51 protein-coding genes (1 of these 51 cut by a window edge) are annotated in these 57,671 nt (G+C 70.7%); 37 read left to right on the top strand and 14 right to left on the bottom strand.

Going from position 1 to position 57,671, the window contains the following annotated elements:
• Both ACWD11_RS13400 and ACWD11_RS13395 read right to left on the bottom strand, forming a co-directional pair.
• Nucleotides 1-586, bottom strand: partial view of a helix-hairpin-helix domain-containing protein gene (locus ACWD11_RS13400; protein WP_451282974.1) — the 5' end (the start) only. 1,541 nt of this gene lie to the left of the window's left edge; the window shows 586 of its 2,127 coding nt (coding positions 1-586); the start codon lies at nt 584-586; its stop codon lies off the left edge, out of view.
• Entirely contained in the window at nt 583-1,566 is a 984-nt protein-coding gene (locus ACWD11_RS13395) for an aldo/keto reductase (protein ID WP_389419391.1), read from the bottom strand. The genes ACWD11_RS13400 and ACWD11_RS13395 overlap by 4 nt, the downstream gene beginning before the upstream one ends.
• 170 nt (nt 1,567-1,736) lie before the next feature.
• Between ACWD11_RS13395 and ACWD11_RS13390 the strand changes: the two genes are divergently transcribed.
• Entirely contained in the window at nt 1,737-2,792 is a 1,056-nt protein-coding gene (locus tag ACWD11_RS13390) for an LLM class F420-dependent oxidoreductase (RefSeq protein WP_451282972.1), read from the top strand.
• A 226-nt stretch (nt 2,793-3,018) separates the two neighbouring features.
• Nucleotides 3,019-3,807, top strand: coding sequence for a ferritin-like domain-containing protein (locus ACWD11_RS13385; protein WP_389419389.1), 789 nt, complete (start codon nt 3,019-3,021; stop codon nt 3,805-3,807).
• Nucleotides 3,808-3,813: 6 nt separating this feature from the next.
• Here the strand turns inward: ACWD11_RS13385 and corA are convergent, their stop codons facing one another.
• Nucleotides 3,814-4,812, bottom strand: coding sequence for a magnesium/cobalt transporter CorA (corA, locus tag ACWD11_RS13380; protein ID WP_389419388.1), 999 nt, complete (start codon nt 4,810-4,812; stop codon nt 3,814-3,816).
• A 62-nt stretch (nt 4,813-4,874) separates the two neighbouring features.
• Here corA and ACWD11_RS13375 point away from each other — a divergent pair, with 62 nt between their 5' ends.
• From ACWD11_RS13375 to ACWD11_RS13355, 5 genes are all read left to right on the top strand, one after another.
• The gene (locus tag ACWD11_RS13375) at nt 4,875-5,561 is read left to right on the top strand and encodes a histidine phosphatase family protein (RefSeq protein ID WP_389419387.1); all 687 of its coding nucleotides are present in this window, start codon (nt 4,875-4,877) and stop codon (nt 5,559-5,561) included.
• Nucleotides 5,562-5,640: 79 nt separating this feature from the next.
• Nucleotides 5,641-6,231 carry a DUF3090 domain-containing protein gene (locus ACWD11_RS13370; protein WP_389419386.1) on the top strand — a complete coding sequence of 197 codons (591 nt, stop codon included), beginning with the start codon at nt 5,641-5,643 and terminating at the stop codon, nt 6,229-6,231.
• Complete coding sequence (locus tag ACWD11_RS13365) at nt 6,195-7,013, top strand: SCO1664 family protein (protein WP_451282970.1); 819 nt, start codon at nt 6,195-6,197, stop codon at nt 7,011-7,013. Before ACWD11_RS13370 ends, ACWD11_RS13365 begins: the two co-directional genes overlap by 37 nt.
• A 99-nt stretch (nt 7,014-7,112) precedes the next feature.
• On the top strand, nt 7,113-8,342 hold the full coding sequence (gene mshC, locus ACWD11_RS13360; RefSeq protein WP_389419384.1) for a cysteine--1-D-myo-inosityl 2-amino-2-deoxy-alpha-D-glucopyranoside ligase: 1,230 nt from the start codon (nt 7,113-7,115) through the stop codon (nt 8,340-8,342).
• A gap of 191 nt (nt 8,343-8,533) precedes the next feature.
• The gene (locus ACWD11_RS13355) at nt 8,534-9,493 is read left to right on the top strand and encodes an SMP-30/gluconolactonase/LRE family protein (RefSeq protein ID WP_389419383.1); all 960 of its coding nucleotides are present in this window, start codon (nt 8,534-8,536) and stop codon (nt 9,491-9,493) included.
• 55 nt (nt 9,494-9,548) lie between these two features.
• On the opposite strand, the gene ACWD11_RS13350 is transcribed toward ACWD11_RS13355, so the two are convergent.
• The 6 genes from ACWD11_RS13350 to ACWD11_RS13325 form a co-directional block, all read right to left on the bottom strand.
• Entirely contained in the window at nt 9,549-10,520 is a 972-nt protein-coding gene (locus ACWD11_RS13350; RefSeq protein ID WP_389419382.1) for a PAC2 family protein, read from the bottom strand.
• Between the two features lie 143 nt (nt 10,521-10,663).
• Nucleotides 10,664-11,335 (bottom strand): FadR/GntR family transcriptional regulator, encoded by a 672-nt coding sequence (locus tag ACWD11_RS13345; RefSeq protein ID WP_389419381.1) that lies wholly within the window; start codon nt 11,333-11,335, stop codon nt 10,664-10,666.
• A gap of 74 nt (nt 11,336-11,409) precedes the next feature.
• A complete protein-coding gene (locus tag ACWD11_RS13340; protein ID WP_389419380.1) occupies nt 11,410-13,026 on the bottom strand; it encodes a glycerol-3-phosphate dehydrogenase/oxidase in 1,617 nt (538 codons plus the stop codon).
• 77 nt (nt 13,027-13,103) lie between these two features.
• Complete coding sequence (glpK, locus tag ACWD11_RS13335; RefSeq protein WP_451282967.1) at nt 13,104-14,645, bottom strand: glycerol kinase GlpK; 1,542 nt, start codon at nt 14,643-14,645, stop codon at nt 13,104-13,106.
• 70 nt (nt 14,646-14,715) lie between these two features.
• The gene (locus ACWD11_RS13330) at nt 14,716-15,516 is read right to left on the bottom strand and encodes an MIP/aquaporin family protein (RefSeq protein ID WP_389419378.1); all 801 of its coding nucleotides are present in this window, start codon (nt 15,514-15,516) and stop codon (nt 14,716-14,718) included.
• Nucleotides 15,517-15,850: 334 nt separating this feature from the next.
• Nucleotides 15,851-16,615, bottom strand: coding sequence for an IclR family transcriptional regulator (locus tag ACWD11_RS13325; protein ID WP_389419377.1), 765 nt, complete (start codon nt 16,613-16,615; stop codon nt 15,851-15,853).
• 277 nt (nt 16,616-16,892) lie between these two features.
• Between ACWD11_RS13325 and metH the strand changes: the two genes are divergently transcribed.
• The 4 genes from metH (at nt 16,893) to ACWD11_RS13305 (ending at nt 24,986) form a co-directional block, all read left to right on the top strand.
• Nucleotides 16,893-20,408 carry a methionine synthase gene (gene metH, locus ACWD11_RS13320; RefSeq protein ID WP_389419376.1) on the top strand — a complete coding sequence of 1,172 codons (3,516 nt, stop codon included), beginning with the start codon at nt 16,893-16,895 and terminating at the stop codon, nt 20,406-20,408.
• A gap of 173 nt (nt 20,409-20,581) precedes the next feature.
• Entirely contained in the window at nt 20,582-21,283 is a 702-nt protein-coding gene (locus tag ACWD11_RS13315; RefSeq protein ID WP_389419375.1) for an HAD family hydrolase, read from the top strand.
• Nucleotides 21,284-21,727: 444 nt separating this feature from the next.
• Entirely contained in the window at nt 21,728-23,332 is a 1,605-nt protein-coding gene (locus ACWD11_RS13310; RefSeq protein ID WP_389419374.1) for an ABC transporter substrate-binding protein, read from the top strand.
• Between the two features lie 67 nt (nt 23,333-23,399).
• Nucleotides 23,400-24,986: an ABC transporter substrate-binding protein gene (locus ACWD11_RS13305; RefSeq protein ID WP_389419373.1), complete on the top strand. Its 1,587-nt coding sequence runs from the start codon at nt 23,400-23,402 to the stop codon at nt 24,984-24,986.
• A 62-nt stretch (nt 24,987-25,048) separates the two neighbouring features.
• Here the strand turns inward: ACWD11_RS13305 and ACWD11_RS13300 are convergent, their stop codons facing one another.
• Nucleotides 25,049-25,720, bottom strand: coding sequence for a response regulator (locus ACWD11_RS13300; RefSeq protein ID WP_389419372.1), 672 nt, complete (start codon nt 25,718-25,720; stop codon nt 25,049-25,051).
• Nucleotides 25,721-25,977: 257 nt separating this feature from the next.
• Nucleotides 25,978-26,961 carry a RecB family exonuclease gene (locus tag ACWD11_RS13295; protein WP_451282963.1) on the bottom strand — a complete coding sequence of 328 codons (984 nt, stop codon included), beginning with the start codon at nt 26,959-26,961 and terminating at the stop codon, nt 25,978-25,980.
• A 157-nt stretch (nt 26,962-27,118) separates the two neighbouring features.
• Between ACWD11_RS13295 and ACWD11_RS13290 the strand changes: the two genes are divergently transcribed.
• The 3 genes from ACWD11_RS13290 (at nt 27,119) to ACWD11_RS13280 (ending at nt 30,275) form a co-directional block, all read left to right on the top strand.
• Nucleotides 27,119-28,537: a site-2 protease family protein gene (locus tag ACWD11_RS13290; protein WP_451282961.1), complete on the top strand. Its 1,419-nt coding sequence runs from the start codon at nt 27,119-27,121 to the stop codon at nt 28,535-28,537.
• Between the two features lie 38 nt (nt 28,538-28,575).
• A complete protein-coding gene (locus ACWD11_RS13285) occupies nt 28,576-29,478 on the top strand; it encodes a tRNA (adenine-N1)-methyltransferase (RefSeq protein ID WP_389419369.1) in 903 nt (300 codons plus the stop codon).
• Between the two features lie 218 nt (nt 29,479-29,696).
• Nucleotides 29,697-30,275, top strand: a complete 579-nt coding sequence (locus ACWD11_RS13280) for a hypothetical protein (protein WP_389419368.1) — start codon at nt 29,697-29,699, stop codon at nt 30,273-30,275.
• Nucleotides 30,276-30,296: 21 nt separating this feature from the next.
• Here ACWD11_RS13280 and ACWD11_RS13275 read toward each other — a convergent pair whose 3' ends face one another.
• Nucleotides 30,297-30,599, bottom strand: a complete 303-nt coding sequence (locus tag ACWD11_RS13275; RefSeq protein WP_389419367.1) for a ferredoxin — start codon at nt 30,597-30,599, stop codon at nt 30,297-30,299.
• 446 nt (nt 30,600-31,045) lie between these two features.
• On the opposite strand from ACWD11_RS13275, the gene arc reads away from it, so the two are divergent.
• From arc to prcA, 6 genes are all read left to right on the top strand, one after another.
• Nucleotides 31,046-32,812 (top strand): proteasome ATPase, encoded by a 1,767-nt coding sequence (gene arc, locus ACWD11_RS13270; RefSeq protein WP_389419366.1) that lies wholly within the window; start codon nt 31,046-31,048, stop codon nt 32,810-32,812.
• A gap of 232 nt (nt 32,813-33,044) precedes the next feature.
• The gene (dop, locus tag ACWD11_RS13265) at nt 33,045-34,556 is read left to right on the top strand and encodes a depupylase/deamidase Dop (RefSeq protein WP_389419365.1); all 1,512 of its coding nucleotides are present in this window, start codon (nt 33,045-33,047) and stop codon (nt 34,554-34,556) included.
• Between the two features lie 189 nt (nt 34,557-34,745).
• On the top strand, nt 34,746-34,964 hold the full coding sequence (locus ACWD11_RS13260; protein ID WP_030244016.1) for a ubiquitin-like protein Pup: 219 nt from the start codon (nt 34,746-34,748) through the stop codon (nt 34,962-34,964).
• Between the two features lie 18 nt (nt 34,965-34,982).
• Nucleotides 34,983-35,588, top strand: coding sequence for an endonuclease VII domain-containing protein (locus tag ACWD11_RS13255; RefSeq protein ID WP_389419364.1), 606 nt, complete (start codon nt 34,983-34,985; stop codon nt 35,586-35,588).
• The gene (gene prcB, locus ACWD11_RS13250) at nt 35,540-36,385 is read left to right on the top strand and encodes a proteasome subunit beta (protein ID WP_389419363.1); all 846 of its coding nucleotides are present in this window, start codon (nt 35,540-35,542) and stop codon (nt 36,383-36,385) included. Before ACWD11_RS13255 ends, prcB begins: the two co-directional genes overlap by 49 nt.
• A gap of 60 nt (nt 36,386-36,445) precedes the next feature.
• Nucleotides 36,446-37,201 carry a proteasome subunit alpha gene (gene prcA / locus ACWD11_RS13245; protein ID WP_389419362.1) on the top strand — a complete coding sequence of 252 codons (756 nt, stop codon included), beginning with the start codon at nt 36,446-36,448 and terminating at the stop codon, nt 37,199-37,201.
• A 76-nt stretch (nt 37,202-37,277) separates the two neighbouring features.
• Here prcA and ACWD11_RS13240 read toward each other — a convergent pair whose 3' ends face one another.
• The gene (locus ACWD11_RS13240) at nt 37,278-38,294 is read right to left on the bottom strand and encodes a LacI family DNA-binding transcriptional regulator (protein ID WP_451282958.1); all 1,017 of its coding nucleotides are present in this window, start codon (nt 38,292-38,294) and stop codon (nt 37,278-37,280) included.
• Nucleotides 38,295-38,399: 105 nt separating this feature from the next.
• On the opposite strand from ACWD11_RS13240, the gene ACWD11_RS13235 reads away from it, so the two are divergent.
• From ACWD11_RS13235 to ACWD11_RS13155, 17 genes are all read left to right on the top strand, one after another.
• Nucleotides 38,400-39,659, top strand: coding sequence for an MFS transporter (locus ACWD11_RS13235; protein WP_451282956.1), 1,260 nt, complete (start codon nt 38,400-38,402; stop codon nt 39,657-39,659).
• Between the two features lie 9 nt (nt 39,660-39,668).
• A complete protein-coding gene (gene pafA, locus ACWD11_RS13230) occupies nt 39,669-41,030 on the top strand; it encodes a Pup--protein ligase (RefSeq protein ID WP_389419359.1) in 1,362 nt (453 codons plus the stop codon).
• Nucleotides 41,031-41,158: 128 nt separating this feature from the next.
• Nucleotides 41,159-42,160, top strand: a complete 1,002-nt coding sequence (locus ACWD11_RS13225) for an FKBP-type peptidyl-prolyl cis-trans isomerase (RefSeq protein WP_389419358.1) — start codon at nt 41,159-41,161, stop codon at nt 42,158-42,160.
• Nucleotides 42,161-42,221: 61 nt separating this feature from the next.
• On the top strand, nt 42,222-42,593 hold the full coding sequence (locus tag ACWD11_RS13220; RefSeq protein ID WP_451282954.1) for an FKBP-type peptidyl-prolyl cis-trans isomerase: 372 nt from the start codon (nt 42,222-42,224) through the stop codon (nt 42,591-42,593).
• A gap of 160 nt (nt 42,594-42,753) precedes the next feature.
• Nucleotides 42,754-43,707: a helix-turn-helix transcriptional regulator gene (locus ACWD11_RS13215; protein WP_389419357.1), complete on the top strand. Its 954-nt coding sequence runs from the start codon at nt 42,754-42,756 to the stop codon at nt 43,705-43,707.
• A 19-nt stretch (nt 43,708-43,726) separates the two neighbouring features.
• The gene (locus tag ACWD11_RS13210; RefSeq protein ID WP_389419356.1) at nt 43,727-44,734 is read left to right on the top strand and encodes a helix-turn-helix transcriptional regulator; all 1,008 of its coding nucleotides are present in this window, start codon (nt 43,727-43,729) and stop codon (nt 44,732-44,734) included.
• A 73-nt stretch (nt 44,735-44,807) separates the two neighbouring features.
• Nucleotides 44,808-45,092: a hypothetical protein gene (locus tag ACWD11_RS13205; protein ID WP_389419355.1), complete on the top strand. Its 285-nt coding sequence runs from the start codon at nt 44,808-44,810 to the stop codon at nt 45,090-45,092.
• 10 nt (nt 45,093-45,102) lie between these two features.
• Nucleotides 45,103-45,297, top strand: a complete 195-nt coding sequence (locus tag ACWD11_RS13200; protein ID WP_389419354.1) for a hypothetical protein — start codon at nt 45,103-45,105, stop codon at nt 45,295-45,297.
• 262 nt (nt 45,298-45,559) lie between these two features.
• Entirely contained in the window at nt 45,560-45,844 is a 285-nt protein-coding gene (gene tatA / locus ACWD11_RS13195) for a Sec-independent protein translocase subunit TatA (protein WP_250077621.1), read from the top strand.
• A gap of 47 nt (nt 45,845-45,891) precedes the next feature.
• Nucleotides 45,892-46,839, top strand: coding sequence for a twin-arginine translocase subunit TatC (gene tatC / locus ACWD11_RS13190; protein ID WP_389419353.1), 948 nt, complete (start codon nt 45,892-45,894; stop codon nt 46,837-46,839).
• A gap of 31 nt (nt 46,840-46,870) precedes the next feature.
• The gene (locus ACWD11_RS13185) at nt 46,871-47,761 is read left to right on the top strand and encodes a diacylglycerol kinase (RefSeq protein WP_451282951.1); all 891 of its coding nucleotides are present in this window, start codon (nt 46,871-46,873) and stop codon (nt 47,759-47,761) included.
• 40 nt (nt 47,762-47,801) lie between these two features.
• On the top strand, nt 47,802-50,654 hold the full coding sequence (locus tag ACWD11_RS13180; protein ID WP_389419351.1) for a DEAD/DEAH box helicase: 2,853 nt from the start codon (nt 47,802-47,804) through the stop codon (nt 50,652-50,654).
• A gap of 381 nt (nt 50,655-51,035) precedes the next feature.
• Nucleotides 51,036-52,652: a sensor histidine kinase gene (locus tag ACWD11_RS13175; RefSeq protein WP_451282949.1), complete on the top strand. Its 1,617-nt coding sequence runs from the start codon at nt 51,036-51,038 to the stop codon at nt 52,650-52,652.
• Nucleotides 52,649-53,056 (top strand): roadblock/LC7 domain-containing protein, encoded by a 408-nt coding sequence (locus ACWD11_RS13170; RefSeq protein ID WP_186283327.1) that lies wholly within the window; start codon nt 52,649-52,651, stop codon nt 53,054-53,056. Before ACWD11_RS13175 ends, ACWD11_RS13170 begins: the two co-directional genes overlap by 4 nt.
• Nucleotides 53,053-53,448: a DUF742 domain-containing protein gene (locus tag ACWD11_RS13165; RefSeq protein ID WP_389419349.1), complete on the top strand. Its 396-nt coding sequence runs from the start codon at nt 53,053-53,055 to the stop codon at nt 53,446-53,448. The genes ACWD11_RS13170 and ACWD11_RS13165 overlap by 4 nt, the downstream gene beginning before the upstream one ends.
• Nucleotides 53,429-54,049 carry a GTP-binding protein gene (locus ACWD11_RS13160; RefSeq protein ID WP_389419348.1) on the top strand — a complete coding sequence of 207 codons (621 nt, stop codon included), beginning with the start codon at nt 53,429-53,431 and terminating at the stop codon, nt 54,047-54,049. Before ACWD11_RS13165 ends, ACWD11_RS13160 begins: the two co-directional genes overlap by 20 nt.
• 50 nt (nt 54,050-54,099) lie before the next feature.
• Nucleotides 54,100-55,629, top strand: a complete 1,530-nt coding sequence (locus ACWD11_RS13155) for a cytochrome P450 (protein WP_389419347.1) — start codon at nt 54,100-54,102, stop codon at nt 55,627-55,629.
• On the opposite strand, the gene ACWD11_RS13150 is transcribed toward ACWD11_RS13155, so the two are convergent.
• Entirely contained in the window at nt 55,623-56,570 is a 948-nt protein-coding gene (locus ACWD11_RS13150; protein ID WP_451283133.1) for an RluA family pseudouridine synthase, read from the bottom strand. The genes ACWD11_RS13155 and ACWD11_RS13150 overlap by 7 nt on opposite strands.
• Nucleotides 56,571-57,671 lie beyond the last annotated feature (1,101 nt).

Genomic DNA, 57,671 nt, shown 5'->3' with positions numbered 1-57,671 from the left:
GCAGCGCCCGCGCGAACCCGTCGGCCTGCTCGGGCCGCACCCCGGCGACCCGCAGCAACTGCCAGGGATCGGCCCGCAACCGGTCGGGCGCGCCCTCACCGAGGACGGCGGCGACCGGTGCCGCGAGCGCGGCCGGGGCGCCGCCCTCGGCCAGCACCAGCCGCACGCCCTCCACGGCCTCGGGCAGCGCCACCACGGGTGCCTCGGCGGGCACGGGCTGTGTCCGCCGCACCGGCTCCGGGGCGCGCCGCCGCGGCGGCTCGGGCTCGGCGAACACGGTCGCCGCGGGCTTGGCCCCGCTCTCCACGGCCCGTACGGCGGCCAGCAGATCCGCGGCCGTCCCGCTGAGCTTGGCCCCGGCCTCGATGGGCGCCGCCTTCTCGGCCTTGCGCCGCGCGATCCGCTCCCGCTCCAGCCGCTGCGCGGCCAACTCGGCCTCGGCCGCCGACAACTGAGCCGCGCCCTCGGCGCCGTCGCCGCCCTCGGCGGCCGGGGCGGCGTCGCCGGCGGCGGCCTCCTCCGGCGCGGGCTGCTCGGCCGGCGTCCCCGGTTCGGCGTCCCCCGTGGTCTCGGGCTCCGTGCTCACAGCGTGCTCCAGTCGTGATCGGGATAGCGGTGCACGGGCGCCGACACATCGTCGAGCGCCCGGCAGATCTCGTCAGGAAGACTAAGGGCCTCCACTGACAATGCCGCCGTGAGCTGCTGCGCGTTGCGCGCGCCGACGATGGGCGCGGCGACCCCCGGCCGGTCCCGCACCCAGGCGAGGGCGACCTGCAGCGGGGTCACCGCGAGCCCGTCCGCCGCCGTCCGCACGGCGTCCACGATCCGGCTCGCCGTGTCGTCGAGGTACGGCGCGACGAACGGCGCCAAGTGCTCCGAGGCGCCCCGGGAGTCGGGCGGCGTGGCGTCCCGGTACTTGCCGGTGAGCACCCCGCGGCCGAGCGGGGAGGAGGGCAGCATCCCGATGCCGAGGTCGAGCGCCGCGGGCAGCACCTCGCGCTCCACGCCCCGCTGGAGCAGCGAGTACTCCAGCTGCGTACTGGCCAGCCGGGTCCGGATGCCCGGCGCGGCCAGCTGCCACGTCGCGGCCTTGGCGAGCTGCCAGCCGCAGAAGTTGGAGACGCCGGCGTACCGGGCACGGCCGCTGCTGACCGCGATGTCGAGGGCCTGGAGGGTCTCCTCCAACGGGGTGCCCGGGTCGTAGGCGTGGACGTGCCACAGGTCGACGTAGTCCGTGCCGAGCCGGGCGAGCGAGGCGTCCAGGGCGGAGAGCAGATGCCCCCGGGAGCCGTCGAACCGGCGGTCCGGGTCGGGCACGCTGCCCGCCTTGGTCGAGATCACCAGGTCCCGGCGCGGCACGAGCCCTTCTATGAGCTGTCCGAGCAGATACTCGGCCTCTCCGTCGCCGTACACGTCCGCCGTGTCGACGAGGGTGCCGCCGGCTTCCCAGAACGTCTTCAAGAGGTCCGCGGCGTCATGGTCGTCGGTGTCCCTGCCCCAGGTGAGGGTGCCGAGTCCGATACGGGACACACGAAGGCCGGTGCGGCCGAGATGCCTCTGCTCCATGGACGCCGAGATTACTGGCCAGAACCTGCCCCGTGGGTGCCTGTGGATAACCAGTTCCCCCGTCCACGACGTGGGGGTCCGCGGTGCGCCCCGCGCCCTCCCCGCCATGCCCTCCACCGCGCTAAGGTCTCGGCAACAAGGACGTTACTGATCAGTAAGGGGAATCGGCCATGCAGCTCGGGATCAACCTCGGCTACTGGGGTGCCGGAATGGACGGGGACAACCTCGCCGTCGCCCAGGAGGCCGACCGACTCGGCTACGCCGTCTGCTGGGCCGCCGAGGCCTACGGCTCCGACGCGGCCACCGTGCTCAGCTGGGTCGCCGCCAAGACCGAGCGCATCGACGTCGGTTCGGCCATCTTCCAGATCCCGGCCCGCCAGCCGGCGATGACCGCCATGACCGCCGCCACCCTCGACTCCCTGTCCGGCGGCCGCTTCCGCCTCGGCCTCGGCGTCTCCGGACCGCAGGTCTCCGAGGGCTGGTACGGCGTCAAGTTCGACAAGCCGCTCTCCCGCACCCGTGAGTACGTCGAGATCGTCCGCAAGGCGATGAGCCGCGAACGCCTCAGCCACGAGGGCGAGCACTGGACGCTGCCGCTGCCCGGCGGCCCCGGCAAGCCCATCAAGCTCACCGTGCACCCCACCCGCGAGCACATCCCGCTGTACATCGCCGCCATCGGCCCGAAGAACCTTGAGCAGACCGGCGAGATCGCCGACGGCGCGCTGCTGATCTTCCCCTCCGCCGAGCACCTGGAGGACACCGCGATGCGGCACCTGCGCGCGGGCCGCGAGAAGGCCGGCCTGACGCTCGACGGGTTCGACGTCTGCCCGACCCTGCCGCTCGCCGTGGGCGACGACAAGGACGTCACGGCCCTCGCCGACACCTTCCGCCCCTACACCGCCTTGTACGTCGGCGGCATGGGCAGCTTCAAGCAGAACTTCTACAACCAGCTCGCCCAGCGCATGGGTTACGAGAAGGAAGCCGCCGAGATCCAGGACAAGTACCTGTCCGGCGACAAGCAGGGCGCCGCGGCCGCCGTACCGCACGACCTCATCGACAAGACGACCCTGCTGGGCTCGGTCGACCGGATCGCGGACCGGATGACGGCCTACGCGGCGGCCGGTGTCACCACCCTCACGCTCGCCCCCGCCGGCTTCACCCTGGACGAGCGTCTCGCCTCGCTGCGGGCCGGCACCGAGGCCCTGGAGCGCGCCGGCCTCGCGTGAGGCGGCCGGGGAAGTTCTGCGGCCGTGGTGGGGGCTCGGGGGTCTTCCCCGCCACGGCCGTCACGCAGAACAACGCGCCCGGGGCCGTGCGGTTACGCCTCCGTCGTACCCCGGGCCTCCTCCTTTTGGAGGAGTTGTCCGACACAACTGTTGCAGCACCCCTCCCGCCGCACTTGACTCGTCCTTTGCGGAGTCCCGCGCGGAGGCACGCAGAGAGGTGCTCACGATGCTGTCGGCCAAGAGCCTGTTCCAGGAGATCATCGACAACGACGAGTCCTTCGCCCTTTTCTGCTCCATCGCCGCGAGCGGGGAGTCCCAGGGTGGCTGGGAGAACGCCCGCATCGCCGCGCTCGTCCCGGACGGTGAGCGCGCACTCGCCCCCAAGATCACTCGCCATGGCGCCGACGAGGACAAGCACGGGCGGATCTTCAACGCCCTCATGAAGAAGCGCGGCCTCGAACCCGTCCCCGTCCCGCACGAGACCGACTACACGCTGCTCCTGGAGAAACACGGCATCGGCCTGGCCCACGAGAAGCTCAAGGACGAGGAGCGCCTCACGGTGCGGGACATCGTCATCTACCTCGCCCACAGCAGGGTCACCGAACAGCGCGCCGCGGAACAGATGGACCTGCTGCGCAAGCACTTCGCGGACCACCCCGACATCGGCCGCGCGGTGAGGATGATCGCCGCCGACGAGGACAACCACCTCGCCTACTGCCACGAGGAACTGCTGCGTCTCGCGCACGCCGGTCACGGCCGCGCCATCCAGCGGACCCTCCGGGAGTGCGCGCTGGCGGAGATCTGGATCTACCGGGACGTCAGCCTCGCCGTGATGGCCCACATGGGACGCATCCTCGGCTGGTCGCGCGCGAAGTCGGCGGTCCTCGCCGCCGGTATCCACGCCGTGTACGCCTGGGAGCGGGCCGCGGGCTGGCGGCGCATGGTCTCGCTGAAGACGCCCCGGCGGCGGGACGCGCTCGGCGGCCCCGCGGCCTCCGCCCCCGAGTTCGCCTGACGGCGGCTACAACCACCCCCTGCTCTTGAACATCCGGTAGAGCAGGACCTCCAGGGCCGCCATGAGTACGATCACGGCCGGGTACGCCCACGCCCAGCGCAGCTCGGGCATGTGCTCGAAGTTCATGCCGTAGACCCCCGCGATCATCGTGGGGACCGCGGCCATGGCCGCCCACGCGGAGATCTTCCGCATGTCGTCGTTCTGCCGGACGCTCATCTGCGCCAGATGCGCCGAGAGGATGTCCGACACCAGCCGGTCCAGGCCCTCCACCGACTCGTTCACCCGCGTGAGGTGGTCATTGACGTCCCGGAAGAACGGCCGCGCCCGGTCGTCCACGAACGGCACCGACCCGCCGGGCCCGCCGCTCGACCCGGACAGCCGCCCGAGCGGCGGCGCCAGCGGCCCGGTCGCCCGGCGGAACTCCAGGACCTGCCGCTTGAAGTTGTAGATCCGGGAGGCGGTGTGCCGGGAGCCGCCGTCGACCGGGGAGAAGACCTCCGCCTCCAGCTCCTCCAGGTCGGTCTGGAGCTCGGTCGCGACCTCCAGGTAGTGGTCCACGACCGCGTCCGCGACGGCGTAGAGCACCGCCGTGGGCCCCTTGCCGAGCAGCGTCGGCTCCTCCTCCAGACGATGCCGTACGGTCTTCAGCGGGGAACCCTCGCCGTGACGGACCGTCACCACGAAGCCGTCGCCGAGGAAGACCATGATCTCGCCGGAGGACACGGTGTCGCTGTGCGGCTCGTAGACGACCGGCTTGAGGACCAGGAACAGTGAGTCGTCGTAGACCTCCAGCTTGGGGCGCTGGTGGGCCTTGAGGGCGTCCTCGACGGCCAGCGGATGCAGCGCGAACTCCTCGGTGACCCGGTCGAACTCCTCCTCGGAGGGAGCGTGCAGGCCGATCCAGACGAAGCCGCCGACGGACCGTGCCTCGGCGAGTGCGTCGGAGAGGTCCTCGGGGCCGTCCGCCCGCCGCCCTTCGCGGTAGATGGCGCAGTCGACGATCACAGTGCGTATTCTCCTGTCCACTCTTCCTCGGCACACCTCGTGGTGCGCCTACGCTGGGCCGCATGCCCACGCTGATCCTGGTCCGGCACGGACGTTCCACCGCCAACACCGAGGGACTGCTCGCCGGCTGGACGCCCGGCGTCGCCCTCGACGAACGCGGCGCCGCGCAGGCCGCCGCCCTGCCCGGGCGCCTCGCCGAGCTGCCGATCTCCGAGGTGGTCACCAGCCCCCTGCAGCGGTGCGAGGAGACGGTCCGGCCGCTCCTCGACGCCCGGCCGGGGCTGCGCGCGCACACCGAGGAGCGGATCGGGGAGTGCCATTACGGCGACTGGTCGGGCCGCAAGCTCGCCGAGCTCAAGGACGAGCCGCTGATGGACGTCGTCCAGGCACACCCCTCGGCGGCCGCCTTCCCGGGCGGTGAGTCGATGCGGGCCATGCAGGCGCGGGCCGCGGAGGCCGTCCGGGAGTGGAACGCGCGCGTGGAGCGCGAGCACGGCGCCGACGCCGTGTACCTGATGTGCTCCCACGGCGACATCATCAAATCTCTTGTCGCGGACGCGCTCGGACTTCATCTCGACCTCTTCCAGCGGATTGCTGTCGAACCGTGTTCCATCACGGCGATCCGTTACACCCGGCTCAGGCCGTTTCTCCTGCGCCTCGGTGACACCGGCGACTTCGCGTCCCTGGCGCCGCGCGAGGAACCGCCGGCCGGTGACGCTCCCGTAGGGGGCGGTGCGGGCGCACCGTGATCGTCGGGCGCAGTAGGGTGAAGCGGTCGCGCCAGCGGCCCGATCACGAGTCCGACCACGATTCCCATGGAGACAGGACGTGTCCCGTCAGGTGTTCCTCTACGACCCGCCGGAGCGTTTCGTGGCCGGCACGGTCGGACTGCCCGGACGCCGTACGTTCTTCCTCCAGGCCACCGCCGGCTCTCGGGTGACCAGCGTGGCCCTGGAGAAGACGCAGGTGGCAGCGCTCGCCGAGCGCATGGACGAACTGCTCGACGAAGTCGTACGGCGCAGTGGCGGCAGCGCCGCGGTACCGGCCGTAGCCCCCACCGAGGTCGCCGACACCGAACCTCTGCAGACCCCGATCGAGGAGGAGTTCCGGGTCGGCACCATGGCGCTGGCCTGGGACGGCGACGAACAGCGCATGATCGTCGAGGCGCAGGCACTGGTCGAGCTGGAGGCCGAGTCCGAGGAGGACCTCGCCGAGGCCGAGGAGCGACTGCTCCAGGACGAGGAGAACGGCCCCCCGATGCTGCGGGTCCGGCTCACCGGCGTGCAGGCCCGGGCCTTCGCCAAGCGTGCCCTGGACGTCGTCAACGCCGGGCGGCCGCCGTGCCCGCTGTGCAGCCTGCCCCTTGACCCGGAGGGACACGTATGTCCGCGCCAGAACGGATACCGCCGCGGAGCGTGACCCCGCTGGAGCTGCTCACCGAGGGTGAGCTGACCGTCCGCGGCCGCATCCGCGAGGCCTCCAACGCCGCCCTGTTCTGCACGGTCGCCCACCAGGGCCAGGAGGCGTCCTGCGTCTACAAGCCGATCTCCGGCGAGCGCCCGCTGTGGGACTTCCCCGACGGCACCCTCGCCGAGCGGGAGGTCGCCGCGTACGCGGTCTCCGAGGCGACCGGCTGGAGGCTCGTACCGCCCACCGTGCTGCGCGACGGGCCCTACGGGGAGGGCATGTGTCAGCTGTGGATCGACGTCGTGCCCGGTGCCGAACTGCTCGCGCTGGTGGACCGGGAGGAGCCGGAGGAGGGCTGGAAGGCCATCGGGTTCGCCGAGGTCGGTGAGGGGCGGACCGCCCTGCTGGTGCACGCCGACGACGAACGGCTGCGACGGCTCGCCGTCCTGGACGCCGTGATCAACAACGCCGACCGCAAGGGCGGCCATCTGCTGCCGGCCGCCGAGGAGCGGCTGTACGGCATCGACCACGGGGTCACCTTCCACGCCGAGAACAAGCTGCGGACCCTGCTGTGGGGCTGGGCGGGGGAGGCCCTGACCGGGGAGGCGGTGGAGGTGCTCAAGGACCTGCAGGCGGCGCTGGGCCCCGACGGTCCCCTGACCGCCACGCTCACCTCCCTGATCACCCCGGCGGAGATCGACGCCACCCGCGCGCGGGTCGAGGCGATGCTCACCTCCGGCACCCACCCCGAGCCGAGCGGGGAGTGGCCCGCGATCCCCTGGCCGCCGGTATAGCCGCAAGGCACAAGGGCCGGTCACGCGCAAGAGCGCCTTACCGGCCATCCGGCCCGGTCCGGTTCGTATATGGAACGCCGGTCCGGTTACGCTCATGACATGTATGCCTGGCCCGCTTCTGAGGTCCCCGCCCTGCCCGGCACGGGCCGCGACCTCCGGATCCACGACACCGCGACCGGTGGACTCGTCACCCTCGAGCCCGGTCCCGTCGCCCGTCTCTACGTCTGCGGCATCACCCCGTACGACGCGACCCACCTGGGACACGCGGCGACCTACAACGCGTTCGACCTCGTGCAGCGCGTGTGGCTCGACACCAAGCGGCAGGTCCATTACGTCCAGAACGTCACCGACGTCGACGATCCGCTGCTGGAGCGGGCCGAGCGTGACGGCATCGACTGGGTGGCCCTCGCCGAGAAGGAGACCGCCCTCTTCCGCGAGGACATGACCGCCCTGCGCATGCTGCCCCCGCGCCAGTACATCGGCGCCGTCGAGGCGATACCCGGCATCGTCCCGCTCGTCGAGCGGCTGCGGGACGCGGGCGCCGCCTACGAACTGGACGGCGACGTCTACTTCTCCGTCGAGGCCGACCCGAACTTCGGCAAGGTCTCGCACCTCGACGCGGCCGCCATGCGGTTGCTGTCCGCCGAGCGCGGCGGCGACCCGGACCGCCCGGGCAAGAAGAACCCGCTCGACCCGATGCTGTGGATGGCCGCCCGTCCGGGCGAGCCGAGCTGGGACGGTGCCTCGCTCGGCCGGGGCCGCCCCGGCTGGCACATCGAGTGCGTGGCCATCGCCCTGGACCACCTGGGCATGGGCTTCGACGTCCAGGGCGGCGGCTCCGACCTCGCCTTCCCGCACCACGAGATGGGCGCCTCGCACGCCGAGGTGCTGACCGGCGAGTTCCCCATGGCCAAGGCGTACGTGCACGCCGGCATGGTCGCCCTGCACGGCGAGAAGATGTCCAAGTCCAAGGGCAACCTGGTCTTCGTCTCCACGCTGCGCCGGGAGGGCGTCGACCCGGTCGCCATCCGGCTCGCCCTCCTCTCCCACCACTACCGGGCCGACTGGGAGTGGACCGACCAGGTCCTCCGGGACGCCGTCGCCCGCCTCGGCCGCTGGCGCGCCGCCGTGTCCCGGCCCGACGGCCCGCCCGCCGAGGCGCTCGTCGAGGAGATCCGCGCGGCCCTCGCGAACGACCTGGACGCCCCGGCCGCGCTCGCCGCGGTCGACCGCTGGGCGGCGCTCCAGGAGGAGCGGGGCGGCACGGACGAGGGCGCTCCCGGTGTCGTCTCCCGTGCCGTGGACGCGCTGCTCGGGGTCGCGCTGTAGCACGCGCGTGGGGGCGCTTCGCCGTGGCCGGGAAGCGCCCTCCGCCGGGTCCGGCACCGCGGCCGGATGCTGTCGAGACGCTGTCGAAGGACTGTCGGGGCCTGTGATGCGGGCGGCCCGTGTGGTGGGGTGGAGCGGTAGTTGACCGCTGGACCGGCCACCCGCCGGTCCCCCTCGCGGAAGGGCTCCCCGTGGCTCCCACTCACGGTTCCTTCGCACGTCATCTCACCCGCCGCGGACTGCTGACCGCCGGCGCCGCGGCGACCGGCGCCGCACTCGTCGGCGCCCCCGCCCGGGCCGTCGCCGGGCCCACCGTCATCGCGCTGCCCGACGGCTTCCGTCCGGAGGGCATCACGATCGGCGGCGGGCCGTACGCCTACCTCGGCTCCCTCGGCGACGGCTCCCTCTACCGCGCCGATCTGCGCACCGGATCGGGCTCGATCGTCTCGCCCGGCCCCGGCACGCCCTCGGTCGGGCTCAAACTCGACGACCGGGGACGGCTGTTCGTCGCCGGACGCGGCCAGGGCGCCCGGGTGGTGGACGCCCGCAGCGGCGAGATCCTCGCCTCGTACGTCCTCACCACCACCACCCCGACCTTCGCCAACGACGTGTTCCTGACCCGGCGCGCGGCCTGGTTCACCGACTCCTACCAGCCGGCCCTGTACGCCCTCCCGCTCGGCCGGCACGGTGAACTGCCGGGCGCGGACGAGGTCGTGCGGATCCCTCTCGGCGGCGCCTGGCGCCAGGTGCCCGGCGAGGTCGTCAACGCCAACGGCATCACCCGCACCCCGGACGGTTCGGCGCTGCTCGTGGTGCAGTCCGGGGTCGGCGCCCTGTACCGGGTCGATCCGCGCACCGGCGTCACCGAACTCGTCGACCTCGGCGACGCGGCACCGCTCACCAACGGCGACGGACTGCTGCTGACCGGGCGGACGCTGTACGTCGTGCAGAACCGGCAGAACGCGATCGACGTCTTCACGCTGGCCGCCGACGGCCGCAGCGGTGTCTTCCGGCGCCGGATCACCGACCCCGCCTTCGACGTGCCGACGACGGTGGCCGCGTACCGGGGGCGGCTCTACCTGCCCAACGCGCGGTTCACCACCCCGCCGACGCCCACCACGGCGTACTCCGTGGTCTCCGTGCCGAGGTGACGGATGAGGGCGGTGCGCACCGGCGCACCGCCCTCATCCGCTTACTGGCACGGCCTCAGTCCTCCGACGACTCGTCGTCCTCGGGCCCCGGCTTGGGTGGCTTCGGCGGGCGGGTGCGACCGCTGGGGTTGTCCCGCAGGTAGGTGCCGTCCCCGCCGTCCGTGGCGTGTCCGCCGACCGGCGGGCCGCCGTCCCGGCGCCGCAGATACCGCTCGAACTCGCGCGCGATGGCCTCGCCCGACGCCTCCGGCAGCTCCGCGGTGTCCCGGGCCTCCTCCAGCGTCTGCACGTACTCGGCGACCTCGGTGTCCTCGGCGGCCAGTTGGTCCACGCCCACCTGCCAGGCGCGCGCGTCCTCCGGCAGCTCGCCCAGCGGGATGCGCACGTCGATCAGGTCCTCGAGCCGGTTCAGCAGCGCCAGGGTCGCCTTCGGGTTGGGTGGCTGCGACACGTAGTGCGGTACGGCCGCCCAGAGGCTGACGGCCGGCACGCCCGCGTGCGTGCACGCCTCCTGAAGGACGCCGACGATGCCCGTGGGCCCCTCGTACTTGGTCTCCTCCAGGTCCATCCGGCGGGCCAGATCCGGGTCCGACGTGGTCCCGCTGATCGGGACCGGACGTGTGTGCGGGGTGTCGCCGAGCAGGGCGCCCAGGATGACCACCAGCTCCACGCCCAGTTCGTGCGCGAAGGCCAGCAACTCGTTGCAGAACGAGCGCCAGCGCATGGACGGCTCGATGCCCCGGACGAGCACCAGGTCCCGTGGCTTCTCGCCGCCGACCCGGACCACCGACAGCCGTGTCGTGGGCCACGTGATCTTCCGTACGCCCGCGTCCATCCACACCGTGGGGCGGTTGACCTGGAAGTCGTAGTAGTCCTCGGCGTCCAGCGCCGCGAAGACCTCGCCCTTCCACTCCCTGTCCAGATGCGCGACCGCGGTGGAGGCGGCGTCGCCGGCGTCGTTCCAGCCCTCGAACGCGGCCACCATGACCGGGTCGATCAGCTCGGGAACCCCCTCGAGCTCGATCACCCAGTGCCTCCTTCCGACGTGCCCTCGCCTGACGACCCAACCTTACGGCGTGCGGCGGGGGCGCCCGCAGCCCCCTTGCACGGGGGAGTGAACGGATCACTGCCCCGATCGCCACCCCGGAACACCCCCTCGTCCGGTGGTCCTCACAGGGCGGAGCGCAGCCACTGTTCCACGCTCGCGATGTGCACCGTCGCCCACGAGCGGGCGGCCTCCGCGTCCCCGTCGCGCAGGGCGGTGAGGATCGCCCGGTGCTCGTACAGGGTGCGGCCGACCGCGTCCTGTTGGGTCAGCCCCCGCCAGATCCGGGCACGGGTGGTGGGCCCCGACAGCCCGTCGAGCAGGGAGCACAGCACCGAGTTGCCGGAGGTCCGCACGATCGCCCGGTGGAACTCCAGATCGCAGGCGACGAGTTCCTCCACCGAGGGTGAGGTGCCGAGCCCGTCCAACTGCTCGGCCAGCTCGTCCAGTTGCCGCTCGCTGATGCGGGCCGCCGCCATGGCCGTCGCGGCCGGCTCCAGGATGCGCCGGACGGCCAGGAACTCCAGCACGGTGTCGTCGCGGTGGAAGTCGACGACGAAACTCATGGCCTCCAGCAGCAGTTGCGGATCGAGGCTGGTCACATACGTGCCGTCGCCCTGCCGCACGTCCAGGATCCGGATCAGCGACAGGGCGCGCACCGCCTCGCGCAGGGAGTTGCGGGACAGGCCCAGTCCGGCGGCGAGTTCACTCTCCTTGGGGAGCCGGTCGCCGGGGCGCAGCGCACCGGAGACGATCATGCCCTTGATCTTCTCGATCGCCTCGTCGGTGACTGCCATGACGGCCTCCAGTGTGCTGAGACATCCGATGTCTGAGCACATTATGGAGGCACGTCACCGGCGCCCGCCGCGGGCTACTTCTTGTCGAGCAGGTCCTGGACCTTCGCCCGCACGTCGTCCGAGGCCAGTCCGCGGATCGTCAGCGTCGTACGGCGGCGCAGGACGTCGTCCGCCGTCTCCGCCCACTCGTGGTCGCGGGCGTAGACGACCTGGGCCCAGATCTCCGGGGCGTCGGGGTGGACGCGCTCGGCGAGTTCGGGGTTGTCGTTGGCCAGCCGGGCGATGTCGAAGGCCAGCGAACCGTAGTGGGTGGCCAGGTGCCGGGCGGTGTCGGCGCCCATGCGCGGGCCCGGCGCGGGACCGTCCACCAGGAGGCGGTGCGCGACCGCGCGCGGGTTGGCGACACCGGGCAGCGGGATCTTCTTCGGCAGGGTGCTGATCGGCTCGAAGTCGTCGCCCAGCGGGTGGCCCGGCAGCGCCTCCAGCTTCTTCATGATCGTGCGGCCGATGTGGCGGAAGGTCGTCCACTTGCCGCCGGCGACCGACAGCATGCCGCCGCGGCCCTCGGTGACGACCGTCTCGCGCTTGGCCTTCGCGGTGTCGCCGGGTCCGCCCGGCAGCACCCGCAGACCGGCGAAGGAGTAGGTGATCAGATCCCGGGACAGCTGCTGGTCGCGGATGGAGAACGCGGCCTCGTCCAGGATCTGGGCTATGTCCTTCTCGGTGACGGAGACGTCCGCCGGGTCGCCCTCGAACTCCTCGTCCGTGGTGCCGAGCAGGAGCATGTCCTCCCACGGCAGGGCGAAGGTGATGCGGTACTTGTCGATCGGGGTGGCCAGCGCCGCCTTCCAGGGCGAGGTCCGCTTCAGGACCAGGTGCGCGCCCTTCGACAGGCGGATCGACGGTGCGGCCTTGGGGTCCTCCATGGTGCGCAGGTGGTCCACCCAGGGACCGGTGGCGTTCAGCACCAGGCGGGCGTCGACGCCGAACTCGTCGCCCGACACCCGGTCGCGCAGCTCGGCGCCGGTGACCCGGCCGCGGGTGAAGCGCAGGCCGGTGACCTCGGCGTGGTTCAGGACGGCGGCGCCCGCCTCGACGGCCGCGCGGACCGTCATCAACGCCATCCGGGCGTCGTTCATCTGGTCGTCGCCGTACACGGCCACGGCCTTGAGGTTGTCGGTGCGCAGCTCGGGCACGTCCTGCGCGGCCTTCGCCGGGGAGAGCAGGTGGCCGACGCCGTCACCGAACGCGGAGAGCGCGGAGTAGGCGAAGACGCCCGCGCCGAGCTTCGCCGCGCCGTGCGGCCCGCCCTTGTACACGGGGAGGTAGAAGGTGAGCGGGTTCGCCAGATGGGGGGCCACCTGGCGGGAGACCGCACGGCGCTCGAAGTGGTTCTCCGCCACCAGCTTCACCGCGCCGGTCTGCAGATACCGCAGACCGCCGTGGAGGAGCTTGGAGGAGGCGGAGGAGGTGGCGCCGGCGAAGTCGCCGGCGTCGACCAGGGCCACCCTCAGACCGGACTGCGCGGCGTGCCAGGCGGTGGAGATGCCCAGGATGCCGCCGCCGATCACGAGAAGGTCGTACGACGCCTTGGAGAGCTGCTCCCGGGTCTCGGCACGGCTCGGGTTCGAGCCGGAGGCCGGGCGCGTGCCGAGGGCAGGCACGGACTGGAGGGTGGACTGACTGGTCATTTCGGGTTCTTACTCCTCGTCAGAGCGTGCGGCGAAGCTCCCGGGGAACTCGCTGCCGAGCTCCCCGCGCGCTCCGGTCAGCTGTCGTCGTCGTCGATCCAGCCCATGGTCCGTTCGACGGCCTTGAGCCAGTTCTTGTACTCGCGGTCGCGGGTCTCCGCGTCCATGTGGGGGGTCCACTCGGCGGCCCGGCGCCAGTTGGCGCGCAGTTCGTCGGTGCTGGACCAGAAGCCGACGGCGAGGCCGGCGGCGTAGGCGGCGCCGAGGCAGGTGGTCTCGGCGACCATCGGGCGCACCACCGGCGCGTCCAGGACGTCCGAGAGCGTCTGCATCAGGAGGTTGTTGGAGGTCATGCCGCCGTCGACCTTCAGGGTCACCAGCTCGTCGCCGGAGTCCTTGACCATGGCGTCGGCGATCTCCCGGGTCTGCCAGGCGGTCGCCTCCAGGACGGCGCGCGCCAGGTGCGCCTTGGTGACGTACCGGGTCAGGCCGGCGATCACACCGCGGGCGTCGGAGCGCCAGTGGGGGGCGAACAGGCCGGAGAAGGCCGGCACGAAGTAGGCGCCGCCGTTGTCCTCGACGGAGAGCGCGAGCGTCTCGATCTCGGCCGCGGTGGAGATCAGGCCCATCTGGTCGCGCATCCACTGCACCAGGGAGCCGGTGACGGCGATCGAGCCCTCCAGCGCGTAGACCGTCGGCTGGTCGCCGATCTTGTAGCCGACGGTGGTCAGCAGACCCGCGTAGGAGTTGATGATCTTGTCGCCGGTGTTCATCACCATGAAGGTGCCGGTGCCGTAGGTGGACTTGGTCTCGCCCTCGGAGAAGCAGGTCTGGCCGAACAGGGCCGCCTGCTGGTCGCCGAGCGCCGAGGCGACCGGGATGCCGCCGAGCAGGTCGCCCAGCTTGCCGCCGGTGACCTCGCCGTAGACCTCGGCGGATGAGCGGATCTCCGGCAGGATCGTCAGCGGGACGCCGATGGACTCGGCGATCTTCTCGTCCCACTTCATGGTGTGCAGGTTCATCAGCATGGTGCGGGAGGCGTTGGTGACGTCGGTGACGTGCTTGCCGCCGTCGACCCCGCCGGTCAGGTTCCAGATGACCCAGGTGTCCATGGTGCCGAAGAGGATGTCGCCCGCCTCGGCGCGCTCCCGCAGGCCCTCGACGTTGTCCAGCAGCCAGCGGGCCTTCGGGCCGGAGAAGTAGGACGCGAGCGGCAGGCCGGTCTCCCGGCGGAAGCGGTCCTGGCCGACGTTGCGGCCGAGCTCCCTGCAGAGCGAGTCGGTGCGGGTGTCCTGCCAGACGAGGGCGTTGTGGACGGGCTCGCCGGTGTTCCGGTCCCACAGCACGGTGGTCTCGCGCTGGTTGGTGATGCCGATGGCCTTGATGTCGTCGCGGGTGATGCCGGCCTTGGCGATGGCTCCGGCGACGACCTCCTGGACGTTGGTCCAGATCTCGGTGGCGTTGTGCTCGACCCAGCCCGGCTTCGGGAAGATCTGCTCGTGCTCCTTCTGGTCGACGGAGACGATACGGCCGTCGCGGTCGAAGACGATGCAGCGGGAGGAGGTGGTGCCCTGGTCGATGGCGGCGATGAAGGGGCCGGCGGTGTGGGCGTCGGTCACTGTGTGCTCCTGGAGGGTCCGTGGTTTCAAGGGGACGTGTCTACCTGTGCTTCGGGCGTCCGTGTGAGCTTTAGACGAAAGCGACGTTGTAGATGCCTGCGGCGACGGCCGCGCCGATCAGCGGGCCGACCACCGGGACCCAGGCGTAGCCCCAGTCGGAGCCCCCCTTGTTGGGCAACGGCAGCAGGGCGTGCACGATGCGCGGGCCGAGGTCACGGGCCGGGTTGATCGCGTAACCCGTCGGACCGCCCAGCGACAGACCTATCGAGACCACCACGAGCGCGGTGATCAGACCGCCCAGGGCACCGAGACCGTCGCCGGCCGCGTTCAGGCCCTGCGTGAGGACCGCGAGGATCAGCACCACGGTGCCGATGATCTCGGTGGCCACGTTCTGCCAGGCGACCCGGATCTCCGGACCGGTGGAGAAGACGCCGAGGACCGGACCCGCGCCCTTCTCCCGGGCCTCGACCGCCTTGGCGGTGGTCGTCTCGGCGCCGGGACCGCCGACGATCTCCCTGTCGGTCAGGTGGGCGAGGAACTGGCCGTAGTAGGCGACCCAGACCAGGGCCGCACCGATCATGGCGCCGAGCAGCTGTCCGCCGACGTAGGTCGGGACGTCGCTCCACGGGATGCCGTCGTCCTTGATCGCGAGCCCGAGGGTCACGGCCGGGTTCAGGTGGGCGCCGGACAGGGGCGCCGAGATGTAGACCGCCGTGAGGACCGCGAAGCCCCACCCGAAGGTGATGGCGAGCCAGCCGGCGTTACGGGCCTTGGAGGCCTTCAGCGTGACGGCGGCGCAGACACCGCCGCCGAGCAGGATGAGTATGGCGGTACCGATGGTCTCGCCGATGAAGATGTCGGAGCTGGACACCCGCGACTCCTTTGTCCTTCGTCCAGGGGAAGCCGAACCCCGGGTCCCACCGGTGGTTCGCGCCCTCGGGGATGAGAGCTGTACCGGCCCTTGGCGTTGCCACACTCTAGCGCTTATTGCCGGTAGGTGTTCGACAATGCCGACCGATGGACGGGAGTCTTGCTCCGGCTTCACAGGTGAGTCAAGAGTTCTGTTATCGAAAGCACGATCGTTATTGATCGCCCTGGGCTATCGATGTGCGGAGGGGAGGTTGACGCGAACATCCCCATTTGTCCGTCTCAGGGTAGGCCGAAGACCGGAACGCCGACGGCGCTCCGGTGATCCGGTGGTGAGGTCAGAAGCGCCCGGCGCCCAGATCCCGCGACACCGCGCGGGCGCAGTCCCGTACCGCGGCGATCACCTCGGGGCGTACCTCGCCGTCCTGGCACAGCCGCTCCACGGCGCCCGTGATGCCGACCGCGCCGACCGGCATCCGCCGTCGGTCGTGGATGGGGGCGGCCAGCGAGGCGACGCCCTCCCAGGTCTCCTCGACGTCGGCCGCGTACCCGCGCGCGCGTGTGGTGTCGAGGAGGCGCTCGAAGCTCTCCAGGTCGCACACGGTCCGGTCGGTGAACGCCTTGCGGTCGGCCTCCAGCGCCTCGCTGTGCGCGACCGGGTCGTACGCCGACAGCACCTTGCCCAGCGCCGTGGAGTGCAGGGGCTGCATGGCCCCGATCTCCAGCACCTGCCGGCTGTCGTCGGGCCGGAAGACGTGGTGCACGATCAGCACGCCCTGCTGGTGCAGGACGCCCAGGTAGACGCTCTCCCCGCTGGAGCGGGCCAGGTCGTCGGTCCACACCAGGGCACGCGCCCGCAGCTCGTGCACGTCCAGGTAGGTGGTGCCCAGGCGCAGCAGCTCCGCGCCCAGCTGGTAGCGCCCGGAGGCCTCGTCCTGCTCGACGAACCCCTCCTGCTGGAGGGTGCGCAGGATGCCGTGCGCGGTGCCCTTGGCGAGCCCCAGGGAGGAGGCGATGTCCGACAGGCCGAGCCGGCGCTCGCCGCCCGCGAGGAGCCGCAGCATCGCCGCCGCCCGTTCGAGCGACTGGATGTTCCGTGCCATCGCCGTCCTGCCTCCGTCCCCTCGATCGCCGACCTCGACGACGCCGTTGTTCGGCAATGCCGAACACTACCGGTCCATGCCGACCAACCGCCAATGGTCCGCAGCGATCCGTTGTGTCACTCGTATCCCGCGGGCGGCCCGCCCGTCATCCTCGTCCGTCCCGTGGACGCCCTGACCATCAGGTCCCGGTCCCGGCTACCCTGGCGGCGTGCGCCCACCGCGGAACAGACCGCAAGGGCGCAAAGCCGACAGCCGTCGCACCTCAGGGAGCCCTTTCATGGCCTCGTTGCCACAGACCCCTTCCGCCGACAGCCGGACCCGTGTGTCCGCCCTCCGCGAGGCCCTCGCCACCCGGGTGGTGGTCGCCGACGGAGCCATGGGCACCATGCTCCAGGAGCAGGACCCCACGCTCGAGGACTTCGAGAACCTCGAGGGCTGCAACGAGATCCTGAACCTGACCCGGCCCGACATCGTCCGCTCCGTCCATGACGCGTACTTCGCGGTGGGCGTCGACTGCGTCGAGACGAACACCTTCGGGGCCAACCACACGGCGGCGGCGGAGTACGAGATCGCCGACCGCGTGCACGAGCTGTCCGAGGCCGGTGCCCGCATCGCCCGCGAGGTGGCCGACGAGTACGCCGCCCGCGACGGCCGTACCCGCTGGGTGCTCGGTTCCATCGGCCCCGGCACCAAGCTGCCCACCCTCGGCCACGTCGGCTACACCACGATCCGCGACGGCTACCAGGCGAACGCCGAGGGCCTGCTGGCCGGCGGCGCCGACGCCCTGATCGTGGAGACCACCCAGGACCTCCTGCAGACCAAGGCGTCCGTGCTGGGCGCCCGCCGCGCCATGGAGGCGACCGGCGTCGAGGTGCCCCTGCTGGCCTCCATGGCCTTCGAGACCACCGGCACCATGCTGCTCGGCTCCGAGATCGGCGCCGCGCTCACCGCGCTGGAGCCGCTCGGCATCGACATGATCGGCCTGAACTGCTCCACCGGCCCCGCCGAGATGAGCGAGCACCTGCGCTACCTCACCCGGCACTCCCGCATCCCGCTGCTGTGCATGCCGAACGCGGGCCTGCCGATCCTCACCAAGGACGGCGCCCACTTCCCGCTCGGCCCCGAGGGCCTGGCGGACGCCCAGGAGAACTTCGTCCGCGACTACGGCCTCAGCCTCATCGGCGGCTGCTGCGGCACCACCCCCGAGCATCTGCGCCAGGTCGTCGAGCGGGCCCGCACCCTCACCCCCGGCGAGCGCAACCCGCGCCCCGAGCCGGGCGCCGCCTCCCTCTACCAGACCGTCCCGTTCAGGCAGGACACCTCCTACCTCGCGATCGGCGAGCGGACGAACGCCAACGGCTCCAAGAAGTTCCGCGAGGCCATGCTCGACGCCCGCTGGGACGACTGCGTGGAGATCGCCCGCGAGCAGATCCGCGAGGGCGCGCACATGCTCGACCTGTGCGTGGACTACGTCGGCCGGGACGGCGTCGCCGACATGGAGGAGCTGGCGGGCCGTTTCGCCACCGCCTCCACGCTGCCGATCGTGCTGGACTCCACCGAGGTCGACGTCATCCGGGCCGGCCTGCAGAAGCTCGGCGGGCGTGCCGTCATCAACTCCGTCAACTACGAGGACGGCGACGGCCCCGAGTCCCGGTTCGCGCAGGTCACCCAGCTCGCCCGGGAGCACGGCGCCGCGCTGATCGCGCTGACCATCGACGAGGAGGGCCAGGCCCGCACCCCGGAGAAGAAGGTCGAGATCGCCGAGCGGCTGATCGACGACCTGACCGGGAACTGGGGCATCCACGAGTCGGACATCCTCATCGACACCCTGACCTTCACCATCTGCACCGGTCAGGAGGAGTCCCGCAAGGACGGCATCGCCACCATCGAGGCGATCCGCGAGCTCAAGCGCCGCCACCCCGAGGTGCAGACCACGCTGGGCCTGTCGAACATCTCCTTCGGCCTGAACCCGGCCGCCCGCGTCCTGCTCAACTCCGTCTTCCTCGACGAGTGCGTCAAGGCGGGCCTGGACTCGGCGATCGTGCACGCCTCGAAGATCCTGCCGATCGCCCGGTTCACCGAGGAGGAGGTGCGGACGGCCCTCGACCTGATCCACGACCGCCGCGCCGAGGGCTACGACCCGCTGCAGAAGCTGATGGCCCTGTTCGAGGGCGCCACCACCAAGTCCCTCAAGGCCGGCCGGGCCGAGGAGCTGGCCGCGCTGCCGCTGGAGGAGCGCCTCAAGCGCCGCATCATCGACGGCGAGCGCAACGGCCTGGAGGCCGACCTCGACGAGGCGCTGCAGACCCGCAAGGCCCTCGACATCGTCAACGAGATCCTGCTGGACGGCATGAAGGTGGTCGGCGAGCTCTTCGGCTCCGGCCAGATGCAGCTGCCCTTCGTGCTCCAGTCCGCCGAGGTCATGAAGGCCGCCGTCGCCCACCTCGAACCGCACATGGAGAAGTCCGACGCCGAGGGCAAGGGCACCATCGTGCTGGCCACCGTCCGCGGCGACGTGCACGACATCGGCAAGAACCTCGTCGACATCATCCTGTCCAACAACGGCTACAACGTCGTCAACCTCGGCATCAAGCAGCCGGTCTCCGCGATCCTGGACGCCGCCGCGGAGCACAAGGCCGACGTCATCGGCATGTCCGGCCTGCTGGTCAAGTCCACGGTGATCATGAAGGAGAACCTGGAGGAACTCAACCAGCGCGGCATGGCGGCGGACTACCCCGTCATCCTCGGCGGCGCCGCCCTCACCCGGGCCTACGTCGAGCAGGACCTGCACGAGCTGTACGAGGGTGAAGTCCGCTACGCCCGCGACGCGTTCGAGGGGCTGCGCCTGATGGACGCCCTGATCGGCGTCAAGCGCGGCGTGCCCGGCGCGAAGCTGCCCGAGCTCAAGCAGCGCCGGGTCAGGGCCACCGCCCAGACGGTGGTCGAGGAGCGCCCGGAGGAGGGGCACGTCCGCTCCGACGTCGCCACCGACAACCCCGTGCCCACGCCGCCCTTCTGGGACACCCGCGTCATCAAGGGCATCCAGCTCAAGGAGTACGCCTCCTGGCTGGACGAGGGCGCGCTGTTCAAGGGGCAGTGGGGCCTCAAGCAGGCCCGCACCGGCGACGGCCCGACCTACGAGGAGCTGGTCGAGACCGAGGGCCGCCCCCGCCTGCGCGGTCTGCTGGACCGGCTCCAGACCGAGAACCTCCTCGAAGCGGCCGTCGTCTACGGCTACTTCCCCTGCGTGTCCAAGGACGACGACCTGATCATCCTGGACGACCAGGGCAACGAGCGGACCCGCTTCACCTTCCCCCGCCAGCGCCGCGGCCGCCGGCTGTGCCTGGCCGACTTCTTCCGCCCGGAGGAGTCGGGCGAGACCGATGTCGTCGGCCTCCAGGTCGTCACCGTCGGCTCCCGCATCGGGGAGGAGACGGCCCGGCTCTTCGAGTCCGACTCCTACCGCGACTACCTCGAACTGCACGGCCTGTCCGTGCAGTTGGCCGAGGCCCTGGCCGAGTACTGGCACGCGCGCGTCCGCTCCGAGCTGGGCTTCTCCGGCGAGGACCCGAGCGACGTCGAGGACATGTTCGCCCTGAAGTACCGGGGCGCCCGCTTCTCGCTCGGCTACGGCGCCTGCCCCGACCTGGAGGACCGCGCGAAGATCGCCGAACTGCTCCGGCCCGAGCGCATCGGCGTGCACCTCTCCGAGGAGTTCCAGCTGCACCCCGAGCAGTCCACGGACGCCATCGTCATCCACCACCCGGAGGCGAAGTACTTCAACGCGCGCTGACGCCCGCCGGCCCCCGGCAGGCGAGGCGCCCTCGACCGAGGCTCCGGTGTGCCCCGGGCCACGTCGGTTAAACAGGGCGGCGCAGCGACACACGACGTACACTGGTCGGTCCACTGCAGGCCGGTTCCCCGTGCGGGAACCGGCCTGATCGTCCCTCAAGGAGGTGCGCCCGGATGACCAGCACGGTCCCCGCGCCAGTAACCCGTACGGCGGAAGGCTCCGCCCTCCAGGCCGTACTCCTCGACATGGACGGCACCCTCGTGGACACCGAGGGGTTCTGGTGGGACGTCGAGGCCGAGGTCTTCGCCGGTCTCGGGCACACCCTCGACGACTCCTGGCGCCATGTCGTGGTCGGCGGTCCCATGAGCCGCAGCGCGGGATTCCTGATCGAGGCCACCGGTGCCGACATCACCCTCGCCGAACTCACGGTGCTCCTCAACCAGGGCTTCGAGGAGCGCATCAAACGCTCCCTGCCGCTGATGCCGGGCGCCACCCGGCTGCTGGCCGAACTGGCCGCGCACGAGATCCCCACCGCCCTGGTCTCCGCCTCGCACCGGCGCATCATCGACCGCGTCCTGGCCTCGCTCGGCCCGCAGTACTTCGCGCTGACGGTGGCCGGCGACGAGGTGCCGCGCACCAAGCCGCACCCCGACCCCTATCTGGCCGCCGCGGCCGGACTTGGCGTGGATCCGGCCAGATGCGCGGTCGTCGAGGACACCGCGACCGGGGTCGCGGCGGCGGAGGCGGCCGGCTGCCAGGTCGTGGTGGTGCCCTCGGTCGCCACCATCGCCCCGGCCCACCGGCGGACCGTCGTCGGCTCGCTGGAAGAGGTGGACCTGGCTTTTCTGCGCGGCCTGATGACGGAAATGCGCTAGCCGTTCACCGAGCGTGCAGCCGCGATACAAAGAAAATCCGGCAGGGCGGCGGGCCCCGGGAACTGCCCCGCAGATCAAGGAATTCGGGTCCGCCGGATGGCCGAATTCCGCCGAGCGTCCGGGCTGCCCGCCGGTGTGAGGTTCGCCACCCCGGGCGGCCTCGACAGGCCGCAGGCCGTGTGCTGTTCACCCCCTTTGGGGCGTCATCGGCGTGCCCTTGTGTCCCGATTGGGATGACGCTGCACTAATCCTTCCGCTGTCGGCTTTTCGGTGCGTCCACACCCGGTTTCGCTGCGTGATGGGGGCTCAACTCCGGTGGGCGCCAGGCGTCCTCGGGACGCCGACTAATCTCATCGCGAGAACATCACCCCCTATCGCCGTGATCCGCCGCGACACCCCTGCATGCCGGGTACACGGACGAGACAGCTCTGGAGAAACTCGAGCATGAACCGCAAGACTTTGGTGCTGCCGGCCGTCATCGGTCTGCTCGCCCCGGTCCTCGCCGCCTGCGGCGGATCGGACAGCGGCAGCGGCGGTGGGGACGCGATCGTCGTCGGTACCACGGACGAGTTCACCGCCACGAGCGAGGCACCCGCGCCGCTGGACCCGGCGTACGCCTACGACGTCGGCACCTGGAACATCCTGCGCCAGACCGTGCAGACCCTCATGATCCAGCCGCGCGGCGAGGGCGAGCCGGTCCCCGAGGCGGCCGAGCGCTGCGGCTTCACCGACACCGGCAACGAGCGCTACGCCTGCACCCTGCGCGAGGGGCTGAAGTTCGCAGGCGGCGACACGGTCACCGCCGCCGATGTGAAGTACTCCATCGAGCGCGCCCTCAAGCTCAAGGCGGACAGCGGGGTCTCCGCGCTGCTGTCGACCGTCGACACCGTGGAGACCCAGGGCGAGCGCGAGGTCATCTTCCATCTGAACACCGCCGACGCCACCTTCCCGTACAAGCTGTCCACGCCCGTCGCGGGCATCGTGGACCCGGACGACTACGAGGCCGGCAAGCTCCGCGACGGCTTCCAGGTCGACGGCTCGGGGCCGTACACCTTCGCGGCCGAGGAGGAGGACGGCAAGCTGGTCAAGGCCGTGTTCACCAAGAACCCCTCCTACAAGGGCGCCCTGACGGTGAACAACGACGAGGTCGAGCTGCGCTCCTTCGCCGACGCCGACGCCATGAGCAGCGCCATCGAGCAGGGCGACATCCACCTGATGTCCCGCACGATGTCGCCGGACCAGATCCAGCGGCTGTCCACGGCCTCCGACAGCACGGTCGACCTGGTCGAGATGTCCGGCCTGGAGATCCGCTACCTCGCCTTCAACACCGATGCCCCGGCCGTCGAGAGCAAGGCGGTCCGCCAGGCGATGGCCCAGGTCATCAACCGCGGCGAACTGGTCAGCAAGGTCTACGGCACCCAGGCCGAGCCGCTGTACTCGCTGGTCCCGGCCAGCCTGACCGGCCACTCCAACGCCTTCTTCAACAAGTACGGCGAGCCCAGCACCGCCAAGGCCAAGGCGCTGCTGGCCAAGGCGAACGTCAGCACGCCGGTGTCGATGACGCTGCACTACACCACCGACCACTACGGCTCGGCCACGAAGAAGGAGTTCGAGCTGCTGAAGGAGCAGCTGAACTCCAGCGGTCTGTTCGACGTGAAGATCAAGGGCACCCCCTGGGAGACCTTCCGCCCCGCCGAGCAGAAGGGCGAGTACGAGGTCTACGGCATGGGCTGGTTCCCCGACTTCCCGGACGCCGACAACTACATCGCGCCGTTCCTCGACAAGGACAACTTCCTCGGCTCGCCGTACGCGAACAGCGAGATCCGCAACTCCCTCATCCCGGAGTCCCGTCGTGAGGCCGACCGGCAGTCCGCGGTCGACAGCCTGACGAGCATTCAGGACATCGTCGCCGAGGACGTCCCGGTGATCCCGCTGTGGCAGGGCAAGCAGTACGTCGCCGCGCGCGACGACGTCACGGGCACCGCCTACGCGCTCAACTCCTCCTCCACCCTTCAGCTGTGGGAGCTCGGCCGCGGCGTGAGCGGCTGACGTATCCCGTGCCGGGACGCCGGGACGGCGGCCCGCGATGTCCGACACGACGACAAGGCACCTGCACGTGAACATGCGCAACCAGTGGCCGGTCCTGCCTGTGATGGCGGGGCTGGCCTCCGGCCTGCTGACCGGCTGCGGCACGGAGACCGGCGGCTCCGCGAGCGACAGCTCCTCGGTGGTGATAGGGATGTCCGACGACGTCCTGGCCACCGACCCGGCGTCCGGCTACGACCCGGGCTCCTGGCTGTTGTTCAACAACGTCTTCCAGTCCCTGCTCAGCTTCCCCAAGGGCGGCACCGACCCCGAGCCGGACGCCGCCGAATCCTGCGCCTTCACCGACACCCGGACCAAGGTCTACGAGTGCACGCTGAAGGACGGGCTGAAGTTCAGCAACGGTGACCCGCTCACCTCGAAGGACGTCAAGTTCTCCTTCGACCGCATGCTGAAGATCAACGACGACGCCGGTCCGGCGATCATGTTCCCGATGCTGGAGAAGGTCGAGACCCCGGACGAGAAGACGGTCGTCTTCCGGCTGAACACCCCGGACGCCACCTTCCCGAGCAAGATCGCCTCGGGCGCCGGCTCCATCGTCGACCACCGCCAGTACGACGCGGGCGGACTGCGCGAGGACGGCGAGGCCGTCGGCTCCGGCCCCTACAAGCTGGACTCCTTCAGCGACGACGAGGCCGCCTTCTCCGTCAACGAGCACTACACCGGCAACGCCGAGACCAAGAACTCCGGCGTCACCATGAAGTTCTTCCACGGCGACCGGACCGCCCTGCGGACCGCGCTGCGCGAGAAGCAGATCGACATCGCCTACCGAGGTCTCAGCGCCGCCGACATCGCCGAGATCGAGAAGGCCGACGACAGCTCCAGCTCCGGCGTCGAGATCGTCGACGGCACCGGCGCCGAGGTACAGCACCTGGTCTTCAACATGGACGACCCGGTCGCCGGCCGGCTCGGCGTCCGCAGGGCCATGGCCTACCTGCTCGACCGCGAGGCCCTTGTCGAGGACGTGTACCAGGGCACCGCGACCCCGCTGTACTCGATCATCCCGGCGGGCATCGGCGGCCACAACACCGCCTTCTTCGACACCTACGGCGCCCGCCCCTCCAAGGCCAAGGCCGCGGCGGCCCTGCAGGCCGACGGCATCACCGGCAAGGTGAAGCTGACGCTGTGGTCGACCCCGTCGCGCTACGGCCCGGCCACCGACGAGGAGCTGAAGGCGATCGCCGGGCAGCTCAACGCCAGCGGCCTGTTCGACGCCGAGGTGAAGTCCGTCGCGTACGAGCAGTACGAGAAGGACATCGCCGCCGGCAAGTACGGCGTGTACGTCAAGGGCTGGGTGCCGGACTACCCGGACGCCGACAACTTCACGTCGCCCTTCTTCGGCGAGGGCAACGTGCTGGGCAACAACTACAGCAACGACACCATCACCGGCACGCTGATCCCGCGCACCGGCGCCCAGAGCGACCGCACCGCGACCGAGGACGACTACGGCCGGCTCCAGGACATCGTGGCCGCGGAGCTCCCCGTCCTGCCCATCTGGCAGGCCAAGCAGTACGCGGTCGTCCACGACGGCGTGTACGGCCTGGAGTACTGCCTCGACGCCTCCACGGTGTTCCGCTTCTGGGAGCTCAGCAAGGGCTGAGCCCGCACACGCGCGAGGGCGCCCGCTTCCTTCCGGGGAAGCGGGCGCCCTCGCGTCGGTCCCTACTGCGCGCCGGGGCGCACCAGCCCGCTCTCGTACGCGTACACCGCGGCCTGCACCCGGTCGCGCAGGCCCAGTTTGGTGAGCACGTGCCCGACATGCGTCTTGACCGTGGTCTCGCTGACGAACAGATCGGCGGCGATCTCGGCGTTGGACAGCCCGCGCGCCACCAGCTTCAGCACCTCCACCTCGCGGTCGGTGAGGGTGTGCAGGGTGTCCGGGACGGGCTCCTCGCCGGACGGCAGATGCGTGGCGTACTTGTCGAGCAGCCGACGCGTGATGCTCGGTGCCAGCATCGCCTCGCCCCCGGCCACCACCCGGATGGCCTGCACCAGCTCATTGGCGGGGGCGTCCTTCAGCAGGAAGCCGCTGGCGCCCGCCTTTAGCGCCTCCACCACATACTCGTCGAGGTCGAAGGTGGTCAGCACCAGCACCTTGGCCGGGCCGTCCCGCCCGGGGCCGGTGATCTGCCGGGTCGCCTCCACCCCGTCCATCCGCGGCATGCGGATGTCCATCAGAACCACATCGGGCTGCAGTGCCCGCACCTGGTCGAGTGCCTGAAGGCCGTCTCCGGCCTCGCCCACGACCGCGAGATCCTGCTCCGCCTCCAGGATCATCCGGAAGCCGGTACGCAGCAGCGGCTGGTCGTCGACCAGTAGGACGCGGATGGCCACGTAAGTCTCCTTCGCTAGTCCGGCCCCATTCTGCCCTGCGCGCGCTCACCCGACTCCGCCGCCCTGACCGGTTCCCTTTCAGCCGCCCTGACCGGCAGCGGCTTGTGCTTCCCGGGAGACGCCCCCCGAACCGCGTGAGCCGCCCTCATCGGCGGCGGGCTGTGCTTCCCGGGGACGGCCCCGAACCGCCGTGGGCCCCTGACCGGCAGTCGGTTGTGCTTGCCGGGGGACGCCACCCGCATCTTCGGCCGCCCCCGTCAGCCGCCCTGGCCGGCAGCCGCCTGTGCTTCCTGGGGGACGACGGCCGGACCCCCGGTCGAGCCGTCGTCGGCCGCCCGGATCGGCAGCGGGTAGGGCGGGGGAGTGCCGCCGAATTCCGGGCAGTGTTCCTGGTGGTCGCACCAGCCGCACAGCTTGGTCGGCCTCGGCCGCCAGTCGCCGGTCTCGGTCGCGGTGCGGATCGCCTCCCACAGCGCCAGCAGCTTGCGCTCCACCCGCTCCAGGTCGGCGAGCACCGGGTCGTACGTCAGGACGTCACCGCTGCCGAGATACACCAGCTGGAGCCGGCGCGGCACGACGTTCTTCAGCCGCCACACCACCAGGGCGTAGAACTTCATCTGGAACAGCGCGCCCTCGGCGTACTCCGGCCGGGGCGCCTTGCCCGTCTTGTAGTCGACGATCCGCACCTCGCCGGACGGCGCCACGTCGACCCGGTCGATGATGCCGCGCAGCCGCAGCCCGGAATCCAGCTCGGCCTCGACGAACAGCTCGCGCTCGGCCGGTTCCAGCCGGGTCGGATCCTCCAGCGTGAACCACCGCTCGACCAGCTGCTCGGCCTGGTCGAGCCACCGCGCGAGCCGCTCGCCCTCCGGATCCTCGGCGAACAGCTCCTGGACCTCCGGCCGGGACTCGCGCAGCCGGTCCCACTGCCCCGGGATCAGCGACTTGGCGCGGGGCGCGGTCCGCTCGGCGGCCGGGGCGTCGAAGAGCCGCTCCAGCACCGCGTGCACCAGCGTGCCCCGGGACGCCGCCTCGCTGGGCTTCTCGGGCAGCCGGTCGATCACCCGGAACCGGTACAGCAACGGGCACTGCATGAAGTCACCCGCACGCGAGGGCGACAGCGAGGCGGGCACTATGGCGAGCGGCACGGCCCGCCCGCCGTCCGCCACACCCTGCGCCTGCGATGCCGTAGGGGCCTCGGCCGCCACCGACGGCTCCCCGTCCTCCGTGCTCGTCTCCATGCCCACAGACCTTACGGCCCGGCACTGACAGTCACCCGAGCGGCGTCACGCGAACACAGGGGGTGCCGGGGCGGATCGCGTCGCGCCGGACGCATACCATCGACCAGAGACCCTTCCGCCCGGCAGGCGCGGAAGACGCTTCGAACGAGGGGACACCGTGGACGAGAGCGGCGGGAGCGGGCAGCCGCGGCCCGGCACCGAGGAGCCGGCCAGCCACCACGCAACACCGACGACCCCGCCCGCGAACCCGGCCCCCCAGGAGCCCTCGGACCCGCCCCAGGCCCCCGGGGACGAGACGCCGCGCAAGGATGCGGACCCGCCCCGGCGGACCGCCACCGACACCCCGCCCTCCGACGAGCGGGGCCCCGCCGCGCCCGACCGCCCCCTCGCCCACTCCGGCGCCGGCAAGCCCCCCAAGCCCCCCGCGCCCCGCGGCGGCCTCCTGATGGGCCGCCCCTTCGGCGTACCGGTGTACGTCGCGCCCAGCTGGTTCCTGGTCGCCGCCCTGATCACCTGGGTGTTCGGCGGCCAGCTCGACCGGGTACTGCCCGAACTCGGCGCCGCCCGCTATCTCGTCTCCCTCTTCTTCGCGGTCGCCTTCTACGCCTCCGTGCTCGTGCACGAACTCGCGCACACCGTCGCCGCCCTCCGCTTCAAGCTCCCGGTCCGCCGTATCCAGCTGCAGTTCTTCGGCGGCGTCAGCGAGATCGAGAAGGAGTCCGACACCCCGGGCCGCGAGTTCGTCCTCGCCTTCGTCGGCCCCCTGCTCTCCCTGATCCTGGCCGGCCTCTTCTACGGCGCCATGCAGGCCGTGGAGCCCGGCACCGTGCCCGGCGTGCTGCTGGCCGGCCTGATGATCTCCAACCTCATCGTGGCCGCCTTCAACCTCCTGCCCGGCCTCCCCCTGGACGGTGGCCGGATGCTCCGCGCCGTCGTCTGGAAGATCACCGGGAAGCCGATGAGCGGCACCGTCGCCGCCGCCTGGGTCGGCCGCGCGCTCGCCGTCTCCGTGCTGATCGGGCTCCCGCTGCTCACCCAGTCCGGAGCGCTCGGTTCCAACGCCGAGGACAACGTCGGCATGGACACCGTCATGGACGCCCTGCTGGCCGCGATCCTCGCCGCGATCATCTGGACCGGCGCCGGGAACAGCCTCCGGATGGCCCGGCTGCGCGAACACCTGCCCGAACTGCGCGCCCGCTCCCTGACCCGCCGCGCGGTCCCCGTGGAGGCGGACACCCCCCTCTCGGAGGCCCTGCGCCGCGCCAACACCGCCGGGGCCCGCGCCCTCGTCGTGGTCGACGCCGACGGCACCCCGCGCTCCCTGGTCCGCGAGGCCGCCATCGTCGGCGTCCCCGAACACCGGCGCCCCTGGGTCGCCGTCGGCGGCCTCGCCCAGGACCTCACCGAGGGCATGCGGGTCTCCGCGGAACTGTCGGGGGAGGAGCTGCTGGAGGCCCTCCGGGCGACTCCGGCCACCGAGTACCTGGTGGTCGAGGAGACGGGGGAGATCTACGGCGTACTGTCGGCGGCGGACGTGGAGCGGGCCTTCGTGAAGGCGATGGCCCGGCCTTCCTGATGGTCGGCGGGCCCGGTAAACCCCGGTAGTCTGTTCACATGTCCGAACCGACCGGTGCCGCCCGCAGGCGCGGGCCCTTCAAGGTCGGGGACCAGGTTCAGCTGACCGACCCCAAGGGCCGCCACTACACGTTCACGCTCGAGGCCGGGAAGAATTTCCACACCCACAAGGGTTCCTTCCCGCACGACGAACTGATCGGCGCTCCCGAGGGCAGCGTTGTCCGCACCACCGGGAACGTCGCCTACCTCGCGCTGCGCCCCCTGCTCCCCGACTACGTCCTGTCCATGCCCCGCGGGGCAGCCGTCGTCTACCCGAAGGACGCGGGGCAGATCCTCGCGTTCGCCGACATCTTCCCCGGCGCCCGCGTGGTCGAGGCCGGCGTCGGCTCCGGCTCGCTCAGCAGCTTCCTGCTGCGCGCCATCGGCGACCAGGGCATGCTGCACTCCTACGAGCGCCGCGAGGACTTCGCCGACATCGCCCGGCAGAACGTGGAGCGCTACTTCGGCGGCCCCCACCCCGCCTGGCAGCTCACCGTCGGCGACCTCCAGGACAACCTGTCCGACACCGACGTCGACCGGGTCATCCTCGACATGCTCGCCCCCTGGGAGTGCCTGGACGTCGTCAAGAAGGCGCTCGTCCCCGGCGGCATCCTGTGCTGCTACGTCGCCACCACCACCCAGCTCGCCCGGACCGTCGAGTCCATCCGCGAGATCGGCTGCTTCAACGAGCCGACCGCGTGGGAGTCGATGATCCGCAACTGGCACGTCGAGGGCCTGGCCGTCCGCCCGGACCACCGGATGATCGGCCACACCGGCTTCCTGCTCACCGCCCGCCGCCTCGCCGACGGTGTCGAGCCGCCCATGCGCCGCCGCCGCCCCGCCAAGGGCGCCTACGGCGAGGACTACGCGGGACCCAACGCCGACGGCGGCTCCGGCCGCTGAGGGTGGCCCCCCGCCGCGTACAACGTATCGGCGCCGTGGTCGAGTTCCCCTGGAGCACCGGGAACTCCACCGCGGCGCCGTTGTGCTGACGGCCCGCCATCCGTGGTCCCCATTTCGTCACCGGAACGGCACACCCCCGCCGTTCCCCCGTGGTGTGACGTGTGGCACCATGCCTGGCACCCCCCCCACCGGCACAGCCCTCGCGGGAGACACCCCTAGTGCAGCACTCCGCCGTCCCGGAACTGGCCCACACCCACACCCGTCCGATCCACTGGCTCGCGACCGCCACCGCCCTGGCCGCTGTCGTGGCGCTCTCGTCGGTCCTGCAACCGGACGCGGCCAACGCCGCCCAGGCGGCGGGCCCGCAGTCCAGGACCGCCCCCGCCGCCGTCGCGGCACCCGACCCCGAAGGCGTCGACTTCCCGCTCGAATGCGGCCCGGTGAAGGCGATCGTGGTCAAGAAGGCGTCGGGGGACCTCGATGGCGACGGCCGCCCCGAGACCGTGGTCGTCGTGCACTGCGACGCCCCCATGGGCACCCCGCCGGACGGCGTCTACGTCCTCACGCGCGGGACCGGCAGCGAGCGGCCCCGGGTGGTGGCGACCCTCGTCGACCCGAAGGACCGCCAGACCGTCAGCGAGTTCGCCGTACGCGAGGGGGCCGTCACCGCCACCCTGCTCGGCTACTCGACGGCCGACGTGCCCAGTTGCTGCCCCGACGTCACCGACCGCGCGAAATGGCAGTGGGACGACGGCGCGTTCGCCCGCTCCACCCCGGCCGGCGCCCAGAGCGTCTGACGACCCTCGGCGCCCGGCGCGTCACGGCGCGTCGGGCCCGTACACCTCGACCCGGTCCGCGACCCGGCGGACATGGATGCACTCGCCGGGACACTCCTTGGCCGAGTCCACGACATCCGTGAGCAGCGGCAGCGGCACCCGGGTCGTGGCGCCCTTGTCCTGGAGGAGCTCGTCGTCCGCGCTCTTCACATAGGCGAGCCCGTCGATGTCCAGTTCGAACACCTCGGGCGCGTACTGGGCACAGATGCCGTCGCCGGTACAGAGGTCCTGATCGATCCAGACCTCCAGCGCCTCGCCGACCCCGGCCTCCAGCTCCACGTCCATGTCTCCTGCCATTTCCCACGCCGTCCGACCGGCCCCCTGGCGGGACGGGCCCGCACCGGCGGCCGTTGACCGACTTCGACCCTACCTCCGCTCCACCGCCGGTCGACCGCCGCCCGATCGTCACCCGACCCGCCCGCACGGGCACCCAGGGTCACGGACCCGGGTCACCGGATTCGGCCCCGGCATATGCGGCCCCGACCGGCCCCGCGGCGGCTCTCTCCGTGCCTCCGACCCGCAACTCCAGCCAAACTTGACGGTGTTTGACCACTCCGGCCCGGAACAGGCCGCTTCCGAAAGACGTTGAGTGGGTATCCACACGGCGTGAGAACAGCTCAGGGTGTGGCCGACGACACACCTTGACAGTCTTTGTGATCTAGGGGTTTCAATCGACACCCACCCAGGTAGGGTCTGGAAGCGTCCAGCTCCCCTTGGAGGAGGTGAGGACCGTGGCAGCCCACGACGACGACATGAACCGCGGCATCCGCCCGGGACGAGGGTCCGAAGACCCTGCCGGGCAGATCGCCTACCTTGAGCAGGAGATCGCCGTCCTGCGACGTAAGCTCGCCGACTCTCCGCGACACACGAGGATTCTCGAAGAGCGGATCGTCGAGCTGCAGACCAACCTGGCCGGCGTGTCCGCCCAGAACGAGCGACTCGCCAACACGCTCCGTGAGGCCCGCGACCAGATCGTGGCCCTCAAGGAAGAAGTCGACCGGCTCGCACAGCCGCCGGCCGGCTTCGGTGTCTTCCTCACGGCGAACGAGGACGGCACCGCCGACATCTTCACCGGAGGACGCAAACTCCGGGTGAACGTCAGCCCAAGCGTCGAACTCGACGACCTGCGCCGCGGCCAGGAAGTCATGCTCAACGAAGCGCTCAACGTGGTCGAGGCCATGGAGTACGAGCGCGTCGGGGACATCGTCACCCTCAAGGAGATCCTGGAGGACGGCGAGCGCGCCCTGGTACTGGGGCACACCGACGAGGAACGGGTGGTGCGGCTCGCGGAGCCGCTGCTGGACGTCACCATCCGTCCCGGCGACGCCCTGCTGCTCGAACCCCGCTCCGGCTACGTCTACGAGGTGGTCCCCAAGAGCGAGGTCGAGGAACTGGTCCTCGAAGAGGTCCCGGACATCGGCTACGAGCAGATCGGCGGTCTGGGCAACCAGATCGAGATGATCCGCGACGCGGTCGAGCTTCCGTACCTCTACCCGGACCTGTTCAAGGAGCACGAACTGCGCCCGCCCAAGGGCGTGCTGCTCTACGGGCCCCCCGGATGCGGCAAGACGCTCATCGCCAAGGCGGTCGCCAACTCGCTGGCCAAAAAGGTCGCCGAGGTCACCGGCCAGGCCACCGGCAAGAGCTTCTTCCTCAACATCAAGGGCCCCGAGCTCCTCAACAAGTACGTCGGCGAGACCGAGCGGCAGATCCGCCTGGTCTTCCAGCGTGCCCGTGAGAAGGCCAGCGAGGGTACCCCCGTCATCGTCTTCTTCGACGAGATGGAGTCCCTCTTCCGCACCCGCGGCTCCGGTGTCAGCTCGGACGTGGAGAACACCATCGTCCCGCAGCTCCTCGCCGAGATCGACGGTGTGGAAGGCCTCCAGAACGTGGTCGTGATCGGTGCCTCCAACCGCGAGGACATGATCGACCCCGCCATCCTGCGCCCCGGCCGGCTCGATGTGAAGATCAAGATCGAGCGTCCGGACGCCGAAGCAGCCAAGGACATCTTCCAGAAGTACCTCACCGAGCGCCTTCCGCTGCACCCCGAGGACGTCGGGGAGCACGGCGGCGACCGGGGTGCCACGGTCCAGGGCATGATCCAGACCGCAGTGGAACAGATGTACGCCGAATCCGAGGAGAACCGCTTCCTGGAAGTCACCTACGCCAACGGAGACAAGGAAGTCCTCTATTTCAAGGACTTCAACTCCGGCGCCATGATCGAGAACATCGTCGGGCGCGCCAAGAAAATGGCGATCAAGGACTTCCTGGAGCACAACCAGAAGGGCCTGCGCGTCTCCCACCTCCTCCAGGCTTGCGTGGACGAGTTCAAGGAGAACGAGGACCTGCCGAACACCACCAACCCGGACGACTGGGCCCGGATCTCCGGCAAGAAGGGCGAGCGGATCGTCTACATCCGCACCCTGATCACCGGAAAGCAGGGCGCGGACACCGGACGCTCCATCGACACGGTGGCGAACACCGGTCAGTACCTGTAAAACACAGGGCGGCTGCGGGTGCCCTCAGCGGGTACCCGCAGCCGACTGTTTTGCGGCCACGACCGGAGCAGGGAATGACGCAAATGATCTCCCCACCAGCGCAAAGGCGTTCTAGGCTCTTCCGTACCGCCGAGTCGCGCAGTGCGGGGACGGGCACCGCACACGCACCGGAGCGCCAGCGGTACTTGAGCAGCGCCCCCGACCGAGGGCGCCGCCGGGCAAGGAGGGCCGCATGACCGTACGGCGAGTAATGGGCATCGAGACGGAGTACGGGATCTCCGTCCCCGGTCACCCCAACGCCAATGCCATGCTCACCTCATCCCAGATCGTCAACGCCTACGCGGCGGCGATGCACCGGGCCCGCCGGGCCCGCTGGGACTTCGAGGAGGAGAATCCGCTGCGCGACGCGCGAGGCTTCGACCTCGCCCGCGAGGCCGCCGACTCCAGCCAGCTCACCGACGAGGACATCGGCCTGGCCAATGTCATCCTCACCAACGGCGCGCGGCTCTACGTCGACCACGCCCACCCCGAGTACAGCTCCCCGGAGGTCACCAACCCGCGTGACGCCGTGCTCTGGGACAAGGCGGGCGAACGCATCATGGCCGAGGCCGCGGAACGCGCCGCCCAGCTGCCGGGCGCCCAGCCGATCCACCTCTACAAGAACAACACCGACAACAAGGGCGCCTCCTACGGCACGCACGAGAACTACCTGATGAAGCGGGAGACCCCCTTCTCGGACATCGTGCGCCACCTCACGCCCTTCTTCGTCTCCCGCCAGGTCTTCGCCGGGGCGGGCCGCGTCGGCATCGGCCAGGACGGCCACGAGCACGGCTTCCAGCTCAGCCAGCGGGCGGACTACTTCGAGGTCGAGGTGGGCCTGGAGACGACGCTGAAGCGCCCGATCATCAACACCCGCGACGAGCCGCACGCCGACGCCGAGAAGTACCGCCGGTTGCACGTGATCATCGGGGACGCGAACCTCTCGGAGATCTCCACGTACCTGAAGCTGGGTACGACGGCGCTGGTGCTGTCCATGATCGAGGACGGCTTCATCGCCGTCGACCTGGCCGTGGACCAGCCCGTGCGCACCCTCCACCAGGTCTCCCACGACGCCGGCCTCAAGCGCCTGGTCAAGCTCCGCAGCGGCCGGACGCTCACCGCGGTCCAGCTCCAGATGGAGTACTACGAGCTGTCCCGCAAGTACGTCGAGGAACGCTTCGGGGCCGACGCCGACGACCAGACCAAGGACGTCCTGGCCAGGTGGGAGGACACCCTCAACCGCCTGGAGAACGACCCCATGAGCCTGGCCGGCGAGCTGGACTGGGTCGCCAAGCGGGAGCTCATGGAGGGCTACCGGCGCCGGGACACCCTCGACTGGGACGCCGCCCGGCTCCACCTGGTCGACCTCCAGTACGCCGACGTACGCGCCGAGAAGGGCCTCTACAACCGTCTCGTGGCCCGCGGGCGGATGAAGCGGCTGCTGGACGAGGCCGACGTCGACCGGGCCCGCACCAAGCCGCCGGAGGACACGCGCGCGTACTTCCGCGGCCGCTGCCTGGAGCAGTACGCCGACGACGTCGCCGCGGCATCCTGGGACTCGGTGATCTTCGATCTGCCGGGCCGGGACTCCCTCCAGCGGGTCCCAACCCTCGAACCGCTTCGCGGAACGCGTAATCACGTCAAGGAGCTGCTGGACCGCTGCCGCACCGCGGAAGACCTGGTCAAGGTGCTGTCCGGCGGCTGAGCGGGTACCCGGGGCGAGGCAGCCGGGCAGGGTGGAAAAGCCGCCGTCCGGGAATCATCGAGGTGGCCCCCGCACGTTGTGGAAAGTGCGGGGCCGATGTCAGACCGGGCTTGTAGGGTCTGATCATCACCGATCGGCAGGAATGTCGACCTGGCGACCATGTCGGGCGAACTGAGCGGGGTGAGGGTTATGGCAACCAAGGACACCGGCGGCGGACAGCAGAAGGCCACACGCTCCACCGAGGAGGTCGAGGAGCAGGCCGCAGAGGCCCAGGCTTCCGAGGACCTCAAGGAACGGCAGGAGAAGCTGAGCGACGACGTCGACTCCGTCCTGGACGAGATCGACGACGTCTTGGAGGAGAACGCCGAGGACTTCGTTCGGTCATTCGTTCAGAAAGGCGGCCAGTAGCCTTCGAATCGAAGGTTCATGGGGATCGAATTGGCGAATGAAGAGGGCGGCAAGCGCTGCGTGCGGTGTGGCGAGGACAAGCCGTACGCAGCCTTCGCTCGCAAGCGTTCCAATCTGGACGGTCTGCAGCACCACTGTCGGGATTGCGCATCGGACTATCACCGGCAACAGCAGCTGAGCTTGGGGCGGAAGGTGCGCCCCAAGGTGGGCGTGCCCGAGGGGCACAAGCTCTGTCTCAAGTGCGGTGAGGTCAAGCCGTGGAGCGAGTGGCACCGCAATGCAACGGCCTCGGACGGGTTATCGACGCGCTGCAAGGCGTGTCGAGCCGTCGAGGGGCGCGCAGGCCACCTGAAGCGCCACTACGGCCTCACCGAAGCCGAACGCGACGCGATGGTCGCCTCTCAGATGGGGCTCTGTGTGATCTGTCTGAAGGCTCCGGCCGTTCATGTGGATCACTGCCACAAGACGGGTAGGGTCCGTGGCGTACTGTGCTTCAACTGCAATTCGGCCATCGGCAAGTTGGGAGACGACCCCGACGCCGTCCGCCGGGCCGCCGCTTACTTGGAAGGAATCGCGTGGAAGCCAACACTCGTAGCACCGGGCGTCTACCAGCTGCCTTCCTGACGCCTGGGTCCTCGTCCTTCATGGACTTTCTCTCCGAGCATCAGCCCGAAATGCTGCCCGGCAAGCGTCAACTGCCGCCCGTGCAGGGCGTGATCGAGGCGCCGCACGGGACGACCATCGTGGCCGCCACGTTCCCCGGGGGTGTCGTGCTCGCCGGTGACAGGCGGGCGACGATGGGGAATGTCATCGCCCAGCGCGACATCGAGAAGGTCTTCCCCGCCGACGAGTACTCGGCCGTCGGCATCGCCGGCACCGCCGGTCTCGCCGTCGAGATGGTGAAGCTGTTCCAGCTGGAGCTGGAGCACTTCGAGAAGGTCGAGGGCGCCCAGCTGTCGCTGGAGGGCAAGGCGAACCGGCTGTCGACCATGATCCGCTCCAACCTGGGCATGGCCATGCAGGGCCTGGCCGTCGTGCCGCTCTTCGCGGGCTTCGACGTGGACCGCGGCAAGGGCCGCATCTTCTCCTACGACGTGACCGGCGGCCGTTCCGAGGAGCAGGGCTACGCGGCCACCGGCTCCGGTTCGATCTTCGCTCGCGGTGCCATGAAGAAGCTCTTCCGCAGCGACCTGACCGAGGACGAGGCCACCACCCTGGTGGTGCAGGCCCTGTACGACGCGGCAGACGACGACTCGGCGACCGGTGGTCCCGATGTCGCCCGCCGGATCTACCCGATCGTCACCGTGATCACCGAGGACGGCTTCCGCCGGCTGACCGATCAGGAGTCCTCCGAGATCGCCCGCTCGATCCTGGAGCGGCGCCTGGAGCAGCCCGACGGCCCGCGGGCCGCGCTGCTGTAGGCGGCGGTCCGGTCTTATCAAGGTGATCCTGTGACTCCGACAGAAAGGGACGGATAACCGGTGTCGACGCCGTTCTATGTCTCCCCCCAGCAGGCCATGGCCGACCGGGCGGAGTACGCCCGCAAGGGCATCGCACGCGGTCGCAGCCTGGTCGTGCTGCAGTACGCCGACGGCATCGTGTTCGTCGGCGAGAACCCGTCCCGCGCGCTGCACAAGTTCAGCGAGATCTACGACCGGATCGGCTTCGCGGCCGCCGGCAAGTACAACGAGTACGAGAACCTGCGGATCGGCGGCGTCCGGTACGCCGACCTCCGTGGCTACACCTACGACCGGGACGACGTGACCGCGCGCGGTCTGGCCAACGTCTACGCCCAGACGCTGGGCACGATCTTCTCGTCCGCGGCGGAGAAGCCGTACGAGGTGGAGCTCGTCGTCGCGGAGGTCGGGGAGACGCCCGAGGGCGACCAGATCTACCGGCTGCCGCACGATGGCTCGATCGTCGACGAGCACGGCTCGGTGGCCGTCGGCGGCAACGCCGAGCTGATCAGCACCTACCTGGACCAGCGTCACCAGGACGGCATGACGCTGGCGGAGGCGCTGAAGCTGGCCGTGCAGGCGCTGTCCCGGGAGTCCAACGGCTCGCAGCGGGAGATCCCCACCGAGCGGCTCGAGGTCGCGGTGCTGGACCGGACACGTCCGCAGCAGCGCAAGTTCAAGCGCATCGTCGGCCGTCAGCTCGGCCGGCTGCTGGAGGTCGGCGGCGCGTCCACCGAGGCCGAGAGCGCGGACGGCCCGGACGACACCGACGAGGAGTGACCCCGCCCGGCTGATCCCACCCGCCTGACCCCGCGGTACCCGCCCCGGCCGATCCCTCGGCCGGGGCACAGGCGTCTCAGGAGGCGCGCGGCGGGGCCGTGGAGCCCCGCACGACCAGTTCCACGGGGATGTCGCCCGCCTCGGGCTCACGGCCCTCCAGGACGGCCAGCAGGGCTCGCATGCCGCGTTCCCCGAACAGCTCGGCGTCCAGGCGTACGGTCGTCAGCTCCGGGTCGATGGCGGTGGCGAGGGCGAGGTCGTCCAGGCCGGTGACCGAGAGGTCCTCGGGGACGCGCAGGCCCAGGCGCCGGGCGGCCTTGTAGGCACCGGCGGCAAGTTTGTCGTCGTCGCAGATCAGAGCGGTGGGGCGGGGGCCGGGCGTGGCGAGGGCGGTTTCGGCGGCCCGTTGGGCGCCCTCGATCGAGATGGGTGCCCGGGCGGTGGTCAGTTCGGTGCCCGGGACGGCGGCCACGCGCGCGTGCAGTTCCCGGGCGCGGACCTCGAAGGTCCAGGAGGGCACGTCCGCGGCCAGGTGCAGGAAGCGGCGGTGGCCGAGGCCCAGCAGGTGCTCGGCGACCTGGCGTACGGCGTCGGCGATGTCGAGGTTGACGGTGGCCGCGCCGAGGCTGCCGGCCGGGTCGCTGTCGAGCATCACCAGGGGCAGCTGGTCGCCGCGGATGGCGGTGAGGGCGTCGGCGGCCATGGAGGAGGCGATGACACCGTCGAGGGCGGCCTGGGCGGAGGCGAAGGGGTCGCGGGCGGGGCCGATGCCCTCCGGGGAGGGGTACAGGACGACGCCGAAGCCGTGCGCGGCGGCGACCCGGGCGGCGCCGGTGTAGACACCGGCGAAGAACTCGGTGGTGAGCGCGGGGACGACCAGCAGGACCGTGCGGGTGCGGCCCAGGCGGAGATTGCGGGCGGCCAGGTTGGGCCGGTAACCGAGGTCGCGGGCGGCCTCCCGGACCCGTTCCGCGGTGGCCTCGGAGACCCGGCCGCGCCATTTGTCGCCGAGCACGAGGGAGACCGCGGCCTGCGAGACGCCGGCGGCCTGGGCGACGTCACGGCTCGTGGGGCGCGTACTGCCTCGTACCACCGTGGGCCTGCGCTTTCGTCTGGACGTGTGAACAGCGCACATGGTACGTATGACGAAGGACGTTATACGTAAAACCTCATGGGTCACGGCGAGGAGTGGGCGAACATGGCTGCGGGATACCTGGAGATCCTCAGGGCGAGGCACGCCACGCGCCTGCTCGTCGGCACGCTGGTGGGACGGCTGCCGAACGCCACCGCCGCCATCGCGATCGTGCTGTTCGTCCGTGCCGAGGGCGGCAGCTACAGCCTCGCCGGGGTGCTGGCGGCGGTCTACGGTGTCGCCAACGCCGCAGGGCAGCCGCTGCTCGGCAGGCTGGTCGATCTGCACGGGCAGCCGCGGGTGCAGCTGCCGTCCGCGGTCGTCTCCGCGCTCGCGATGGCCGTGTTCGCCTTCGCGGGCATCGGACCGCTGCCGCTCGCCTACGCGGCGGTCGCGGCCGCCGGACTGTTCACGCCGCCGCTGGAGGGCGGACTGCGGGCGCTGTGGTCCTCGGTCCTGCCCAAGGAGGGCCAGGTGCACACGGCGTACGCCATGGACGCCGTGGCGCAGGAAGTCATGTTCACGGTCGGACCGTTGCTGGTCACGCTGTGCACGGCGCTGTGGTCCGCCCAGACGGCGCTGCTCGTGCTGAACGTCATCGGTGTGCTCGGGGCGCTCTCCGTGGTCGTCTCGCCGCCCTCGCGCGCGTGGCGTTCGGCGCCGCGTGAGGCGCACTGGCTGGGCGCGCTGCGCTCGCCCGGACTGCTGGCGCTGCTGGCCGCTTTCCTGTTCGTGGGCATCGCGCTGGGCTCCATCACGGTCGCGTCCGTGTCGTACGCGGACGACCACGGCGGTGACGCGGTGTACGGCTGGCTGATGGCGGCGCTGGGGCTGGGCGCGCTGATCGGCGGCACCGTGTACGGGGCCCGGCAGTGGGCCGGTGAGCCCGCGCGGCGACTGACGGTCCTGACGGCCCTTCTGGCGGTGTGTTACCTGCCGCTGATGCTGATGCCGGGCACGGTCCCCATGGTGCTGCTGACGCTGCTGTCGGGTGTGTTCCTGGCGCCCTGCATCGCTTGTGCGTTTGTGCTCGTCGACCGGCACGCCCCCCGCGGGACGGTCACCGAGGCGTTCTCCTGGCTGGTGACCACGTTCACCGTCGGCGCGTCGGTCGGAACAGGGCTGACGGGTCCGGTCGTCGAGGCCGGTGGGGCCCTGTGGGGCTTCGCCGTTCCGGGGGCCGCGGGAGGCGTGTCGCTGCTGGTCCTGCTGGCCACCGGGCGGGTCCTCGCGGCGTCCGGGCCGGGAGCGGTCATTGCGGCTTCATCGGAAAATGATCCAAACCGTGCCGTCGAACCCCGTTTCGGCACAGGGGATCGGGCGTAATGTTCAGTCATGGACCGCCGCATTTTCGGGCTGGAGAACGAGTACGGCGTCACGTGCACGTTCAGGGGACAGCGCCGCCTGTCGCCTGACGAGGTGGCGCGGTACCTCTTCCGCCGTGTCGTGTCATGGGGCCGCAGCAGCAATGTCTTTCTGCGGAACGGCGCCCGCCTCTATCTCGACGTGGGCTCACATCCGGAATACGCGACACCCGAATGTGACAACGTGACCGAGCTGGTCACCCACGACAAGGCCGGCGAACGCATTCTGGAAGGGCTACTGGTAGACGCAGAACGACGCCTGCACGAGGAAGGAATCGCGGGCGACGTCTACCTCTTCAAGAACAACACCGACTCGGCCGGCAACTCCTACGGGTGCCACGAGAACTATCTCGTCGCCCGGCACGGGGAGTTCTCCCGGCTCGCGGACATCCTCATTCCGTTCCTGGTCACGCGCCAGCTGCTGTGCGGGGCCGGCAAGGTGCTGCAGACCCCGCGCGGGGCCGTGTACTGCGTGAGCCAGCGCGCCGAGCACATCTGGGAGGGCGTCTCCTCGGCGACGACCCGCTCCCGGCCCATCATCAACACCCGCGACGAACCGCACGCGGACGCCGAGCGCTATCGACGGCTGCACGTCATCGTGGGCGACTCGAACATGTCCGAGACGACCATGCTGCTCAAGGTCGGCGCCACCGACCTGGTGCTGCGCATGATCGAGGCGGGCACGGTGATGCGGGACCTGACCCTGGAGAACCCGATCCGGGCGATCCGCGAGGTCAGCCATGACATCACGGGCCGGCGCAAGGTGCGGCTGGCCAGTGGCCGGGAGGCCTCCGCGCTGGAGGTGCAGCGGGAGTACTTCGAGAAGGCCGTGGACTTCTGCGAGCGCCGCGGGATCCGCACCGGTACCGTCGAGCAGGTGCTGGAGCTGTGGGGCCGCACCCTGGACTCGATCGAGTCCGAGGACCTCGACCGCATCGGCACCGAGATCGACTGGGTCATGAAGTACAAGCTCATCGAGCGCTACCGCGCCAAGAACAACATGACCATGTCGCATCCGCGGGTCGCGCAGATAGACCTCGCCTACCACGACATCCACCGCCGCCGGGGCCTGTACTACCTGCTGGAGAAGAAGGGGCAAGCAGCCCGGATCTGCAACGACTTGAAGATCTTCGAAGGCAAGTCCGTTCCGCCGCAGACCACTCGGGCCCGGCTGCGCGGCGACTTCATCCGCAGGGCCCAGGAACAGCGCCGGGACTTCACCGTCGACTGGGTCCACCTCAAGCTCAACGACCAGGCCCAGCGCACCGTGTTGTGCAAGGACCCGTTCCGTTCCGTGGACGACCGGGTGGAGAAACTGATCGCCGGTATGTGAGCAACGCGTTTCGGCCCCTGTGCCGGAACGCAACACGGGCGCCGTACGTTTCCCGTACGGCGCCCTTCTCACGCCGTAGAGTTGCGCGCACGCCATCTACAAGATCGACCGATTACGAGGCCCCCACCGTGCGCCGACGCTCACTTCTCATTGCCGTACCCGCCGGACTCGCCACGCTCGCCGCATGCGGGGACGAGGATTCCGGATCGAGCGAGGCGAGCGACAGCGCGTCGCCCTCGGCCCCCGAGACCTCGGCCGCGCCGTCGCCGAAGATCGTGGACGGCCCGCTGCCGGCGATCACCGCGGGCGCGAAGCTCGGCGAGAAGCCGACCATCGCCAAGGGCAGCGGTGACCCGTCGAAGGACCTCGCCGTGAAGACGGTGATCGCGGGCAACGGCGGCACCGTCGCGGAGAACGACTACGTCCAGGCCCACTACCTCGGCCAGGTCTGGGCCACGGCGAAGGTCTTCGACAACTCCTACGACCGCAAGACCCCGCTGGTCATCCAGCTCGCCAAGGGCAGCATCATCGACGGCTGGCGCTACGCCCTGGCGGGCAAGAAGGTCGGCAGCCGCGTCCAGATGGCCGTCCCCCCGACCTGGGGCTACGGCACGCAGGGCAACAGCCAGGCGGGCATCAAGGGCACCGACACGCTGGTCTTCGTGGTGGATGTGCAGGGCACCTTCAACGCCAAGAGCTCCGCCAAGGGCACCGAGGTCGCGCAGGACAACGTGGACCTGCCCAAGGTCGGCACCGACACCGACGGCAAGGCGCCCTCCATCGAGGTACCGGACACCGACGCGCCGACCAAGCTGGTGGCGAGCTACGTCCTGGAGGGTGACGGCGAGAAGGTCGGCGCCGAGGACAGCGTGCTGGTGCAGTACAAGGGCGTGCTGTGGGAGGACGGCAAGGAGTTCGACGCCACGTACACCAACAAGCAGCTCGCCTCCTTCTCGCTCCAGCAGGTCGTCAAGGGCTGGGCGCAGGGTCTGACCGGCAAGAAGGTCGGCAGCCGCGTCCTCATCGTCATCCCGCCGGACCTCGGTTACGGCGACAATCCGCCGCAGGGCAGCGGCATCAAGAAGGACTCCACGCTGGTCTTCTCGGTCGACATCCTGGCGAAGATGTGACCCCGCGAGGGATGTAAGACTGTGACCGTTGTCTCTACACCACAAGCATGGAGCTGAACACGTGAGCATCGACAAGCCGGAGATCGACTTCCCGGGTGGCGAGCCGCCGGCGGACCTCGAGATCAAGGACATCTGGGAGGGCGACGGCGAGGTGGCCCAGGCCGGCCAGACCGTCACCGTGCACTACGTCGGTGTCGCCTTCAGCACGGGCGAGGAGTTCGACGCCAGCTGGAACCGCGGTACCCCGTTCCGCTTCCCGCTCGGCGGCGGCCACGTCATCAAGGGCTGGGACCAGGGCGTGCAGGGCATGAAGGTCGGCGGCCGCCGCCAGCTGACCATCCCGGCGCACCTCGCCTACGGCAACCAGAGCCCGACGCCGGCGATCAAGCCGGGCGAGACCCTGATCTTCGTGGTCGACCTCCTGGGAGTCTGATCACTCGCCGTCCGATCACTCGGGGTCTGATCGTCGTACGACCGGACCCGATCACCTGGGGCCCATGCCTGTCCGGGCATGGGCCCTCGGCTTTTGCCGCGCCACCTGGGAGCGGTACGGTCATCGGTCGTAAGCACCATAGGGAAGGCGAAGGGCATCGATGGCCATTGCCAAGGCCGAGCGGCTCATGAATCTGGCGCTGTGTCTGCTCGGGACGCGGCGGCCGCTGAGCAAGCGCGAGCTGCGCGAGTCCATCGAGGCCTATCTGGAAGCCGGTTCGGACGACTCCTTCAACCGCATGTTCGAGCGGGACAAGGACGATCTGCGTGAGCTCGGCCTGGTCATCGAGACCGTGGAGAGCCTGGACGGTGAGGTCGGCTATCTGGCCCGCCGGGACAGCAACCGGCTGCCGCCCATCACCCTGGACGCCGAGGAGGCCGCCGCCCTCGGTCTCGCCGCCAAGGTGTGGCAGCAGGTCCGGCTCGCCGGAGCGGCCAGCGGTGCCCTGCATAAGCTGCGCGCGGCGGGGTTGCCCGAGGACGTCGACCCCTACGAGGCCCATGGCGCGCTGGAGCCGCGGATCCCCGTGCACGAGGCCGCCTTCGAGCCGCTGATGCTGGCCTGCCGCGACCGCCGCCCGGTCGTCTTCGAGTACCGCAAGGCCACCGCCGCGCGCCCCGAGCCCCGGCATGTCGAGCCCTGGGCGCTGGAGTGCTGGCGCGGCCACTGGTACCTGGCGGGCTGGGACCGCGACCGGGGCGCCGAGCGGGTGTTCCGGCTCTCCCGGATCACCGGCAAGGTCCGCTCGCGCGGCGGCAAGTACACCGCCCCGGTGCCGGATGTCGTCACCGTGCGGGAGACCGTCGCCGGCTGGGCGGGGGAGACCGCGGACCGTTCCGCGCTGATCCGGCTGCGGAGCGGCGCCGGGTACCCCTTGCGGGCGAAAGCCACCCGGGTCCGGGAACTCGGCGACGGCTGGGACGAGTTGGAGATTCCGTACGGGCACGGCCTGGACGCCTGGCTGGTGGAGTTCGGTCCCGATGTCGTCGTGCTGGAGCCCGCCGAACTGCGGGCCGACGTGATGGACCGGCTGCGTGCCGTGGCCAAGGGCTGAGGGGGAGCGGACGAGGACTGTGGCAGGCAAACCGGTCAGACCAGTGAACGCCATCGATCAGACCCGGCGGATGCTCTCCCTGGTGACCTATCTCAAGGAGCGGCCCGGCGCCCGGGTCGAGGACGTCGCGCGCGCCTTCGGCATCACCGAGGACGAGCTGGTCTCGGACCTCGATGTGCTGCCGATGTGCGGCACCAGCTTCCGCGGCGGCGATCTGCTGGACATCGACACCGACGGCGAGCGCATCTGGTGGCACAACCCCGACGATGTCGCCGAGCCCCTGCGGCTCGCCTCCGACGAGGCCACGGCGCTGCTGGTCGCCGCCCGCGCGGTGTCCACGCTGCCCGGTCTGCGCGAGGGCGACCGGCAGGCGCTGCTGCGGGCCACCGCCAAGGTGGAGGCCGCGGCCGGCGAGGCCGCCGGGGCCAGCGCCCGCCTTTCGGTGACCTTCGAGTCCGAGGGCGGTGTCTTCGCCGACGTCGACCGGGCGATCTCGGAGCGCCGGCGCCTGTGGATCCGCTACTACTCGCCGGCCCGTGACGAGGTCACCGAGCGCGAGATCGACCCCATCCGCCTGGTCAGCGTGGGCCACACCTATGTGGAGGCCTGGTGCCGCCGCTCCGAGGCGCGCCGCACCTTCCGGCTCGACCGGGTCGCCGAGATCAAGATCCTCGACGAGCCGTCCGCGCCGCCCGAGGTCGAGCTGCGGGACCTCTCGGAGGGGCTGGTGCAGCCCGCCGCCGAGGATCCGGAGGTCATCGTCGAGGTCGGACCGGGCGGGCGGTGGGTCGCGGAGTACTACCCGCACGACAGTGCGGATGAGCTGCCGGACGGCGGGCTGCGTATCTGTCTGCGGACGCCCGACCCGGCGTCGCTGAAGCGCCTCGCGCTCCGGCTCGGCCGTGAGGGCCGTATCGTCGCGCCGCCCGAGCTGGCCGAGAGCGCCCGCCGGGCGGCCCAGGAGGCGCTGGCCGCGTACGACGGGGTCGAGGCGCAGAGCACGCAGGACAACGGCATCCGGGAGTGAGCCGGAGGGGCGCCCCGGCACCGTCCGGGGGCGCCCCGCCAGGCGTACGAGCAGTCAGAAGGGGTGGAGGGGCATGAGTGATTCCGTGGTGCCCGGTGCGTCGGTGGCGTCCGCGTTCGCGGGGATGCGCAGCGTGACCCCGGTGCGGTTCAGGGCCGGCTGCCCGGACTGCCGCGGGCGGTTCGAGCTCGCCGCGAGCGCCCTGCGACTGGCCATCGGTGCCTCCAGCCGTACCACCTTCTACTCCTTCACCTGCCCGGAGTGCGGCGCGTCCGTGCGCAAGCCGGCCGGGGAGCGGATCGTCGAGCTGCTCACCGGCGGCGGGGTCCGTACCCTGCGGCTGCACTCGACCCTCTAGGCTCGGCGTCATGTTCTGGCCGATGTTCGCGATCGCTGTGGGTTTCCTGGGTCTCGCCGTTCTCGGTGTGCTCGCGGTGCGGGTCTTCCTGGAGGCCCAGCGCCTCGGCAGGCAGGTCGCCGACTCCGCGCGGCGCATCAACAGGGCGGCGGAGGATCTGGAACGGGCCGCGGTCAGCACCGCGCGGGCTGTGGACTCCCTGTGAGTCCGGCTGAGAACCCGGTGTGAGTCCTGAGCCGCATGCGTTTTGGGCCACTTCGCCCTGTCAACTTGCCACCAGCGCCAGGTACGCTGCTGGTCGCGGCCCGGAGAACGAGGCCCGGACCGCGGACCGGGAGTACGCACGGGGATTGCCTCACGTTCACCCCTGAGCGTTACGATCGCTGTCAGCACGATCCTTCGGACGCGTGTCCGACCGATCGGACAGCATCCCACCCAAAGCCGCCTCGGTGAGAAGGTAAAGACTTATGTTCGGAAGGCTCGGCGCTCCCGAGATCATTCTCATCCTCGTCGTCATCATCCTGCTGTTCGGCGCGAAGAAGCTTCCGGACATGGCTCGGTCGCTCGGCAAGTCCGCCCGCATCCTCAAGAGCGAGGCCAAGGCCATGAAGGACGAGGGCAAGACCCCCGCCCCGGCCGACCCGCCGAACAACGACGAGCAGCCCCCCGCCCAGCGCGTCATCCAGGCCTCGCCCGGCGACGTGACCAGCTCGCGCCCGGTCACCGAGCCGACGGACACGACCAAGCGCTGACGCAGGGCCGGTGACCTCCGGCCCGCCGCACGAGATGGGAACGTGGGTTGCTGAAGCCTGCCCGCAACACGGAGAAGGATCCCGAGGGGCGGATGCCCCTCGCGGAGCACCTTCGTGAGCTCCGCAACCGGCTCGCGAAGGCACTGCTGGCCATCGTCGCCGTGACGATCGTCGCCGCCTTCTTCTACATGGACATCATCAGCTTCTTCACCAAGCCGATCCTCGAATCGGTCGGCTGTGCGAAGAGCTTCGAGGAACTGGCCAACACCAGCTCCGACGAGCAGTGCGCGCAGATCACCATCAACGGTCTGCTCACCCCCTTCACGCTGGCGCTGAAGGTGTCGCTGATGGCCGGCGTGGTCCTGGCCTCGCCGATCTGGCTCTACCAGCTCTGGGCCTTCGTCGCCCCGGGCCTGCACCGGCACGAGAAGAAGTACGCGTACGCCTTCGTCGCCACCGGCTTCCCGCTCTTCCTGCTGGGCGCCCTCTTCGCGTACAAGGTGCTGCCCACCACCGCGAAGGTGCTGATCGAGTTCACCCCGTTCGGCGTCGACAACCTGCTGCCGCTCGACGATCTGCTCGACCTCGTCACGCGCATGGTGGTCGTCTTCGGCCTCTCCTTCGAGCTGCCGCTGCTGCTGGTCATGCTCAACTTCAGCGGCGCGATCACCGGCAAGCGCATGCTCGGCTGGTGGCGCGGCATGATCATGGGCATCACCGTGTTCGCCGCCATCGCGACCCCGAGCACCGACCCGCTGACCATGCTGGCGCTCGCCGGGCCCATCTGGATCCTGTACTTCGCCGCCGTCGCCGTCTCCCTGCTCAACGACCGCCGCAGACGCCGCCGCGACGCACTGGGCCCCGCCGACGACGAGGCGTCCGAGCTCGATCTCACGCCCGAGGAGATCGGCGAGGTCGAGACCGTCTCCGCCAGCCGGGCGCTGCCCGAGCAGGCGACCACGGAGCGCGTCAACGGTTATGACGACGTGACCTGAGGACCGTGGGGCAGCTCATAGGGTCTGATCCGTGAGCAGCGAGATCACTCTCTTCGTCAATCCCACCGCGGGCCGCGGCCGGGGCGCCCGTGCGGCGCAGCCGGCCGCCGCCGCTTTCCGGGACGCGGGATTCACCGTACGGACGGTCCTCGGGACGGACGCCGAGGACGCCCTGGCACGCGCGCGTGCGGCCGTCGCGGACGGCACCGGGGCGCTGGTCGCGGTCGGCGGTGACGGGATGGCCAACCTCGCGCTCCAGGCCGTCGCCGGCACCCGCACCCCGCTCGGCCTGGTCGCGGTCGGCACCGGCAACGATCTGGCCCGCGCGCTCGGCCTGCCCGTACGGGAACCGGCCGCCGCGGGCCGGGTGATCGCCGAAGGACTCAAGGGCGCCCGGCTGCGCGACATCGACCTCGGACGGGTCGGCGACCGCTGGTTCGGCACCGTCCTCGCCTCCGGGTTCGACTCCCGGGTCAACGACCGCGGCAACCGGATGCGCCGCCCTTCCGGCCGCCTGAAGTACGACCTCGCGATGCTCGCCGAGCTGGCCGCCTTCCGGCCCTTCCCCTACCGGGTCACCCTCGACGGCGGCGAGGTCCGCGAGTTCGAGGCCACGCTGGTCGCCGTCGGCAACGGCCCGTCGTACGGCGGCGGCATGCGGATCTGTCCCGGCGCCGACCTCACCGACGGGCTGTTCGACATCACCATCGTCGGGGACTGCTCCCGCGCCACCCTGCTGAGGGTCTTCCCGAGTGTCTACCGGGGCGGGCACGTCGGCCATCCCAAGGTCACCGTGGTGCGGGCCGCGCAGGTCGAGATCGCCGCCCAGGACATCACCGGCTACGCGGACGGGGAGCCGCTCGGGCCGCTGCCGCTGATCGCGCGCTGCGTACCGGGGGCGGTGCGGGTCGTAGCGCCGTGAGCTGCGCGGATCCGGAGTTTACGGAACCCGGATCCGGATAATGATCGTCCTGTTGTCAGTGCGGCCCGGTACGCTCGAAAGCACGATGACAGAGGACCTCTCACCGGCCGAGCGGTACGCGGCTGCCCGTCTGCGGGCCGCCGAGCAGGCCACCGCGCTCGCCTCCTTCCGCGAGATGTACGACTTCGGCCTCGACCCCTTCCAGATCGAGGCCTGCCAGGCGCTCGAAGCGGGGAAGGGCGTGCTGGTGGCCGCCCCCACCGGCTCCGGCAAGACGATCGTGGGCGAGTTCGCCGTCCACCTCGCCCTGCAGCAGGGCAAGAAGTGCTTCTACACGACACCCATCAAGGCGCTGTCGAACCAGAAGTACGCCGACCTGTCCCGCCGTTACGGCGCCGACAAGGTCGGCCTGCTCACCGGCGACAACAGCGTCAACTCCGGCGCCCCCGTGGTCGTGATGACCACCGAGGTGCTGCGGAACATGCTGTACGCGGGCTCCCAGACCCTCATCGGCCTCGGGTATGTGGTCATGGACGAGGTGCATTACCTCTCCGACCGCTTCCGCGGCGCCGTATGGGAAGAGGTGATCATCCACCTGCCCGAGTCGGTGACCCTGGTGTCCCTCTCGGCGACCGTGTCCAACGCCGAGGAGTTCGGCGACTGGCTGGACACCGTCCGCGGTGACACCGAGGTGATCGTCTCCGAGCACCGGCCCGTGCCGCTGTTCCAGCATGTGCTGGCCGGCCGCCGGATGTACGACCTGTTCGAGGAGGGTGAGGGGCACAAGAAGGCCGTCAACCCCGATCTGGCGCGGCTCGCCCGCATGGAGGCGACCCGGCCGTCGTACCAGGACCGCAGACGCGGGCGGGCGATGCGCGAGGCCGACCGGGAGCGGGAGCGCAGACAGCGCTCGCGGGTGTGGACACCCGGCCGGCCCGAGGTGATCGAACGCCTCGACGCCGAGGGGCTGCTGCCCGCCATCACCTTCATCTTCAGCCGCGCCGCCTGCGAGGCCGCCGTACAGCAGTGTCTGTACGCCGGACTCCGGCTCAACGACGACGAGGCGCGGGAGAAGGTGCGCGCCCTGGTCGAGGAGCGCACCGCGTCCATTCCCACCGAGGACCTGCATGTCCTCGGCTACTACGAATGGCTGGAGGGCCTGGAGCGCGGGATCGCCGCCCACCACGCGGGCATGCTGCCGACCTTCAAGGAAGTCGTGGAGGAGCTGTTCGTCCGCGGTCTGGTGAAGGCCGTCTTCGCCACCGAGACCCTCGCGCTCGGCATCAACATGCCCGCCCGCTCGGTGGTGTTGGAGAAGCTCGTCAAGTGGAACGGCGAGCAGCACGCCGACATCACCCCGGGTGAGTACACCCAGCTCACCGGGCGAGCGGGACGGCGTGGCATCGACGTCGAGGGCCACGCGGTCGTGCTGTGGCAGCGGGGGATGAGCCCGGAGCATCTCGCGGGGCTGGCCGGCACGCGCACGTATCCGCTGCGCTCCAGCTTCAAGCCGTCGTACAACATGGCGGTCAACCTCGTCGAGCAGTTCGGGCGGCATCGCTCCCGCGAGCTGCTGGAGACGTCGTTCGCGCAGTTCCAGGCCGACAAGTCGGTCGTCGGGATCTCCCGGCAGGTGCAGCGCAACGAGGAAGGGCTCGAGGGCTACAAGGCCTCCATGACCTGCCACCTCGGCGACTTCGAGGAGTACGCGCGGCTGCGCCGCGACCTGAAGGACCGGGAGACCGAGCTGGCCCGCCAGGGCGTGGCCCAGCGGCGCGCCGAGGCGGCGGTGGCGCTGGAGAAGCTCAAGCCGGGCGATGTCATCCATGTCCCGACCGGCAAGTACGCCGGACTCGCGCTGGTGCTGGACCCCGGGCTGCCCGCCGGGCGGTCCAACGGCCACCGGGGCTTCGAGCACCACGACGGGCCGCGCCCGCTGGTGCTCACCGCCGAGCGGCAGGTCAAGCGGCTGGCGTCGATGGACTTCCCGGTGCCGGTCGAGGCGCTGGAGCGGATGCGGATCCCGAAGTCCTTCAACCCGCGTTCCCCGCAGTCCCGCCGGGACCTGGCGTCCGCGCTGCGCACCAAGGCCGGGCACATCCCGCCCGAGCGGGCCCGCAAGCAGCGCGCGCAGGCCGCCGACGACCGGGAGATCGCCCGGCTGCGCACCGCGCTGCGCGCCCATCCCTGCCACGGGTGCCAGGACCGTGAGGACCACGCCCGCTGGGCCGAGCGCTACCAGCGGCTGATGCGGGACACCTCCCAGCTGGAGCGGCGGATCGAGGGACGCACCAACACCATCGCGCGGACCTTCGACCGGATCGTCGCGCTGCTGACCGAGCTGGACTATCTGCGCGGCGACGAGGTCACCGAGCACGGCAAGCGGCTCGCGCGGCTGTACGGCGAGCTGGATCTGCTGGCCAGCGAGTGCCTGCGGGCGGGCGTCTGGGAGGGGCTCGGCCCCGCCGAACTCGCCGCGTGCGTCTCGGCCCTGGTGTACGAGTCCCGGGTCGGCGACGACGCGATGGCGCCGAAGGTGCCGTCCGGGAAGGCGAAGGCCGCGCTCGGCGAGATGGTCCGCATCTGGGGCCGGCTGGACGCCCTGGAGGAGGACTTCCGGATCAGTCAGACCGAGGGGGTCGGACAGCGGGAGCCGGATCTCGGGTTCGCCTGGGCCGCGTACATGTGGGCCGGCGGCAAGGGCCTGGACGAGGTGCTGCGCGAGGCGGAGATGCCCGCGGGTGACTTCGTGCGCTGGTGCAAGCAGGTGATCGACGTGCTGGGCCAGATCTCGGCGGCGGCGCCGGGGGAGGGGTCGACCGTGGCGAAGGCCGCGCGCAAGGCGGTCGATCAGTTGCTGCGGGGAGTCGTGGCCTACTCCTCGGTGGGATGACGGCCCGGCCGTACCGGGCTGGGTGAAGGGCGGGGCGGGACACGGGATGCCGTGTCCCGCCCCGCCCTTCACGTTCCACAGGAGCGCGTTCACCCGTCACGGTGAGTGTTTTCGCACCGGCGTACGCCGTGACACGGTGTGTGCGAGTGATTCCCCAGCGTGCAAATGGAGTTGAGAGTACTCCTGCCGCGGGGGTGATTTCAGGTGCTTGCTGAATATGACACGGCGATGATCCGGTCGGACTAAGCTCGCCCGCAGCGCACCGAGTTGAGGCGTATTCGTGCGCTTGTTCCCTAAACCTCCCGTAGATCCAGAACGTTCCATGACGTACCCCCCTGCAAGTTCCCCCGACTCCGAGCCGATTCCTTTCAGAGGGCCCACATGGTGAGTGTTCAACCCCCTCCCGCCCAGCCACGACGGCGTGAACTGCCGTACGCGCGCGTGCTGTTGCCGCCCGCCATACTGATGGCCGCGGCGACCGGAGCCGCCGCCGCCCTGGTGACGGGGCCGGCCCGGACGGCCGTCGGCTGGTGCGGCGCCGTCGCCACGGTCCTGGTGATCGCCACGGCGGCCGAAGTCGTACGCCGCGGCCGCGCCCTGCGCAGCGCGCGCGAGGAGCACGCTCGTGACACCGCGTATCTGGAGCGGCGGGTCGCCGCCCACGAGTACCAGATGGACCGGCTCGCCCGGGAGATCGTGCCCGTCGCGATCGACTACATGCACCGCGGCAATTCCCCCGCAGAGGTGATTCAGCACCTGGGTGAACTCGACCCGTCCTACCGTGAACTCACCCCGCCCGAACTGTCGATGATCGAGCGCGTGCTCTACATCATCGACCACGAGGAACAGCTGCGGGACTCCGCCCAGCGCTCCTTCGTCAACATCGCCCGCCGCGTCCAGGCGATCGTGCACCAGCAGAACAAGGAACTCCTCGAGATGGAGGAGGACCACGGCCGCAACCCCGAGGTCTTCGACGACCTGCTGCGCATCGACCACGGCACCGCGCTGATCGGCCGGCTCGCCGACTCCATCTCCGTCCTCGGCGGTGGCCGCCCGGGCCGTCAGTGGCCCGAACCCGTCGCGCTCTACAGCGTGTTGCGCGGCGCCATGTCGCGCATCCTGGAGTACCGGCGCATCTCGCTCGACAACATCTGCAAGGTCAACATCCGCGGGATCTCCGTCGAGCCGGTCATCCACGCGGCCGCCGAACTCCTCGACAACGCCACCCGCTACTCGCCGCCGCAGACCAAGGTGCACGTCACCGCCAGCGAGGTGCAGACCGGCGTCGCCATCGAGATCGAGGACGCCGGCGTCAGCCTCAGCGAAGAGGCTCGCGCCAAGGTCGAGGGCATGCTGGAGGCCGCCAAGGCCGGCATCGACCTCCAGGAGCTCGGCGACACCCCGCGCCTCGGCCTCGCCGTCGTCGGCCGGCTGTGCACCGCCTTCGACATGCAGGTGTCGCTGCGCACGTCGGCGTACGGCGGCGTCCGCGCCGTCCTCGTCGTGCCGCGCGAGATGATCACCACCGAACCCGCCCCCGGGTACGCCCACGGCATCGGTGCCACCGCCGCCCCCCTGCCGGAGCTCGGCGCGCTCGAAGGCCCCAAGCGCAAGCCCAAGACGCGCCGCCCCACCAACCCGCGCATCCCCGCCGGGCTCTCCCTGGAGGACGACGTCCCGGTCGTCACCGAGTGGACGCCGGGCGGCCTGCCGCAGCGCCGCAGCCGGGTCAAGACCCCGCTCAGCGAGCGCATCGCCCAGCAGGCCAAGCTTGAACGCGAGGACCAGGAGCGCATCGCCCGCGGCGAGAAGCCCGTGTGGGGTGATGCCATCAAGCCGCCCGCCCCCGAGCCGGCGCCGGAGGACGACACGCCCCCCGGACTGTGGGTGGAGGCCTTCTGGGAGGGCCTCAAGCGCGACCCCGATCCCAACGCATTCCGCCAGCCGACCAATGAACCGGCCCACGCCCCGGCCGATGACGAGGGGGACCTCAAGTGATCCAGCAGCGAGCCAACTTCGACTGGATGCTCAAGGATCTGGCCGACGGCGTACCCGGCATCGAGATGATCGTCGTGCTCTCCGCCGACGGCCTGCGCATCGCCCGGCACGGCGGCGACCCCGACGCCGCCGACCGGGTCGCCGCGGCCTGCGCCGGCCTGCAGAGCCTGGCGAGCGCAGTTGCGCACGAGATCCCGGACAGCGACGGCAAGATGAAGCTGGTCATCATCGAGATCAACCGCGGCTACTTCTATCTGATGGCCGCGGGGCCCAACGCCTATCTCGCGGTGCTCTCCGACACGTTCGCCGAACCCGGTCTGATGAGCAACCGCATGCGGGACCTGGTGGACCGGATCGGACCGCATCTGACCAGCCCGCCCCGGCGCAATGGGCAGACCGTATGACTCCTCCGCAACGCCGGCGGCGGTCCCCGAAGCCACCGCCCGTCGCGCAGCCGGCCAAAGAGGGCGAGCGCAGGAACCCCGAGCGGATGTTCGTGGTCGGCGGCGACGGTGAGCTGCGCGCCGACCTCGACCTGGTCACCTTAATCACGGCGCGCGCCGATCCACCGCCCTCCGCGACGCCCGAGCAGACGGCGCTGCTCCGGCTCTGCACGGCCCCCCTGTCGGTGGCCGAGCTGTCCGCCTATCTCAACCTCCCGTTCAGCGTGGTGACCGTGGTGCTCACCGACATGCTGGCGGACGAACTGGTGCAGGCGCACAAGCCGCTGGTGCGGCAGTCGGTCGCCGACCGTTCCCTCCTCGAAGCGGTGATGCATGGACTTCAAAAGCTCTGACACCATCCCGGGACCACGCGCCGAGGACCGGCTGCCGCAGACGGCACAGGCCGCGGTGAAGATCGTGATCGTGGGCGGTTTCGGCGTCGGCAAGACGACCATGGTCGGTTCGGTCAGCGAGATCAGGCCGCTGACCACCGAGGAGACCATGACGCAGGCCGGGATCGGTGTCGACGACAACTTCGGTTCCGACACCAAGACCGCCACCACCGTCGCCATGGACTTCGGCCGCATCAGCATCACCGAGAAGCTGGTGCTCTATCTCTTCGGCACCCCCGGACAGGAGCGCTTCTGGTTCCTGTGGAACGGCCTGTTCGAGGGCGCGCTGGGCGCGGTCGTGCTGATCGACACCCGCCGGCTGGAGGTCAGCTTCGACGTCATAGGGCGACTCGAGGAGCGCGGGGTGCCCTTCGTGGTCGCCGTCAACTCCTTCCCGGACGCGCCCCGTTACCCCGTCGAGGAGCTGCGGCTGGCGCTCGACCTGCCCCCGGAGATCCCCATCGTGGAGTGCGACGCCCGCCGCCGCGCCTCCAGCCGGGACACCCTCATGACCCTGATGCGCTTCCTGCACTCGCTCGCCATGACGGGCGCGCTGACCTGACCGGCGTATCCCGAACTCCCCTGACACCGGATCCACTTCGGAGCGACCACGTGACGCCTGAATCCCACTCCCTGACCGGCACGGACGACCCGCGGTCCGGCCCGCCGCCCGGTTGCCCCGCCCATCGCCTCGGGCCAGGGGGACTGCGCCGGCTCTACGGTCCCGACGCGGAGGACCTGGACGAGCTGTACGAGGAACTGCGCGAGGAGCACGGGCCGGTGGCGCCGGTGCTGCTCCACGACGACGTGCCGATGTGGGTGGTGCTCGGCCACGCCGAGAACATGCACATGCTCCGCACCCCCTCGCAGTTCTGCCGGGACAGCCGTATCTGGACCCCGCTGCTGGAGGGCATGGTCAAGCCCGACCACCCCCTGATGCCGCACATCGCCTGGGAGCCGATCTGCTCCTACGCCGAGGGCGACGAGCACCTCCGGCTGCGCGGTGCGGTCACCGGCGCCATGTCCACCATCGACCACCGCGGCATCCGGCGGTACATCAACCGGTCCACCCAGCGCCTGGTCAACCAGTTCTGCGAGCAGGGCAGGGCGGATCTCGTCGGCCAGTTCGCCGAGCATCTGCCGATGGCGGTGATGTGCGAGATCCTCGGCATGCCCGAGGAGTACAACGACCGGATGGTGCAGGCCACCCGCGACATGCTGCGCGGCACCGAGACCGCCATCGCCAGTCACGCGTACGTGATGGGCGCCCTGCAGCGGCTCACCGAGCGCCGCCGGGTCGAGCCCGCCGACGACTTCGCCAGTCAGCTGATGAGCCACCCGGCCCGGCTCACCGACGACGAGGTCACCAAACACCTCTGGGTCGTGCTGATGGCGGCCTACGAGGCCACGGCCAACCTCCTCGCCAATGTGCTGCGCATGGTCCTCACCGACCCCGGTTTCCGGGCGCAGTTGAACGGCGGCCAGATGACGGTGCCCGAGGCGGTCGAGCAGTCCCTGTGGGACGAGCCGCCGTTCAGCACCGTCTTCGCCTACTACGCCAAGCACGACACGGAGTTGGGCGGCCAGCGCATTCGCAAGGGCGACGGTCTGCTCTTCGGCATCGCACCGGGCAACGTCGACCCGCGGGTCCGGCCCGACCTCGCCGCCAACATGCAGGGCAACCGGTCCCATCTCGCCTTCGGCGGGGGTCCGCACGAGTGTCCCGGCCAGGACATCGCCCGTGGCATCGCCGACGTCGGCGTCGACGCGCTGCTGATGCGCCTGCCGGACGTCCGGCTCGACTGCGCCGAGGAGGAGCTGACCTGGCGTCAGTCGATCTCCTCCCGGCACCTGGTGGAGCTCCCGGTCCGCTTCGAGCCGAAGCCGCAGCAGGACGTGACGATGAAGCCGAGCCTCAACCAGGTGCCGGCCCCGCGTCCGGCGTGGCAGATCAGCACGGGGTCGCGTCCGCTGCCGGGGTCCGTGTCCCAGCAGGCGCCCGTGCTGCAGCCGGGTTCCGTGTCCCAGCCGGCACCCGCACCCCAGCCGGTGCCCGCAGTCCCGCCACCGGTCCCCGCGCCCGAACCGCCCCGCAGGCCGGGCGCGTGGCGCCGCTTGGTCCGCTGGTGGAGGGGTTACTGACCGGCCCAGGTGCCGTACGACGCCCAGGCCCCGAGCACCCGCCCGCTGCGGAAGCGGTGCTCCGCCCCCGTGATCGGATCAATGAACTCCAGTGCCCGCGCGAGCAGTTGCAGCGGGCGCCGGAAGTCACCGGCCGGTGCGGGGGCGGCCACCACCGGATAGAGCGGATCGCCGAGGATGGGGATGCCGAGGGCGTTCATGTGGACCCGCAGCTGGTGGGTCTGCCCGGTGGCGGGCAACAGCCGGTACCGTCCGAGTCCGTCGCCCCGGTGCTCGACCAGCTCGATCCGGCTGACGGCGTTGACCTCGCCCGCCACCTCCCGGGCGGCAAGCTCCCCGCGCTCCTTGAGGATCCGGCTGCGCACGGTCGTGGGCAGGGCGAGGGAGGCGTCGTACGGCGCGACGGCCTCGTACTCCTTGCGGATCCGTTTGTCGCGGAACAGCGTCTGGTAGGCACCCCGTTCCTGGGGGCGCACGGTGAACAGCACGAGTCCGGCGGTGAGGCGGTCGAGCCGGTGCGCGGCGCCGAGCGTCGGCAGCTCCAGCTCGCGCCGCAGCCGGGCCAGCGCGGTCTCCTTGATGTGGCTGCCGCGGGGGGTGGTGGCGAGGAAGTGCGGTTTGTCGACGACGACGATGTGCTCGTCGCGGTGGACGACTTCCAGCGGGAACGGCACGGGTGCCTCGTCCGGCGGCTCGCGGTGGAACCACACGAACATCCCCGGCACATAGGGGGCGTCGCCCTCGACGGGCCGCCCGTCGGCCCCGACGAACAGCCCCGCATCGAACATCCGGTCGATGACCCCGTCCCCGGCGGCGAGCCGCTCCACCAGATGCTCCCGCACGGTGGCCCAGCCACCCCCACCCGGCAACCGCACCCGCACCGGATCGACCCCGTCGCGCTGGGGGAGCGGGGAGGGCGGGGGAGGAATCCGGCGTCGCATCATGATCAAGGGTACGGGTGGGGACGCTGGCGGTGGTGCGGCGGTTGGGTTGGGGGCGGTCGGTGGAAGGCCCCGGCGGTGGTGCGGTGGTCGGGCTGAGGGGGCGGTCCGGTGGAGGCCCCGGTTGTGGGGCTTGGTGGCGGGTGCGCGGTGGGGCTCGGCGGGTCCGTGGTGGGGCTTCGCGGCGGTCCCGGGGTGGGGTTGAGGTGGCTGTCCTGGGATGGGGCTCGGGCGGGGGTGCCGTGGTGGGGCGCGGAAGGCTTGGCTGCCGGGGATCTGGCGGCGGTCCCGTGGTGAGGCTTCGGAGCGGGCCAGTGGTGAGGCTTGGTGGTGGGTGCGCCGGCTGCATCACCGGTGTCCCCGATCCGGCCGACCGGTGGTGGGGCGCGGAGGGCGTGGCCGCGGGAGCATCGGCGGCGACCCGTGGCGGGCTTCGCGGCGGTCCGGTGGTGGTGCTCGCGGCGGCGGGTCCGCGGTGAGGCTGAGGTGGCTGCCCTGGGGCGGGGCTGGGAGGGGGGTGGTCCCGTGGGGGGGGAGTGGCGTGTCGGAGAGGGCTTGGGCGGCAGCGGTCCGGCGGAAGGGCCCGGCGGCGGGGGTGGTGGGGTCTTGCAGCGGGCCCCTGGGTGGGGCTCGGCGGTGGGCTCGTGGAGGGGGTGAGGCGGCTGCCCTGCGGCGGGGCTCTGGCGGTTACCTGTGGCGGGGCGCTAGGGGCCGTCCGCGGTGGGTGAGGCGGCGGGCGTGTGGTGAGGTCTTGCAGCGCCCCGCGTGGGGCTCGGCGGGTGGCCGTGGTGGGGCTGAGGTCGCTGCCCTGCGGTGGGATTCTGACGGTGGTCCCGTGGTGGGGAGGGCGTGGCCGCGGGAGCATCGGCGGCGACCCGTGGCGGGGCTTCGCGGCGGGTCCGCGCGTGCCCGAGGGGCTCAGGCTGCGGTTTCCACGCGGGCGTCTCCCGCGGCGGTCGTGCGGTGGGCGTAAGGCCTGCCCGATGGGCTCATGCAGCGTTTCTATGCGGGCGTCTCCCGCGGCGGTCGTGCGGTGGGCGTAAGGCCTGCCCGATGGGCTCATGCAGCGTTTCTATGCGGGCGTCTCCCGCGGCGGTCGTG

This window comes from Streptomyces sp. NPDC002776, from assembly GCF_053592195.1.
This window is presented reverse-complemented; position numbering and strand designations above follow the sequence as displayed.

Coding starts and splice junctions, on each gene's coding strand:
- ACWD11_RS13395 (WP_389419391.1), bottom strand. CDS start 1,566: ATGGAGCAGAGGCATCTCGGCCGCACCGGCCTTCGTGTGTCCCGTATC.
- ACWD11_RS13390 (WP_451282972.1), top strand. CDS start 1,737: ATGCAGCTCGGGATCAACCTCGGCTACTGGGGTGCCGGAATGGACGGG.
- ACWD11_RS13385 (WP_389419389.1), top strand. CDS start 3,019: ATGCTGTCGGCCAAGAGCCTGTTCCAGGAGATCATCGACAACGACGAG.
- ACWD11_RS13375 (WP_389419387.1), top strand. CDS start 4,875: ATGCCCACGCTGATCCTGGTCCGGCACGGACGTTCCACCGCCAACACC.
- ACWD11_RS13365 (WP_451282970.1), top strand. CDS start 6,195: ATGTCCGCGCCAGAACGGATACCGCCGCGGAGCGTGACCCCGCTGGAG.
- mshC (WP_389419384.1), top strand. CDS start 7,113: ATGTATGCCTGGCCCGCTTCTGAGGTCCCCGCCCTGCCCGGCACGGGC.
- ACWD11_RS13345 (WP_389419381.1), bottom strand. CDS start 11,335: ATGGCAGTCACCGACGAGGCGATCGAGAAGATCAAGGGCATGATCGTC.
- ACWD11_RS13340 (WP_389419380.1), bottom strand. CDS start 13,026: ATGACCAGTCAGTCCACCCTCCAGTCCGTGCCTGCCCTCGGCACGCGC.
- ACWD11_RS13325 (WP_389419377.1), bottom strand. CDS start 16,615: ATGGCACGGAACATCCAGTCGCTCGAACGGGCGGCGGCGATGCTGCGG.
- metH (WP_389419376.1), top strand. CDS start 16,893: ATGGCCTCGTTGCCACAGACCCCTTCCGCCGACAGCCGGACCCGTGTG.
- ACWD11_RS13315 (WP_389419375.1), top strand. CDS start 20,582: ATGACCAGCACGGTCCCCGCGCCAGTAACCCGTACGGCGGAAGGCTCC.
- ACWD11_RS13310 (WP_389419374.1), top strand. CDS start 21,728: ATGAACCGCAAGACTTTGGTGCTGCCGGCCGTCATCGGTCTGCTCGCC.
- ACWD11_RS13295 (WP_451282963.1), bottom strand. CDS start 26,961: ATGGAGACGAGCACGGAGGACGGGGAGCCGTCGGTGGCGGCCGAGGCC.
- ACWD11_RS13285 (WP_389419369.1), top strand. CDS start 28,576: ATGTCCGAACCGACCGGTGCCGCCCGCAGGCGCGGGCCCTTCAAGGTC.
- ACWD11_RS13275 (WP_389419367.1), bottom strand. CDS start 30,599: ATGGACGTGGAGCTGGAGGCCGGGGTCGGCGAGGCGCTGGAGGTCTGG.
- dop (WP_389419365.1), top strand. CDS start 33,045: ATGACCGTACGGCGAGTAATGGGCATCGAGACGGAGTACGGGATCTCC.
- ACWD11_RS13260 (WP_030244016.1), top strand. CDS start 34,746: ATGGCAACCAAGGACACCGGCGGCGGACAGCAGAAGGCCACACGCTCC.
- ACWD11_RS13255 (WP_389419364.1), top strand. CDS start 34,983: ATGGGGATCGAATTGGCGAATGAAGAGGGCGGCAAGCGCTGCGTGCGG.
- ACWD11_RS13235 (WP_451282956.1), top strand. CDS start 38,400: ATGGCTGCGGGATACCTGGAGATCCTCAGGGCGAGGCACGCCACGCGC.
- pafA (WP_389419359.1), top strand. CDS start 39,669: ATGGACCGCCGCATTTTCGGGCTGGAGAACGAGTACGGCGTCACGTGC.
- ACWD11_RS13215 (WP_389419357.1), top strand. CDS start 42,754: ATGGCCATTGCCAAGGCCGAGCGGCTCATGAATCTGGCGCTGTGTCTG.
- ACWD11_RS13205 (WP_389419355.1), top strand. CDS start 44,808: ATGAGTGATTCCGTGGTGCCCGGTGCGTCGGTGGCGTCCGCGTTCGCG.
- ACWD11_RS13200 (WP_389419354.1), top strand. CDS start 45,103: ATGTTCTGGCCGATGTTCGCGATCGCTGTGGGTTTCCTGGGTCTCGCC.
- tatA (WP_250077621.1), top strand. CDS start 45,560: ATGTTCGGAAGGCTCGGCGCTCCCGAGATCATTCTCATCCTCGTCGTC.
- ACWD11_RS13180 (WP_389419351.1), top strand. CDS start 47,802: ATGATCGTCCTGTTGTCAGTGCGGCCCGGTACGCTCGAAAGCACGATG.
- ACWD11_RS13175 (WP_451282949.1), top strand. CDS start 51,036: ATGGTGAGTGTTCAACCCCCTCCCGCCCAGCCACGACGGCGTGAACTG.
- ACWD11_RS13165 (WP_389419349.1), top strand. CDS start 53,053: ATGACTCCTCCGCAACGCCGGCGGCGGTCCCCGAAGCCACCGCCCGTC.
- ACWD11_RS13160 (WP_389419348.1), top strand. CDS start 53,429: ATGGACTTCAAAAGCTCTGACACCATCCCGGGACCACGCGCCGAGGAC.
- ACWD11_RS13150 (WP_451283133.1), bottom strand. CDS start 56,570: ATGCGACGCCGGATTCCTCCCCCGCCCTCCCCGCTCCCCCAGCGCGAC.